Source organism: Intrasporangium sp. (assembly GCF_040414665.1).
Taxonomy (GTDB): domain Bacteria; phylum Actinomycetota; class Actinomycetes; order Actinomycetales; family Dermatophilaceae; genus Intrasporangium.
On sequence record NZ_JBEDUL010000033.1, the window covers coordinates 1 to 46,949 of the forward strand.

45 protein-coding genes, 1 pseudogene and 2 riboswitches are annotated in these 46,949 nt (G+C 70.5%); of the genes and pseudogenes, 21 read left to right on the forward strand and 25 right to left on the reverse strand.

The window, feature by feature from the left end:
* The 4 genes and pseudogenes from ABF401_RS03820 to ABF401_RS03835 form a co-directional block, all read left to right on the forward strand.
* Nucleotides 1-359: pseudogene (locus ABF401_RS03820) on the forward strand (hypothetical protein); the annotation flags it as partial.
* A gap of 168 nt (nucleotides 360-527) precedes the next feature.
* Complete coding sequence (locus ABF401_RS03825; protein WP_353508214.1) at nucleotides 528-1,049, forward strand: GNAT family N-acetyltransferase; 522 nt, start codon at nucleotides 528-530, stop codon at nucleotides 1,047-1,049.
* A 22-nt stretch (nucleotides 1,050-1,071) separates the two neighbouring features.
* Nucleotides 1,072-1,632: a YdeI/OmpD-associated family protein gene (locus ABF401_RS03830; RefSeq protein ID WP_353508215.1), complete on the forward strand. Its 561-nt coding sequence runs from the start codon at nucleotides 1,072-1,074 to the stop codon at nucleotides 1,630-1,632.
* Nucleotides 1,633-1,640: 8 nt separating this feature from the next.
* The gene (locus ABF401_RS03835) at nucleotides 1,641-2,129 is read left to right on the forward strand and encodes a hypothetical protein (RefSeq protein WP_353508216.1); all 489 of its coding nucleotides are present in this window, start codon (nucleotides 1,641-1,643) and stop codon (nucleotides 2,127-2,129) included.
* Between the two features lie 28 nt (nucleotides 2,130-2,157).
* Here the strand turns inward: ABF401_RS03835 and ABF401_RS03840 are convergent, their stop codons facing one another.
* The 6 genes from ABF401_RS03840 to ABF401_RS03865 form a co-directional block, all read right to left on the reverse strand.
* Nucleotides 2,158-3,321, reverse strand: coding sequence for a VWA domain-containing protein (locus ABF401_RS03840; RefSeq protein ID WP_353508217.1), 1,164 nt, complete (start codon nucleotides 3,319-3,321; stop codon nucleotides 2,158-2,160).
* Nucleotides 3,305-5,536 (reverse strand): DUF5682 family protein, encoded by a 2,232-nt coding sequence (locus ABF401_RS03845; protein ID WP_353508218.1) that lies wholly within the window; start codon nucleotides 5,534-5,536, stop codon nucleotides 3,305-3,307. Before ABF401_RS03845 ends, ABF401_RS03840 begins: the two co-directional genes overlap by 17 nt.
* The gene (locus tag ABF401_RS03850; RefSeq protein ID WP_353508219.1) at nucleotides 5,533-6,627 is read right to left on the reverse strand and encodes an ATP-binding protein; all 1,095 of its coding nucleotides are present in this window, start codon (nucleotides 6,625-6,627) and stop codon (nucleotides 5,533-5,535) included. Before ABF401_RS03850 ends, ABF401_RS03845 begins: the two co-directional genes overlap by 4 nt.
* A complete protein-coding gene (locus tag ABF401_RS03855) occupies nucleotides 6,624-8,120 on the reverse strand; it encodes a DUF5691 domain-containing protein (RefSeq protein ID WP_353508220.1) in 1,497 nt (498 codons plus the stop codon). Before ABF401_RS03855 ends, ABF401_RS03850 begins: the two co-directional genes overlap by 4 nt.
* The gene (locus tag ABF401_RS03860; protein WP_353508221.1) at nucleotides 8,117-9,439 is read right to left on the reverse strand and encodes an SWIM zinc finger family protein; all 1,323 of its coding nucleotides are present in this window, start codon (nucleotides 9,437-9,439) and stop codon (nucleotides 8,117-8,119) included. Before ABF401_RS03860 ends, ABF401_RS03855 begins: the two co-directional genes overlap by 4 nt.
* A gap of 72 nt (nucleotides 9,440-9,511) precedes the next feature.
* Nucleotides 9,512-10,288 (reverse strand): TetR/AcrR family transcriptional regulator, encoded by a 777-nt coding sequence (locus ABF401_RS03865; protein WP_353508222.1) that lies wholly within the window; start codon nucleotides 10,286-10,288, stop codon nucleotides 9,512-9,514.
* Nucleotides 10,289-10,372: 84 nt separating this feature from the next.
* Between ABF401_RS03865 and ABF401_RS03870 the strand changes: the two genes are divergently transcribed.
* Nucleotides 10,373-10,780, forward strand: a complete 408-nt coding sequence (locus tag ABF401_RS03870) for a VOC family protein (RefSeq protein WP_353508223.1) — start codon at nucleotides 10,373-10,375, stop codon at nucleotides 10,778-10,780.
* A gap of 80 nt (nucleotides 10,781-10,860) precedes the next feature.
* On the opposite strand, the gene ABF401_RS03875 is transcribed toward ABF401_RS03870, so the two are convergent.
* The gene (locus tag ABF401_RS03875) at nucleotides 10,861-11,697 is read right to left on the reverse strand and encodes a hypothetical protein (RefSeq protein WP_353508224.1); all 837 of its coding nucleotides are present in this window, start codon (nucleotides 11,695-11,697) and stop codon (nucleotides 10,861-10,863) included.
* Between the two features lie 173 nt (nucleotides 11,698-11,870).
* Here ABF401_RS03875 and ABF401_RS03880 point away from each other — a divergent pair, with 173 nt between their 5' ends.
* The gene (locus ABF401_RS03880; protein WP_353508225.1) at nucleotides 11,871-13,106 is read left to right on the forward strand and encodes a S8 family peptidase; all 1,236 of its coding nucleotides are present in this window, start codon (nucleotides 11,871-11,873) and stop codon (nucleotides 13,104-13,106) included.
* Nucleotides 13,107-13,181: 75 nt separating this feature from the next.
* On the opposite strand, the gene ABF401_RS03885 is transcribed toward ABF401_RS03880, so the two are convergent.
* Nucleotides 13,182-14,234, reverse strand: a complete 1,053-nt coding sequence (locus tag ABF401_RS03885; RefSeq protein WP_353508226.1) for an alpha/beta hydrolase family protein — start codon at nucleotides 14,232-14,234, stop codon at nucleotides 13,182-13,184.
* Between the two features lie 175 nt (nucleotides 14,235-14,409).
* On the opposite strand from ABF401_RS03885, the gene ABF401_RS03890 reads away from it, so the two are divergent.
* Nucleotides 14,410-16,146, forward strand: coding sequence for an HNH endonuclease signature motif containing protein (locus ABF401_RS03890; RefSeq protein ID WP_353508227.1), 1,737 nt, complete (start codon nucleotides 14,410-14,412; stop codon nucleotides 16,144-16,146).
* 265 nt (nucleotides 16,147-16,411) lie between these two features.
* Here ABF401_RS03890 and ABF401_RS03900 read toward each other — a convergent pair whose 3' ends face one another.
* From ABF401_RS03900 to ABF401_RS03915, 4 genes are all read right to left on the reverse strand, one after another.
* Nucleotides 16,412-16,618 carry a hypothetical protein gene (locus tag ABF401_RS03900; protein WP_353508228.1) on the reverse strand — a complete coding sequence of 69 codons (207 nt, stop codon included), beginning with the start codon at nucleotides 16,616-16,618 and terminating at the stop codon, nucleotides 16,412-16,414.
* Nucleotides 16,619-16,808: 190 nt separating this feature from the next.
* On the reverse strand, nucleotides 16,809-17,879 hold the full coding sequence (locus ABF401_RS03905; RefSeq protein ID WP_353508229.1) for a CHAP domain-containing protein: 1,071 nt from the start codon (nucleotides 17,877-17,879) through the stop codon (nucleotides 16,809-16,811).
* Nucleotides 17,880-17,882: 3 nt separating this feature from the next.
* Nucleotides 17,883-18,075, reverse strand: a riboswitch (cyclic di-AMP (ydaO/yuaA leader).
* Between the two features lie 259 nt (nucleotides 18,076-18,334).
* Nucleotides 18,335-19,219, reverse strand: a complete 885-nt coding sequence (locus ABF401_RS03910) for a CHAP domain-containing protein (RefSeq protein ID WP_353508230.1) — start codon at nucleotides 19,217-19,219, stop codon at nucleotides 18,335-18,337.
* Nucleotides 19,218-19,414, reverse strand: a riboswitch (cyclic di-AMP (ydaO/yuaA leader). Its footprint overlaps the gene before it by 2 nt.
* A gap of 134 nt (nucleotides 19,415-19,548) precedes the next feature.
* The gene (locus ABF401_RS03915; RefSeq protein ID WP_353508231.1) at nucleotides 19,549-20,328 is read right to left on the reverse strand and encodes a hypothetical protein; all 780 of its coding nucleotides are present in this window, start codon (nucleotides 20,326-20,328) and stop codon (nucleotides 19,549-19,551) included.
* Nucleotides 20,329-20,568: 240 nt separating this feature from the next.
* Between ABF401_RS03915 and ABF401_RS03920 the strand changes: the two genes are divergently transcribed.
* Nucleotides 20,569-21,669 carry a transposase gene (locus tag ABF401_RS03920; protein ID WP_353508232.1) on the forward strand — a complete coding sequence of 367 codons (1,101 nt, stop codon included), beginning with the start codon at nucleotides 20,569-20,571 and terminating at the stop codon, nucleotides 21,667-21,669.
* Nucleotides 21,666-23,519 carry a bifunctional copper resistance protein CopD/cytochrome c oxidase assembly protein gene (locus ABF401_RS03925; RefSeq protein ID WP_353508233.1) on the forward strand — a complete coding sequence of 618 codons (1,854 nt, stop codon included), beginning with the start codon at nucleotides 21,666-21,668 and terminating at the stop codon, nucleotides 23,517-23,519. The genes ABF401_RS03920 and ABF401_RS03925 overlap by 4 nt, the downstream gene beginning before the upstream one ends.
* Here ABF401_RS03925 and ABF401_RS03930 read toward each other — a convergent pair.
* Nucleotides 23,497-24,513: a zinc-dependent alcohol dehydrogenase family protein gene (locus ABF401_RS03930; RefSeq protein WP_353508234.1), complete on the reverse strand. Its 1,017-nt coding sequence runs from the start codon at nucleotides 24,511-24,513 to the stop codon at nucleotides 23,497-23,499. The genes ABF401_RS03925 and ABF401_RS03930 overlap by 23 nt on opposite strands.
* Before the next feature lie 16 nt (nucleotides 24,514-24,529).
* Complete coding sequence (locus ABF401_RS03935) at nucleotides 24,530-25,105, reverse strand: hypothetical protein (RefSeq protein WP_353508235.1); 576 nt, start codon at nucleotides 25,103-25,105, stop codon at nucleotides 24,530-24,532.
* 84 nt (nucleotides 25,106-25,189) lie between these two features.
* Here ABF401_RS03935 and ABF401_RS03940 point away from each other — a divergent pair, with 84 nt between their 5' ends.
* From ABF401_RS03940 to ABF401_RS03955, 4 genes are all read left to right on the forward strand, one after another.
* On the forward strand, nucleotides 25,190-26,479 hold the full coding sequence (locus tag ABF401_RS03940) for an MFS transporter (protein WP_353508236.1): 1,290 nt from the start codon (nucleotides 25,190-25,192) through the stop codon (nucleotides 26,477-26,479).
* 214 nt (nucleotides 26,480-26,693) lie between these two features.
* Nucleotides 26,694-28,106, forward strand: coding sequence for an FAD-binding oxidoreductase (locus ABF401_RS03945; protein WP_353508237.1), 1,413 nt, complete (start codon nucleotides 26,694-26,696; stop codon nucleotides 28,104-28,106).
* 152 nt (nucleotides 28,107-28,258) lie between these two features.
* Nucleotides 28,259-28,546, forward strand: a complete 288-nt coding sequence (locus ABF401_RS03950) for a WhiB family transcriptional regulator (protein ID WP_353508238.1) — start codon at nucleotides 28,259-28,261, stop codon at nucleotides 28,544-28,546.
* Nucleotides 28,547-28,860: 314 nt separating this feature from the next.
* A complete protein-coding gene (locus ABF401_RS03955) occupies nucleotides 28,861-29,160 on the forward strand; it encodes a WhiB family transcriptional regulator (protein WP_353508239.1) in 300 nt (99 codons plus the stop codon).
* Nucleotides 29,161-29,281: 121 nt separating this feature from the next.
* Here ABF401_RS03955 and ABF401_RS03960 read toward each other — a convergent pair whose 3' ends face one another.
* The 4 genes from ABF401_RS03960 to ABF401_RS03975 all read right to left on the reverse strand — a co-directional run bounded on the left by ABF401_RS03960 (nucleotide 29,282) and on the right by ABF401_RS03975 (nucleotide 31,750).
* A complete protein-coding gene (locus ABF401_RS03960) occupies nucleotides 29,282-29,476 on the reverse strand; it encodes a hypothetical protein (RefSeq protein WP_353508240.1) in 195 nt (64 codons plus the stop codon).
* A gap of 55 nt (nucleotides 29,477-29,531) precedes the next feature.
* Nucleotides 29,532-29,708, reverse strand: a complete 177-nt coding sequence (locus ABF401_RS03965; RefSeq protein WP_353508241.1) for a hypothetical protein — start codon at nucleotides 29,706-29,708, stop codon at nucleotides 29,532-29,534.
* Nucleotides 29,709-29,759: 51 nt separating this feature from the next.
* The gene (locus ABF401_RS03970; RefSeq protein WP_353508242.1) at nucleotides 29,760-30,569 is read right to left on the reverse strand and encodes a DUF2382 domain-containing protein; all 810 of its coding nucleotides are present in this window, start codon (nucleotides 30,567-30,569) and stop codon (nucleotides 29,760-29,762) included.
* 215 nt (nucleotides 30,570-30,784) lie between these two features.
* Nucleotides 30,785-31,750 carry a mechanosensitive ion channel family protein gene (locus tag ABF401_RS03975; protein ID WP_353508243.1) on the reverse strand — a complete coding sequence of 322 codons (966 nt, stop codon included), beginning with the start codon at nucleotides 31,748-31,750 and terminating at the stop codon, nucleotides 30,785-30,787.
* Nucleotides 31,751-32,016: 266 nt separating this feature from the next.
* Between ABF401_RS03975 and ABF401_RS03980 the strand changes: the two genes are divergently transcribed.
* The gene (locus ABF401_RS03980) at nucleotides 32,017-32,676 is read left to right on the forward strand and encodes a TetR/AcrR family transcriptional regulator (protein WP_353508257.1); all 660 of its coding nucleotides are present in this window, start codon (nucleotides 32,017-32,019) and stop codon (nucleotides 32,674-32,676) included.
* Between the two features lie 40 nt (nucleotides 32,677-32,716).
* On the opposite strand, the gene ABF401_RS03985 is transcribed toward ABF401_RS03980, so the two are convergent.
* From ABF401_RS03985 to ABF401_RS03995, 3 genes are read right to left on the reverse strand one after another with little or no spacing between them, the layout of a single operon-like run.
* On the reverse strand, nucleotides 32,717-33,862 hold the full coding sequence (locus tag ABF401_RS03985; protein ID WP_353508244.1) for a GNAT family N-acetyltransferase: 1,146 nt from the start codon (nucleotides 33,860-33,862) through the stop codon (nucleotides 32,717-32,719).
* Nucleotides 33,863-33,899: 37 nt separating this feature from the next.
* The gene (locus ABF401_RS03990; protein WP_353508245.1) at nucleotides 33,900-35,438 is read right to left on the reverse strand and encodes a glycerol-3-phosphate dehydrogenase/oxidase; all 1,539 of its coding nucleotides are present in this window, start codon (nucleotides 35,436-35,438) and stop codon (nucleotides 33,900-33,902) included.
* A gap of 11 nt (nucleotides 35,439-35,449) precedes the next feature.
* On the reverse strand, nucleotides 35,450-36,061 hold the full coding sequence (locus tag ABF401_RS03995; RefSeq protein ID WP_353508246.1) for a TetR/AcrR family transcriptional regulator: 612 nt from the start codon (nucleotides 36,059-36,061) through the stop codon (nucleotides 35,450-35,452).
* A gap of 45 nt (nucleotides 36,062-36,106) precedes the next feature.
* Here ABF401_RS03995 and ABF401_RS04000 point away from each other — a divergent pair, with 45 nt between their 5' ends.
* From ABF401_RS04000 to ABF401_RS04010, 3 genes are all read left to right on the forward strand, one after another.
* Entirely contained in the window at nucleotides 36,107-37,798 is a 1,692-nt protein-coding gene (locus tag ABF401_RS04000) for an FAD-binding oxidoreductase (RefSeq protein WP_353508247.1), read from the forward strand.
* A gap of 334 nt (nucleotides 37,799-38,132) precedes the next feature.
* Nucleotides 38,133-38,915: a DUF4097 family beta strand repeat-containing protein gene (locus ABF401_RS04005; protein WP_353508248.1), complete on the forward strand. Its 783-nt coding sequence runs from the start codon at nucleotides 38,133-38,135 to the stop codon at nucleotides 38,913-38,915.
* A gap of 76 nt (nucleotides 38,916-38,991) precedes the next feature.
* Entirely contained in the window at nucleotides 38,992-40,281 is a 1,290-nt protein-coding gene (locus ABF401_RS04010; RefSeq protein ID WP_353508249.1) for an alpha-hydroxy-acid oxidizing protein, read from the forward strand.
* A 38-nt stretch (nucleotides 40,282-40,319) separates the two neighbouring features.
* On the opposite strand, the gene ABF401_RS04015 is transcribed toward ABF401_RS04010, so the two are convergent.
* The 4 genes from ABF401_RS04015 to ABF401_RS04030 form a co-directional block, all read right to left on the reverse strand.
* Nucleotides 40,320-40,940, reverse strand: coding sequence for a DUF3618 domain-containing protein (locus tag ABF401_RS04015; protein WP_353508250.1), 621 nt, complete (start codon nucleotides 40,938-40,940; stop codon nucleotides 40,320-40,322).
* The gene (locus ABF401_RS04020; protein WP_502908190.1) at nucleotides 40,937-41,386 is read right to left on the reverse strand and encodes a phage holin family protein; all 450 of its coding nucleotides are present in this window, start codon (nucleotides 41,384-41,386) and stop codon (nucleotides 40,937-40,939) included. The genes ABF401_RS04015 and ABF401_RS04020 overlap by 4 nt, the downstream gene beginning before the upstream one ends.
* The gene (locus tag ABF401_RS04025; protein ID WP_353508251.1) at nucleotides 41,383-42,180 is read right to left on the reverse strand and encodes a hypothetical protein; all 798 of its coding nucleotides are present in this window, start codon (nucleotides 42,178-42,180) and stop codon (nucleotides 41,383-41,385) included. The genes ABF401_RS04020 and ABF401_RS04025 overlap by 4 nt, the downstream gene beginning before the upstream one ends.
* A 187-nt stretch (nucleotides 42,181-42,367) precedes the next feature.
* Entirely contained in the window at nucleotides 42,368-43,876 is a 1,509-nt protein-coding gene (locus ABF401_RS04030; protein WP_353508252.1) for a long-chain-fatty-acid--CoA ligase, read from the reverse strand.
* Nucleotides 43,877-44,176: 300 nt separating this feature from the next.
* Between ABF401_RS04030 and ABF401_RS04035 the strand changes: the two genes are divergently transcribed.
* The 4 genes from ABF401_RS04035 to ABF401_RS04050 all read left to right on the forward strand — a co-directional run bounded on the left by ABF401_RS04035 (nucleotide 44,177) and on the right by ABF401_RS04050 (nucleotide 46,881).
* Nucleotides 44,177-44,656, forward strand: coding sequence for a MarR family winged helix-turn-helix transcriptional regulator (locus ABF401_RS04035; RefSeq protein WP_353508253.1), 480 nt, complete (start codon nucleotides 44,177-44,179; stop codon nucleotides 44,654-44,656).
* Between the two features lie 55 nt (nucleotides 44,657-44,711).
* On the forward strand, nucleotides 44,712-45,683 hold the full coding sequence (locus tag ABF401_RS04040) for a zinc metalloprotease (protein WP_353508254.1): 972 nt from the start codon (nucleotides 44,712-44,714) through the stop codon (nucleotides 45,681-45,683).
* A 174-nt stretch (nucleotides 45,684-45,857) separates the two neighbouring features.
* Nucleotides 45,858-46,298, forward strand: coding sequence for an NHL repeat-containing protein (locus ABF401_RS04045; protein WP_353508255.1), 441 nt, complete (start codon nucleotides 45,858-45,860; stop codon nucleotides 46,296-46,298).
* Nucleotides 46,261-46,881, forward strand: a complete 621-nt coding sequence (locus ABF401_RS04050; RefSeq protein WP_353508256.1) for an SMP-30/gluconolactonase/LRE family protein — start codon at nucleotides 46,261-46,263, stop codon at nucleotides 46,879-46,881. The genes ABF401_RS04045 and ABF401_RS04050 overlap by 38 nt, the downstream gene beginning before the upstream one ends.
* Nucleotides 46,882-46,949 lie beyond the last annotated feature (68 nt).

Sequence of the window (46,949 nt, forward strand, 5' to 3'; positions counted from 1 at the left end):
CCCGCGAGGACCAGCTCGCCGCCGAGCTCGAGGACTGGACGATCACCGCGCACCGGATCGCCTCGCTGGCGGTACGCCGTCACAAGCCGATCTGGCTCGTCATCGCCGTGACCAAGACCGACCTGTACCCCGATGCCGTTGACGAGGTCGTGCGGTACTACTCGCCGGGAAGTGGCTCGCCCTTCGGTGACAAGGTCGACGCCCTGCGGTCCTTGGCAGGCGGCGCGAAGCTCTCGGTGGACGTGCTCCCGGTGTCCAGCCAGGGCGGCGATCGCAAGTCGCCCATGCCAGCCAAGCGCGCCGGCGCCATGGTGGATGCCCTGGCGGCCCGCCTCGCCCAGCTCAGCGGTCACGCCTGAGCCAGTCCAAAGACTCACTGGACCGATGATGCGGATCCCGCGCCGGGCAAAGGTAATTGGTGTCGTCATCTCCGTGGTGCTCGCGGCTTTCCTGGCGGCTGCAATGAGTCGCTCACTGCCGGAGGACCAGTGCAGTCGCCCCCTTTCCGAGCGCGTCGGGGGATGGGTGTGCCCCGGCTGAGCGGCGCCGAAGACCCGGTCATCACCATCCGCACTGCCGTCCCAGCGGATCTGCCCGAGCTGCAGCGGGTCTTCCGGTCTGCGTCCTTGTCCAATGCCGGGGACGCACCGCAGTTGCTGGCCCGGCCCGAGTTCCTCCACTTCACGGGCGAGGGGGTCGCCCAGGGCCGCACCCGTGTAGCGGTGGCCGGCGGACAGGGCAGGGCAGCGATTCTTGGCTTCGTCACGGTAGTCATGGGACAGGGCGGCGAGCCTGAGCTCGAAGACGCCTTCGTCGATCCCCCGTGGCAACGGCGAGGTGTCGCAAGGCGACTCATCGAGGACGCCGTTCGTGCGGGACACCTGTCCGGGCACCGGCGCCTGTGGGTGACGGCCAACCCGCACGCGGCCGCCTTCTACGCGGCCGTTGGGTTCGTCGGGAGCGAGCAGGTCGCGACCGAGCTCGGCCCGGGGCTGCGCCTCCATCTCGACATCGAGGTGGCTAGGGTCGACCCCAGAGGCACTGAGTGACGGCACCTATGGAGGTCTGGGCATGCCACCCCGCACCCGCTCGACTGAGCTGACGACGATCAGCTTCGTCGCGGAGCTGTCCACCATCGAGGGCACGACCCTCGTGCGCTTGCCGGACGAGGCCAGCGAACAGCTCCCATCGCGTGGCCAGGTGGCTGTGCGCGCATCGATCGGCGGGCATCACTTCGAGACGGTCGTCGAGCCGGACGGCCGACGTGGCCACTGGATCCGCGTCGACCACGGCCTCCAAGAGGTCGCCGGAGTCCGACCGGGCGACAGTGCCGAGGTCACCCTTCAGGTGGCTTCCGAGTGGCCCGAGCCAGAGGTCCCCGACGACCTCGCGACGGCCCTGGGCGAAGCAGCCTCGGAGATCCGCGATGCGTGGGAGGACATCACGCCGATGGCGCGCTGGGAGTGGGTCCGCTGGGTCCAGGCGACGAGCAACCCCCAGACACGGCACCGACGGGTTGAGGTGAGCCTGTCGAAGCTGGCCAGCGGGAAACGGCGTCCGTGCTGCTTCGACCTGGCCTCGTGCACCGATCCGAGCCTCGCCAAGAGCGGGAAACTGCGCGACGTCTCCTAGGGGTGGGTGTGGGCATTCGATCGCGTCACGTCGGGATGGCCGGCGTGCTCCTTGCCTTGGGAGCGTGCGGACAAGCGCCTGCCGGCGACCCGGGCGAGCTGACCGCGTCGCCCTCAGACCCCGGCGGCGCCGTGCACCTCGCCGCCTCACAGACGTGTACGCCGGGTTCCGTGGCCGAGTGCCAAGCAGTCGGCGACGAGCACGTCGTCGTTGCCCCATCCGAGTTCACCCGGGTTGGGGTCACCACGGCCACGCCCGCTGCGGACGGCAGCGCCGCCGTCGAGGTGGTTTTCGACGCTGCGGGCGCGGCGGCGTTTCTCGAGGCCTCCAGACAGGCGGCCGACAAGGGGGAGAGCGGACGCCTCGTGCTGAGGGTCGACGACCAGGTCATCTCTGCGGTTCGAGTGCCGAGTGCCGTTGCGGTGACGCAGCTGCACATCTCCCTGCCAGACCATCTTCAGCCGCAGGACGTGGTCCGCCAGATCGGCGAGAGCTGAACCGCGCCCTTGCCAAGTGGACTGGCGCTCAGTCCTCGTCACCATGTGCCGTCACGATGTCGTTGGCTGCCGCCCAGACTGCGATGTCCCGGCGTTCGATGGCGGTGGCCATGAGGTCCGGGAACTGGTCCGGAGTGCAGGCGAAGGCCGGCACCCCGACAGCGGCAAGGGCCGCCGCATGGTCCGCGTCGTAGCTGGGCCTACCGGAGTCGCTCAATGCGAGCAGGGCGATCATGGTCGCTCCGGCACCAGTGATGGCCGCGGCCCTTCGCAGCATCTCTTCGGCGATCCCGCCCTCATAGAGGTCGCTGATGAGCACGAGGATGGTCTCGTTCGGGGCGGTGATCAGGCCCTCGCAGTAGGCCAGTGCCTGGTTGATGTCGGTCCCGCCGCCCAGCTGGACGCCGAAGAGCACGTCCACCGGGTCATCGAGCTCCTCGGTCAGGTCGACGACCTGGGTGTCGAAGACGACCAGCCGGGTGGAGACGGATCGGAGCGAGGCAAGCACGGCACCGAACACGCTCGAGTAGACGACGGACTCCGCCATCGAGCCCGACTGGTCGATGCACAGGATGATGTGGCGCTCGACGCGCTGGGCGCGCCGGGCGTGGCCGACCAGCCGCTCCGGGATGACCGTTCTGTGTTCGGGTTGATAGTGCTTGAGATTGGCGGCGATGGTCCGGTTCCAGTCGATGTCGGACTGCCGCGGCCGACGGGTCCGCGCTGCTCGGTTCAGGGCCCCGGTGACGGCCTGGACCGTCTCGGCTCGGAGCCGCTCCTCCAGCTCGTCGGTGACCGTGCGGACGACGGCGCGCGCCGTCGCCCTGGACCGCTCCGGGATGACCCGGCCGAGGCCGACGAGGGTGGTCACGAGGTTGATGTCCGGCTGGACCGCCTCGAGAAGCTCGGGCTCGAGGAGCAGCTGGGTCAGGCCCAGCCGGTCCATCGCGTCGGCCTGCATCACCTGGACGACCGAGGAGGGGAAGTAGCCGCGGATGTCGCCGAGCCAGCGCGCGACCCGGGGCGCCGAGGCGCCGAGGCCGCCACGGCGCTCGCCGTCGTAGAGCTGACGGAGCGCCTCGTCGCGACGCAGGTCGTCTGCACCCAGGCTCGCGGCCTCGCCGATCCCGTCTGCGGCGTCACCGCCGAGCACGAGCCGCCAGCGGGTGAGCCGGTCACGCTGATCGGTCACGCGTCACCTCCAGGCCAAGGAGTCGGGCGACTGCTGCGACGGCCGGGGCGGCGCGCTCGGGGTCGAGGTCCTGTGACTGCGCTGGCCGAGCTCGGTGCCCGCTGCGCAGCGACGTGAGGTGGGCGCCGATCTGGCGGCGCTCGCTCGGCTGGTACCGGGAGAAGGTCCGTCGCACGAGCGGCAGGAGGTCCTCGAACGCCTCGTCGGCAACCGAGGCGAGCCACTCGTCGACGATCGCGAGCAGCTCGTCGTTGTGCAGCAGCAGGAGGGCCTCGCCGGCGAGGAAGCCGTCGAGCCACGATGCCGCTGTGGGCCCTGGCACCGCGTGGGAGAGATGTCTCGACAGGCGCCTCGCCGCTGTCGTCTGGTCGATCTCGCCGACGTCGAGGAGCAGCCGGTTGGCCCGCCCGGACACGGCCCCATGGATCCGGTCGTCGGCGGCGACCTCGGCCAGGGCCTGGTGCCACGGCCTGCGCAGCTGCGGGTCGTCCATGAGCGCCACACCGCGGTGAGCCGCCTCGATCGCGGTCCGCATCGCATCGGCACCGTCGTCGTCGAGGCTGGCGCAGGCGGCACGCAGCCCGACAGACGCCCGGACGACGACGGTGGCGAGGACGTGAGCGACCTCCGCGACGTCGACTTCGCGGACGTCGCCATAGCGGCATGTGCGCGCCAGCGGCTCGACGGTGCCGAGCAGGGCCACGGTGTCGTGCTGGCGGGCCGTCCGATCGGCGAGTGTGGCCACGACGGAACGGAGTGCGGTGGGGAGGTCCGCGAGGAGGCACTGCTCGATGAGCCGTCCCAGGGCGGCGAGATCAGTCGACTGCTCAGCCAGCTCGGCGACCTTGGCCTCCGTCGCCGAGGAGACGGTGTTGCCGTGCAGGCTCGCCTCGATCACAGCCACGGCGAGCTCGGGATACCACTCGAGCTGCCAGGCCTCCTTGAAGGTGCCGGTGGTGCGGCCGGTGTCGACGCGCTCACCCCAGCCGATCCCGAGGAGCGTCAGCCGATGGAGCAGGACGGATCGGGCCAGTTGCGGCCCCCGCCTGAGGTCGAGTTCGACGACCGTCGCCGTGGTGCTGGGTTTGAGCCGCAGCGACCGCTGTTGGCGCGCCAGGTCCGCCGCGAGCGGCACCATCGGCGTCGACTCGGGGACCTGACCCAGCTCCTCGCCGACGACGAGGGTGCGGTCGATGAGCTGGAGAGGCAGGTCCGAGCCCTCGGTGAGGGTGGCCCGCGTGGCATCGGTCAGCTCGCTGAGCCCGACCGAGGGCCGGCCCCGGACGGCGGCCAGGGCTTCCGCGAGCCGGGTGGCCTCGACGACTGATGCGGTCGAGGCGTCGAGTCGCTCGTCGCGCAGGGCGTGCGCCACCCGGACGAACCAGGAAGGCACGACGGACTCCTCCGGCGTGATGAACAGGTGCCCGTACCAGCCCGGCGAGCGCACGCCGGCCCCGTAGCCGGAGGTGTAGGCGAGCTTGGCCGCCGACCACGGGACCCAGGTCGCCGCGACCTTGACCCTGGGCAGCTTGGCCAGCAGCGCGTTGTCGCTGCTGACCGTGGGGAAGAGCGACGGGTCGAGCGCGGGCGCGTGGTACGCCCCGCAGACGACCGCGATGCGCTCGGCACCCTCCCGTTGTGCCCTGCGGATGACCTTGCGCATGGCGGCCTCGCGCCGCGCGTTCTCGAGGTCGTCCTCGCGCCCGTCGGAGGCCCGGACCTCGGCCATCGCCGTCGCCAGCTGCCGGAACTGCTCGAGGCTCGATGACCTCCGGTGCTCGATGACGTCCTCCCACCACCGCTCGGGATCGTCGTAGCCGGCGGTCCTCGACAGCAGCGTCAGCGGATCGACCACCGGGTCCGCCCGACCGGCCCGGTCCGCACCCGGCTCGGGCCACAGCGCCAGCGCGTGGCTCGCAGGGAGGTCGGCGAAGCCCACCGTGACCCCCCGCTCGATGGCCCACCGCAGCGCGACCCACTCGGGGGAGAAGACCGCGAAGGGATAGAAGGACGACAACCGAGGTGTGTCCGCCACATAGACGAGAGCCGCAACGGGTGGGACGAGGGCGGGGTCACCGGCGAGCGGGATCAGGGCATCGAGCTCGGGTGGCCCCTCGATGACGATTCGGTCGGGGGCGAGCTCCTCCAGTGCGCTGAGCACCGACCGGGCCGAGCCCGGGCCATGGTGCCGCACCCCGAGGACTTCGACCGTCATGCCAGCTCGCGACACGCCCGGTAGAGGTCGGACCACTCGCGCCGGTCCTTGACCACGGTCTCCAGGTACTCCTGCCAGACGATCCGGTCCTGGACCGGATCCTTGACGATGGCGCCGACCAGTCCGGCGGCCACGTCGTCGGCTCGCACGACGCCGTCACCGAAGTGCGCCGCCAGGGCTGCGCCATTGGTCATGACCGAGATCGCCTCCGCAGTCGACAGGGTCGCGGAGGGTGACTTGACGGTGGTGCGCTGGTCTGCGGTGACGCCGGAGCGGAGCTCGCGGAAGACCGTGACGACGCGCTGGATCTCCGCGAGCGACTCCAAACCCTCCGGGAGCTCGAGGCTGCGGCCCAGGGCGGCGACGCGGGTCCGGACGATCTCGACCTCCTGGTCGAGTGTGTCGGGCAGGGGCAGCACGACGGTGTTGAACCGTCGCTTGAGCGCCGATGAGAGGTCGTTGACCCCCTTGTCGCGGTTGTTCGCCGTCGCGATGACGTTGAAGCCCTTCTGCGCCATCACCTCCTCGTCGAGCTCGGGGATGGGCAGGTGCTTCTCCGAGAGGATCGTGATGAGCGCGTCCTGCACGTCGGCGGGGATCCGGGTCAGCTCCTCGATCCGCACGAGCGAGCCCAGGTCCATGGCGCGCATCACCGGGCTCGGCACGAGCGCTGCCCGCGTCGGCCCCTCGGCCAGCAGCCGGGCATAGTTCCACCCGTACCGCAGCGCCTCCTCCGGCGTCCCAGCCGTGCCCTGCACGACGAGGGTCGAGTCACCGCTGATGGCCGCGGCGAGGTGCTCGCTGACCCAGGTCTTCGCCGTGCCCGGAATGCCCAGGAGCAGGAGCGCGCGGTCCGTGGCGAGGGACGCCACCGCCACCTCCATGAGTCGGCGCGACCCGAGGTACTTCGGCGTGATCTCGGTGCCGTCGTCGAGCCGCCCGCCGAGCAGGTAGGTCGTGACCGCCCACGGGGACAGCCGCCACCGTGGTGGTCGCGGCCGATCGTCCACGGACGCGAGCGCGGCGAGCTCGGCGGAGTTGGCGTCCTCGGCGTGAGCGCGCAGAACCGTTGTCGTGGGGGATTCACTCATCCGAAGGCCTCGCTGATCGATCGCTTGACGGAGTGGAACTGGAGCAGGTTGCGCAGGTGGGTGGCGACGGAGGATTCGTTGCGAGCCCGCGCGAGCCACGCCTCGAGGGCCGGAAGGGCATCCCGGTGCAGGCCCGACAGCAGCTGCGGCATGGCCTGCGGCAGCTGGACGGCCGGTGCCCTCAGCGTGCCGAGCCGGGCGAGCACGGCGAGGCTGAACTCGGCCGACCACGGCGGGGGCACCGCTGCGAGGAGAGCGGCGACCGACGGGCTCGTGTCGGTCGCGAACCGGGCCAGCACGACGGCCTCTCGCTCGGGGGCCGGCAACGCCGGGACGAGCTCCGGATCCCACACGCGCGTGAGGACCGCGGCTGCCCATACGGGGTCTCGCCGCAGGCGGACTGCTTGCCGTATGCCGCTGAGTGCGTCCTCGTCGGACAGCCGGCTCACCGTCGTGGCCGGGTCCCATCCCGTGGCCGCGGTCCAGACGCCGAGGGGCGCACCGGCGGCGATGCGCTCGAGCCACCAGCCTCGGACCGACCGACGGCCGGGTGGCTTGCCGAGCCCGTCCCGCACACCGGCCGCGTCAGGCGGGTCGGGCAGGGCCAGCTCGAGGGTGCGCTTGAGGACGCCCCTCGGCTGGATGAGGGGCCGGAGCCGTTCGGCCATCCGCCCGGCGCGGCCCGAGCCGGGGAGCCCGTCGAGGAGCCTGGCCGCGGCTTCACGGACCGACGCAGCCCGATCGTCGAGCGCCCGCTCGAGCAGCGGCTCGTCCTCGGGTCCGAGACCGACCTGGAGGGCGCCCACGTGGGCCGCCCGGTCCCGCGCGCTGTCGGACCGCCATGTCGACTCGACGAGGCTCCGGGCCCGGGCGGGGTCGTCTGCGCGCAGGACCGCCAGGACCGGGAGCCGCTCCGCTGAGGGCAAGCGCGCCCAGTCGACCTCCGTGTGCTCTGCGGCCGTGGACCGCGCGACCGCCCCCGACAGCGCGTCGGGAACCCAGGACCAGTCCGGCCGCTGAGCGGCGAGCCACTCGCCCCGGCGGTCGAGCACTGCAGCGGCCGGGCCGCGGAGCCGCCTGGACGCGGTCGCGAGGTCGAGGACCGTGGGCAGCAGCGAGTGCGGCACCCGGCGCCCGGCAGCCGCGGCGGCGCCGAGCCAGTGCAGCACAAGACCGTCGCGCTGCTGCGCACCGGCCGGCGGATGGGTCAGGACGAGCTCGAGGAGCTGGACCGCGAGCCGCCCGGCGGCGGGCCGTTCATCCGCGGTAGCCGGCGCCCTGGGGGTCAGGCGTTCCGGTCGTCGACCGGCCCGGAGCGCTGCCGCTCCGAGGGCCGCCGAGCTGAGCAACGCCTCCTCCGACCGTGCTTCGGGATCCAGGGCAACGGAGAACAGTCCCAAGGGGGGCAGTGCCGGCACCGGACGCCGGGCCGTGCCCAGGAGCGCGACGGAGCCGAGGTCATGCCACCAGTCCGCGAACGGCTGCTCGCTCATAGGGCCACCAGCTCCCCGTCAACAACCGCGGACAGCGGTCTGGCCCGCTGGCCCTCGAGCTCGGCGAAGAGGTCGGTCGGGTGTCCGCCGGTCAGGGCCAGCAGCGGCCACACCGGGCTGTCCTCCGTCAGCCGCAGGGCATCGCCCACCTCGTCCACGAGAGCGCCCGCCGCACCCTCGAGGATCGTCGCCCGGACGTGCGCGAGGGCGACCGGCACGCGCCACGCCCACGGGTTGACGGCCCACGTGGCGGCGGCCTTCGCGTGGGCGGCATCGACCGAGGCGACGTCCGCGAGACCAGCCCTCGCGTCCGTCACGACGGGCTCGTCGACGAAGAGGGCCCGGTGCACGGCCTTGCCGGGATATCGGGCGAGGGTCGCGTCGAGGACCGAACCGACGACCCGGGCCATCGGCAGCACCTGTCCACCGGCCGCGAAGTCCAGCACCTGGACGGTCTCGCCGGAGGCCTCCCCACGCAACCACGTGCGCTGCTGCTGGAGCCGGCCGTCGTCCGTGCGATGCGCCCCGAGGACGGTCCACCGGTCGGTGAGGGCCTCACGCTGCCGCACCGACTCCGTCGGGACCGACCAGCCCAGGACGGTGCGCAGGTCGCCCGCAGCGTCGTCGTCCGCAGCAGCTCTTTGCGACCAGGCCCGCGTCACCGTCCACCACCGGCCCATGGCGGCGAGGAGGTGGTCCGGCCAGTCCGGGCGGGTGGCGACATCGGACGCCATCGACCGGACCTGGTCGGCCAGACCGGGCAACTGCGCGTCGACGAGCCGGGCGGCGGTCGTGTCCCACCAGGCGTAGGGCTGGGAGCGAACCGACGCCGTGCCACCCCGGGCGAGGTCGCCGAGCCACCGCGCGAAGTCGTCGATGCCTGATGTCATCAGGGCGAGCCGCTCCTCCAGCCGCTTGGCCTGCGCTGTCGGGTCCGGTGCTCGGCCCGCTCGCGCTGCCCCCGCCGCCGAACTGCTGGCTGCGCGTGCCGCGCGCTCCGCCGCCCACTCGGCGGCGAAACCGGCCGCCTCGGCGGCGTCCCTGACGGAGCCGGAGCCCTCGACCCAGAGCATGAGCAGGGCCAGGCCATGCTTGCAGGGAAACTTCCGGCTCGGGCAGGTGCACCGGAAGGCGGGCTCGGTGAGATCAATGCTCACCTGGTAGGGCGTCTTGCCCGAGCCTTGGCACTTGCCCCACACGAGGGTGTCGGTCGACCCTGTGTCCGACCAGGGACCGGGGCGCGCGAGCCTGCGCGCGGCCGCGACCGAGGAGGCATCGGGGGCCAGCGCGGCGACCTGTTGGGGGGTCCACCGAGTCATGGTCTCGACATCATGACCGACGTCACCCACAGGCGGCGCGACACCCGGGCAATTCGACCACGCGGGCGCGGCTCAGTCGTCGATGATCGACGCGAGACCGTCCAGCGTCCGCGCCAGCCCGAACCGCCAGGCGTGCTCCGCACTCCACGACGAACCTTGAGCCGCGCCGGCCGCCGCCCCGACGCGGACTGCCCGGGGATAGGCGGCGGGGTCGAGCACCCGTTCGAGGAGGGGCTGGTTCGCGGCCCACCATGCCGCGTCCGACATCGCCGTGTCCCTTGTCGTGCGGGCCGCGTCGTGGGCAGCCCGGGCATGTCCCTGGACGAAGCCCAGGAGATGGGCGAGCGCCGCGTCCGCCGTCACGTCGTCCAGTCCGGTGCCGTCGAGTGCCGCCAGCTCGTGCTCGTACTTCGCCATGAGGCCCGGCCCGAGCGGGGGCCGGCTGAGGACGGCGACCTCCGTGAGCCAGCCGTGCTCGGCGAACAGGGCTCGGTTCGTCTCGGCGACGCGCTCGAGCCGGCGCCGCCACGTCCGGATGCGCCATACGGGTCGCGGTAGCTGGAGGTAGAGGCGGTCCACCATGAGATCGAGGAGCTCGGCCTTCCCCGGGACGTAGGTGTAGACGGACATGGTCGAGACGCCGACGCGCTGTGCGACGGCCCGCATCGTCACGCCCGCGAGACCTTCGGCGTCGGCGAGGGCGATCCCGGCGTCGACGACGGCGTCGACGCTGACGCTGCGACTCGGCCCACGTCGCCGCCCTTCACGTCCGTTCTCCACGGGGCCACCGCGCCAGAGGAGGGCGAGGGTCCTGCTCGGGTCCCCCGCGCCAGTCGATGTGTCAGCCAAGGGAACCATCCTCCCGCGTCAATGGTTGTACATCATACGTTATACAACGTACAGTGTTATGTCCGCCGTAACGACAGGAGCCCCATGAAGATCACCGCCTCAGCGATCTCACTCAACGTCAAAGACGTCCGCGCCTCGGCAGACTGGGCGGCCACTCATCTCGGCTTCAGCGAGGAGATGGCCGCCGAGGGCTTCTGCTCCCTCAGCCACCCGAAGGCCGGTTTCAACCTCATCTACCTCGCGACCGGTCTGCCGACCTTCAAGCCGGCCTCCGCTGCTGGGCACGCCGACGGGCTCCTTGTGGTCTTCACCGTCGACGAGATCGACGCCGAGTACGCCCGCCTCGAAGGCGAGGGCGTCACGATCGTCACCCCCATCGAGACGGAGCCCTGGGGCGAGCGATACTTCCAGATGACCGATCCCAACGGGGTCGTCTACCAGCTCGTCGAGTGGGTCGGGCCGACGGACGCGGAGTACGCGACCCAGCAGTAGCACCACTGAGCGGTATGCCGCTGAGTGCACTCAGCGGCATACAGCTCGTTCGTCGTGGCGGGCTCGCCTGCCCGAGTGGCTCAGTTCTTCTTGCCCTTGAGCTGGATCTGGTTCTCGGCGAAGTACTCCGAGCAGAAGACGGCGCCGCATGCAGCCGACAGCGTCGCGCTGATGGCCTTGCCGCCCTTGAAGAGGCCGTTGTCGCCGATCACCTCGAGCTCCCAGGGTCGGACCGTGTCGTCGCAGGTGACCTCGGTCCCGTTGAAGCCGCGGATGAGCAGCCGGCCCACGCGCTGGGTGACCTGCGCCTCCAGGAACGCGAACTCGGCGTCGCTGCCGCACAGGATCGTGCCGGAGATGATCGCGGCGCCGGTCTTGGAGTCGAAGCGGCCCGTCGTGTTGACGGTCACGTCGAGTGCCGGCGCCGGTGGTGCGACGTCGAGGGTGAGCTCCATCTGACCGCCGTTGCCGGCGCCGTCGGTCTGGTCGTCGATGACGACGATGTAGTAGGTCTCGTTGGCGACGGCATCCCAGACGGCCCCGCCTGGGCCGCAGTCGAGGACGGTGAAGCTTCCCGGCGCGCCGGTGGCCACGAAGACGCCGGCGCCGTAGTCCGACGCCCTCGCGTCCGCAAACACGACGTTGTCCTGGGTCGGCGTGAATGAGAACCAGACACTCGCATCCATGGCCGGCGGGACGCCGCACACGTCCGCGCCTGCAGTGGAGAGATCGGCGTCGTCGGCGTCGGTCGTCGCCTCGGTCGTGTTCTCACTGGTCGAGAACGGGAACGAAGCGATGGCCTCCGCTCCGGGATAGGTGTCATTGCTCGGTGGTGCCGCGAGCGCGGGCGATCCCATCACTGCGAGCGAGGTGAGGGCGGCTGCGAGAGCCGCCAGGAACCGACGTGAAGCCTTCATCGACCTTCCCCTTCTGGTCCTGGCGCCAGGCGCCGGTTCCCAACGTCGCGCCCCTGCGCCGTGAGTACGGTTTCAGCCGTTGGGCCGCGTGACCCAGGTCACACGCTCTACGCTACTGACTGGGCCTCCCACGTGCAGGGGAACGCCTCGAACTCGGGGGATAGGGGACAACCATGGGGTTCAAGCGCCGCTCGCTGATGTCGCTCCTGCTCGCTTCGACCGTGGGCGCGACTGTCGCCGTGACCGGCTGGGCCGCCTCGGCCGCAACACCCGCCGGCACATACATCCGCCCTGCCGACGCCGCGGCGTCCTTCATCGTCTCGCTCCGGCCCGGTGTCGACCCGGCCCCGGCAGCTGCCGACCTGGCCCGCTCCAAGGGCGCGGCGGTCGGCCACGTCTACCGGCACGCGCTGCGGGGCTTCTCCGCTCGCCTCACACCTTCGGCTCTCAAGGCGGTGTCCAATGACCCGCGTGTGGCGGCAGTCGTGCCCGACCGGGAGCTGCACATCACAGCCCAAACGGCTCCGGCTGGCATCGCGCGCATCGGAGGCACCGGGAGCTCGGCCGCATCGGGCGACGGGCGCGGCTCGGTCGACGTCGACATCGCCGTCATCGACACGGGCATCGACCCGGGGCATCGGGACCTCAACGTCGTCGGCGGCGTCAACTGCGTCACCGGCAACCTGAGCTACAACGACCTGAATGGCCACGGCACCCACGTCGCAGGCACGGCAGCGGCCAGGGACAACAAGATCGGCGTCGTCGGCGTCGCTCCCGGGGCCCGGCTCTGGGCGGTGCGCGTCTTCGACTCCAACGGCAACGGCCTCACCTCGTCGGTCATCTGCGGGATCGACTGGGTCACGGCGCACGCCGGGACCATCGAGGTCGCGAACATGAGCCTCGGCGGTCCTGGTGGCGCGGGTTCGTGCACCGACGGTGGGATGCGCGAGGCCATCTGCAGGTCGGTCGCCGCGGGTGTCACCTACGTCGTCTCGGCCGGCAACTCCGGGAGCGATGCCGGGGGCTTCGTGCCCGCGAGGTATCCCGAGGTCATCACCGTGTCCGCGATCACCGACTTCGATGGTGAGGCAGGCGGATTCGGTCCACCTACGTGTGCGTACGGCACCGACGACGCCTTCGCCGGCTTCTCCAACTTCGGTGACGCCGTCGACCTCACCGCCCCGGGCGTCTGCGTCCTGTCGACGTGGCGCGGAGGGGGCTATCGGTCCATCTCCGGCACCTCGATGGCGAGCCCGCACGTCACAGGTGCGGCTGCGCTCTACCTGTCCACCCATCGCGGCGCCTCACCAGCTGCAGTGAAGGCGGCGCTCATTGGTGCGGGGACCTTTGACTGGTCTGGCGACCCGGACGGCGTCCAGGAACCGCTCGTCAACGTCGCCGGATTCTGACCCGGCCACACGACCACTGAGCGGTATGCCGCTGAGTGCGCTCAGCGGCATACGGCCGTGTGTTCGTGGTTTGCGTCAATCGCCGAGGTTCGCGTCGAGGAAGGCCTCGGTCCGGCGGATCGAGAGCGGCCACTGGGACGTGAACGTGTGCCGCTGACCCTCGTAGACGTCGAAAGTCACCTGCTTGCCCGCCTTCTTGAGCGCGGCCACGGTCTCTTCGGACCACTCGATCGGGCAGCTCTCGTCGGCGGTGCCGTGGTGGATGAGGATCGGGTCGGTGATCCGGTCGAAGTACGTGCGGGGGCTCATCAGGGCCCACGTCTCGGGGGACCGTTCAGGCGTCCCCAGGCGCTGGATGATCTTCCGGGCGTCGCCCTGCCGGTCGGTGTCGCGGCGCACCCACATGTTGAAGTTGTCAACGGCATCCGAGCTCACCGGCGCGTAGGCGACGGCCGCCTTGAAGAGTCCCGGCTTGGCGACGACTGCCTCGTAGACGACGCCGCCCCCCATCGACCGCCCCACGATGCCGATGCGATCGGGGTCCACCGATGCGAACTGCTGGAGTGCCAGGCCAGCGTTGATCGCGTCGATCGCATAGCCGACGCGAAGGTTGGCACCGTTCTCCGGGTCGTCGCCCGACTGGGCATGGTTGCGGTAGTCGATGTGGAGCGTGACGTAGCCCTGCCGTGCGAGGTAGTCACGCTCGCGGAGCATGGTCGCGCCGTTCGTGTACTCCTCGAGGGGGACGTAGCCGTGGGCGAGCACGACGGCGGGGAAAGGTCCCTGGCCGCGCGGGACGTTGATCCGGCCGGAGATGGTCAGGCCGTCGCCCTGGTACGTCGCGTAGTACTGCCGGTAGGCGCTCGTGCTGCCGCTCTCGCGGCCCAGCCTGAGGTTGCGGCCGTCGTAGTCCTTGTCGATGAGGGCCTGCATCGATGCCGGGTCGGGTGCCGCGGTTGTCGTGGCGCTGGGAGTTGGGGCGGTATCTCTCGTCGCGACGGTGGTCCGGGTCGCGACGGTGGTCCGGGTCGCGGCGCTGGGGGCGGCGGCCTCTCCGCCACCGCCCGTGCAGGCGCCGACGGCCAGCAGGGCCGTCAGCGAGATGCCGATCCAGGCGTGCCTCCCCACACCTCAGTGTCACCGCTCAGCTCCCATCGGCCAAGAAGGTGCTCCTCATCCGATCTCAGACCGTGACCTCGGGAGCAGCTGCCGTATGCCGCTGCCCTCAGTCGCCGTCGCCGCCTCACTGTCGGTGGTGGGTGGTCGAATGTGGTTGGGGCACTGGATGAGAGGCCATGGAGGGATGGCACCGCACGAGTGTGGTTTGACCGAGCTGGGGTTGGGGACGCGGGTGTTCGGCCGGGGGCAGCCGATCGCGGGTGCGCCCGGGAGCGGTCCGGGGGTGTTGCGGCGCTGCTGGCCGGACCCGGTCCGGGAGTCGTTGGCGTTGGACGAGGCGGCCGAGCAGGCGGTGGAGCGGATCGTCGAGCTGGAGGCCGTCAAGGCGCGGCTCGACGCGCAGCTGCTGGACACCTACGGGTGGTTGCACACCGTGCTGGGTCAGCAGTACGACGGGATCGTCTCGCGCACGGGTCACGGCGGGCGGAAGGTACCGATCGGGTTGGACCAGGTCGTGGCCAAGGAGATCTGCGCGGCGACCGGGCTCGGCGAGGGTGAGGTGACGCGTCGGCTGGCCTTGGCAATCCGGCCGCGCCGGCACCGGGTGGCCCGGGAGCGGATGGCACGCGGGCTGCTCGGGTTGGGGCGGGCGTTGGCGTTGTCCGAGGCGTCCGTGTTCCTCGACGACGATGCAGTCGCGGAGTTGGAGGACAAGGTGCTGGCCCCGCCGCGCCGACCCGGCCACGCCCCGCCGACGCAAGCCCATACCCCACCCGCCGGCCCTCACGATCCCGCCGGGCCCGACGATCCCGACGACCCCGAGGGTGGACGGCCGGGCGCGCCTCCGGACGAGGTTCCGGTTACCGACGAGGTTCCAGTGTCGGCGCCGGCGTTCCGGCAGCGGTTGCGGCGAGCGTTGCTGGCCGCGGACCCGGACGGCGCGGACCGGCGCCGCGCGGCCGCGGTCCGGGACCGCAGCGCGTACGGGCGGGTGACCGAGGAGGGCACCGGGGTGCTGACGGTGACTGGGGCGCTGGAGCGGGTGGTCGCGGCGCTGGACCGGGCCGATGGCGCGGCCCGCTCGGCCCGGGCAGCCGGGGACCCGCGCAGCCTGGAGCAGCTGCGGTCCGACTTCGTCCTCGACGCGGTACTGACGTGGTGGCCCGACCAGGACGGCCACGACCAGCAGCACCAGAACCGAAGGGTCCAGGGTCCTGGGACGGCGGCCGCAACGAGCCCCGCTGCTGTCACCGACGGTGTGACAGAGGGCGTGACAGCTACTCCGCCGGCCGTCGCGGACGGTGTCACAGGCGGTGTGACAGTGGGGGTGACGGACGACGTGTCAGCCACCGACGAGGGCGGGTGGGCGAGCCTGGGTCGGCCCGTGCCGGCCACGGTGTGGATCGTGGTGCCTTTCGAGGTCGCCGCCGGCACGAGCGAGGCGCCGTGCGAGCTTCCCGGACACGGCTGGGTCACTGCAGCGCACGCACGGCAGATCATCACTGCCCCCGGCTCGGTGTGGCAGCACCTGCCCGTTGACGTGGACACTGGCCAGGTCCTCGGCCTCGTCTCGAAGGGCTACACCCCCGGGCCAAGGCTGGCCGCGCACGTCCGGGCCCGCGACGGGATCTGCCGCGCCCCGGGCTGCACCGTGCCGGCCGAGCGGTGCGACCTGGACCACCAGCAGCCGTGGGCGTCCGGCCCGACCGAGGCGGGCAACCTGTACGCCGCCTCCCGACGCTGCCACAACGCCAAGACCGCCGGGCTCTGGAGCAGCACACCCCGACCGGACGGCGCGCTGGCCTGGACCACGCTGGCCGGGCGGGAGTACGTGACCTACCCGAAGAACTGGCGCGAAGGGCTGCACGACGAACCCACCGAGGCGGAGACACCCGCGGAGGAGGAACCGCCACCCTTCTGAGCTGTTGGCGGCGTCGCCCTGACGAATCGAAGGTCCGGTGAGCTGCAGCATCATGAAGGTGCTCGCCGGATCGGGAAGGTACGAGCCGGAGGGTCCGCATTCCGCGAACCCGTGGCGTGCGTAAAGGCGCCGGGCTGGTGCGAAGAAGTCGGCCGAGCCAAGGGCCGGTCGGGGGAGGCGCTTACGAGAGGAGCATGCCGGGTGCTGGTTTCGGCGTCGTTTTGGCCAGGCGCAGCTCGTGTTGCCGGAGCCATCAAATGCTGGCTCAGGGCCGACTGAGCGGCATACAGTGGTCAGGGCGGACGCTAGTTTGGGGGGTTCCCGTGAGGCGAAGCCGACCTTCGAAGTGGTCTTTCAAGTCGCAGGGGTCGATCCTGTCGATCGGATCGACGAACTCGATCCTGTCGATCGGCAGTGCCGGGTCGATCCTGTCGATCGGCAGTATCGGGTCGTTCGCGTCGATCGGATCCATCGGATCCGTGATGAGCGCGTTCTCACTCGTGTCGTTCCAGTCGCGGCTGTCGGCACTGTCGGCCCAGAGTGAGCTCTCGACGCTCTCTGCACAGTCGCAGTGGTCGGTTCGCGGTTACCGACACCAAGGCCCCTGAGCCCGCTCAGCGGCCTTGGTGTCGGCACGCGCTCCGGAGAGGCGCGGAGTCAGCTCACGGCGCGTAGATGTACTTCATCCCGCCCTGGTGCGTGACCGTGCGCGTGTTGTAGTTGTAGGGCCCCGCGAGCGCGTTCATCTCGATCATGGTGACCCTGTTGCCGCTGACCCGGGTGACCCAGCCGACGTGGCCGACGCTCGACGAGCCGTGCACACCTGGCTGCATCACCACGATGGAGCGCGCACGGGGCGTGCTCGAGACGGTGTAGCCGGCGTTGGCGGCGCCCCAGGCCCAGCTCATCGCGTTGCCGGTCCAGCCGCCGGGGTAGTAGCCCTCGGACTGGTACCACTTGTTGAGTGCGCCCCACGTGCACTGGCCTCGGGTCGCCCAGTTGCGCGAGGACCTCTTGCCCGCGGTTGCCCTGGCCGTGGTCTTCTTGGCCGTTGCCTTGTTGAGCGTCGGCTTGGCCCTGTAGGTGGACTTCGTGGTGGTGGTTCGCGACGTCGTGCGCGAGCCTCGGGTGGCTGCCTTCCGGGCCTTCTCTGCGGCGGCCTTTCTGGCGGCAGCCTGTCGGCGGGCCTTCTCGGCGGCCGCCTTGGCCGCGGCCGCACGCCGGGCCTTCTCGGCGGCGGCCTTCTGGGCGGCGGCCCTCTCGGCGGCAGCCTTCTTCGCGGCAGCCTCTTGGCGGGCCTTCTCGGCCGCGGCCCTCTTGGCGGCCGCCTCCCGGCGGGCCTTCTCGGCTGCCTCCTTGCGGGCCTTCTCGACGACGACGTCCTTGATGACGATCGGCTTCGGCTTGGCCGCCTTCTTCGGCGCCGAGGCGACATAGCCGATCGAGCTGAGGGCCGTCGACACGGCCGGGGCGGGAGTGGTGGTCGCATCGGGGCCCAGGGTCGGTGCGGCCCTGGGAGCGCGGTCCGGCGCATCGGCTACCGCGGCGCCCCTCGCAGTGGTCTCGGCCGACGCCGGGGCGGAGAGGGTGGCGACGAGGCCACCGGCAGCAGCGACGACCGCTGCGCCCTTGATGGCCGGCTGGGCAGATGCGCGCGCGATGGTCTTGAGCTCGCCCAAGGGGCTGTAGCTTCCCGGCGCGCGGTGACGTCCGGGACGGTGGTCACTGTTCACGGCTGAGCCTCTCAGCGCCTGCGAGGTTAGCTGTCGGGTTCGGGCTGAGGTTGCCCGGCCCTCGCGTCCGGCCCGGAGGCCTTCTCGAGAGCTTCACCCCAAGAGCGACGTGAACGTGGTGCGAAACCTGCTCGACGCCGCTCGGAGGAACTGTGGTTCCCCCGCTCCTGCCATGCGGGTCCAGCGGCACCCGGAGGCAGTGGCAGGACTCGGCGTCCGCCCCTGGGTGGACCCCACCGGGGAAGGGGGCTGGGGTCGACAGTAGATGACAGACCCGGCGATGTCACGCTGCGGTAACGGAATGTCCAAGAATCGGTAAAGGACGCCACCACGCCGCCCGGTAGCGCAGCTGTGCGGTGTGGCCCAATGAGTCGCGCGAATCGCCTACAGCACCACGAAGGGCGGTGAGTTGCCTCGGCAACCTCACCGCCCTCCTTACGTGGTGCGGAGTCAGCTCACGGCGCGTAGATGTACTTCATCCCGCTCATGTCGGTGACCGTGCGGGTGTTGTAGTTGTAGGCGCCGGCGAGCGCGTTCATCTCGACGATGGTGACCTCGTTGCCGTTCACGGCCGTCACCCAGGCGACGTGGCCCACGCTGGAGGAACCGTGGACTCCGGGCTGCATGACGAGGATGGACCGGGTGCGCGGCGTGCCGGAGACGGTGTAGCCGGCGTTGGCGGCGCCCCATGCCCACTCCATGGCGTTGCCGGTCCAGCCGCCGGGGTAGTAGCCCTCGGACTGGTACCACTTGTTGAGGGCGCCCCACGTGCACTGGCCGGCGGTCGCCCAGTTGTACGCGGACTTCTTGCCCGTCGTGGCGTTGACGGCTGACTTCTGCGTATAGGTCGGCGTCGTCAGGCTGGTCCGCGAGGAGCTACGCGAGGCCCGCGCTGCTGCGTCGCGGGCGGCTGCCGCCTTCGCAGCCGCCGCCTTGTCTGCAGCGGCCTTCTTCGCGGCCGCCTCCTTGCGCTCGACGACGAGGTCCTTGATGACGAGCGGCTTTGGCTTGGCGGCCTTCTTCGGCGCCGGCGCCGTGTAGCCGATCGAGCTCAGGGCGGGTGCGAGAGCAAGAGCGGGGGCGGTGGCAGCGTCGGGGCCAACGGCAGCCGCTGCCTTCGGGGCAGCGACCTTCGGGGCGGCAACGACTGCGGACGTGTCGGTGATGGTCTCGGCTGAAGCCGGCGAGGAGAGGGTGGCGACGAGGCCACCAGCGGCTGCGACGACCGCTGCACCCTTCATCGCCGGCTGGGCGGACTCGCGTGCGATGTTCTTGAGCTCGAGAAGGGGGCTGTAGCCGCCTGGTGTGCGGTGACGTCCGGGACGGGTGTCAGTGTTCACAAAGAACCTCCGCGCCTACGAGGTTAGCTGTCGGGTTCGGGCGGAGATCTGCCCGGCTCTCGTCTCCGGCCCGGAAGCCTTCCTCGATTGCTACACCCCAAGAGCGACGTGGATCGCGGCACGAGACCGCCTCCACGACGCTCGGAGGAACGTGGTTCCCCCGCTCCTGCCAAACGGGTCAAGCGGCACCTTGAGGCAGTGGCAGGACTAGGCGTCTGCCTCGCAGTGGCCCCCACGGGGAAGGGGCTGCGCTAGACACTAGAGCACGAAACCGGCGATGTCACATTCAAGTAACGGCATGTTTGGAAATCGGCAAGGCTGCTCCGCCCTCAGCCCGGCAGCGAGCAAGTGGCCTTCGCGCCGGATTTCGCGGCGGCGAAGTAAGGCGGGTTGAGCCGTAGCCCCTTCTGCCAGAGCGAACGCCACAGCGCCTCGGCCTTGGCTGCCGTGATGCCCCCGGCCTTGAAGTGGGATTGGTCCTTCAGGTGCGTCTCCCACGGCTCGATCGCGGTCCGTGCCTTGGCCAGGACTCCGTCGACGACCTGCATGTTGGCCGCGCACGTGGCGAGGGCGGCCGCGGCACCGTCTGCCGCAGCGGCGGGCTTCACACAGCGCAGTTTCGAGGACGTGAACGCCTGGTCGGCAGCATGGAAGGCGGCGATGTGCGCAGGAGCATTGGCCGTGGTGGGCCCCCAGTCCTTCTTCGCCTGTGCGAGCGTCGTCTTGCCGGCTTGAAGGTTGTTCATGATGTCGAGATGGGCGTCCCACTCTGCGAGAACGGTTGCCGCCGCGTTGGTGGCCGCCGCCTGCAGCTGCCAGCCATTGCGGCAGTTCTCGACCTGCGCGGCGACCGGATCCACCGTCGTCGGTGAGGGCTCAGAGGCCGTGGGTTCCGGCGAGGTCGTGGTCGTGGCCGTTGCCGTCGGTGTCGACGTGTTGCCAACCGCGGCTGGCCCAGCCGTCGGGGATCCGAGGAAGAGGTCCTTGCCGAACCACACGGCAGCGCCGAGGACGAGCAGGGCCACGATCGTCAGCGCCACGGCCACCCCAGGCCCGTGCCGACGCTCGAGCTCACGTCGCTCGCGGCGGGTCTTTGGCTGGTCTGTCATCGGAGAACCCCCAAAAGGCCGATCCGGCTGGGCACGTACCCAAACGTCCGGGTGCTACCACGCCATGAGGGCCCCGTGGCGTTCTTCGCTGTCTCGTCACGGAGTCGTCGGGCCAATGCTGGAGATTACTGGAGCCTGACGACCTTCCGGAAGGCCCCGGTCTGGCCCGATCTCGCTATTCTCGCAGGGTTCACCGGACTTGCGTTCACACAACCGGCGCCGGGAAAAGCGAGGTGCGCCATGTCGCAACCACCGGCCCAGAGGCGGCCCGACGATGGTGAGTCCACGGCGGAGCAGCCAGACGATGCGGTCGTCGTCCACCTGCCAAACCACGGCAGCCGCGGACCCGCCCCACCGGCCCGCTCGCAACGGAAGCGGTACTCGCGCGAGTTCCGCGCCAAGGCCGTGGCCCTTGCCGTCAGGCCAGACGTGACGATCGCGGCTGCCGCCGAGGAGGTCGGAGTGAGTCCAAGTACGCTCAGGCGGTGGGTGCGGGAGTCCGCGTCGACGGACCCGGGATCCGAGCCGGGAGGTCGGCGCGTGGATGAGCAGCCGGCGTCCGAGGACCCGCGGCCGATCCACGAACGCATCGAGGACGAGTGGCCGGACTGGCGATCCTTCGACTGGCCCGTCCTGCCCTCGTCTGAGCCCGCGGAGGCCGACCCCTCGCTCGAGGACGAGCCCCTGGCCGCGGAACCGAGCGCGGCGGAGGCGAGCCCCGCTGAACCACCCCGAACAGCACCTTCGTCAGACCCTCCCGGGGCCCTCGAGACGCTGGCTCCGCCGCCTTATGCCGATGACGCGATCTTCGCGACCACGGCCCGGCTGCGGCCGGCGCACCGCCTCGGGATTGTCGTCGTCATCTTCGTTGCAGCGGTCGTCCTGTCGCGTCTCGTGCCCGAGGACTACCCCTGGCGGCCGGTGGTCGCCGCCCTCCACGTCATGTCGTTGGTCGCCTCCTTCGGCGCCGTGCTCCTCGTCGACTGGCACGGGCTGCTGTGGCTCGCCGGAAGGCGGGCCCTCACCGAGTCGACGCGCCTCGCCGCTGCAGCGTCGCCGATCATCTGGGCCGGCCTCGGTGGCCTCTTCGTGACGGGCACACTGCTCCGGCCGAACATCGGCTCTCCCCTCACCCTGGTCAAGCTGGCCCTCGTCCTCGCGGTCTGCGTCAACGGCGCCGTCATGGCTCCGGTCCGCCTCAAGCTCGCCGAGCTCTCGGCGGACGCGTCCCCCGTCGATGTCCCCGAACGGGAGTGGCGACGCATGATGCTCGCGACGACGGTGTCCCAGATCGGCTGGTGGGGCGCCGTGGTCATCGGCTTCGTCAACTCGTCCACATGAGCGAACGCCCCAAGGTCAGGCTTGTCGGGCTCGCTGGACTCGCCGGCTTCATCGGGCTCGCCACCCTTGGGATGGTCGTCTCGGCAGTGGCCGTCAGGTCGACAGGGGCTGCCGACCCGCTCTTCTTCGTCGCTGACGCGGGCCCCCTCGTCCGGTGGTCCGCCCCGTTGCTTCGCGTGGTCCACGACCTCGCCGCGGCGGCGACCGTTGGATCGCTCGTCCTCAGTCTCTTCGTCGTGCGCGCGCCGACGTTGCCGCGCCTTGCGGGGTTGGCCGCTGTGACCTGGGCTGCCTGCGGCCTGGCCGGGACGGTCCTCACCTTCGCCGACGCGGCCGGGTTGCCCCTCGACTCGCCGGGCTTCCTGGCTACCCTGCTCGGGAACGTGTGGGCCTTCGAGGTGACGCGGATCGGCCTGGTCAGTTCTCTGGGCGCGGCCACCGTGGCGCTCGGCGCTCTCTCCGCGGCGAGGCCGGTCCGTCGACGGACGACGGCAGGCCTCCTCACCGTCGCCGTCGCGTCGGTGGCAGTGCTCGGGCTCGCCAGCCACACGGGCGGATCCTCCGACCACGAGACGTCCGTCAATGCGATGGCCGTCCACATCGTCGCGGCGGCCACCTGGGTCGGAGGCCTCCTGGCCCTCGTGGCGCTCCGCCCGACCGGGGTTCCCTCCTCGGTCACGGTGCGTCGCTGGTCGACGATCGCGCTGTGGTGCTTCTGCGCCGTCGCGATCTCCGGTGTCGTCGCGGCCACCACGAGACTCGGGACCTGGGCGGACCTCACCACGCCCTACGGCGTTCTCGTCGTCGCCAAGATCGTCGCCCTGCTGGCGCTCGGCGTGGCCGGCTGGCTGCACCGCCGGTGGACCATCCCGCGGCTCGAGGAGTCGGGCCGCAGTTTCTGGCGCCTCGCGGCGGTCGAGGTCGCCGTCATGGCAGCGACCATCGGCATCGCGACCGCGCTGAGCCGCAGCGCCCCACCGCTCTCTGAGGACGTCGTGAACCCGACGCCGGCGCTCGCGCTCACCGGGTTCCCGGCGCCTCCTGCCCCGGGCGCGTGGTCCTGGCTGCTCTCGTGGCGGACCGACTGGCTCCTGCTCGCCCTTTCCGCCGTCGCCATCGGCACGTATGCCGCTGGGCTCCTCCGCCTCCGACGCGCCGAGTCCGTGTGGCCGGCTCGAAGGACCGCGGCCTGGGTGGCGGGCTGGGTCCTCTTCTCGGCGGCCACCTCGGGGGGTGCGGGAACGTATGGCCGGGTTGCGCTGTCATGGCACCTCGCCCTCGTTCTCATCGAGCTGCTCGCCGTGCCGGTGCTGCTCGTCATCGGGAACCCGATCAGCTTGGCTCTCAAGGTGTCCGCCGCCCGAGAGGACGGGACAATCGGGATCCACGAGGCGGCCTTGGCCGTCGACGGCGTCGTCGACCGGTCGTCTCGGCAGCCCCTCGTCGTCGTGGGAATCACGGCTCTGGCCCTCATCGGCCTGGTGCTCGGGCCGGGCCTCGAGTGGGCGCTCCTCGCGCATCCGGGCCACGTCATCGCGACCGTGGCGCTGCCCATCCTCGGCTACGTCCTCGTTGCCTCCATCGTCAAGCGATTCCAGGCAGGAGCGCGCACCCTCGCCGTAGGGGCACTGGTCGCGCTCGGGGTGGTGATCGGCCTGCTCGGCCTCGTGCTCACCCTCGGGACGAGGCCGCTGGCCGCCGGCTTCTTCGCGGGTCTCCAGCTGCCCTGGCTGACGGATCTGCTGCAGGAGCAGCACCGGGCGGGCGCCGTCGTCTGGTGGGTCGGCGGCCTCGGGACTGCTGCCGCGCTGGCGGTGATGGTCGGGGTCAGGGACGAAGGAGCACCTTGATGGCGCGCCGCTCGTCCATCGCGCGATAGCCCTCAGCAACGTCGTCGAGGGGTAGCGTCTGGTCGAAGACGCGGCCGGGATCGATCCGCCCGGCGAGCACCCGCCCGAGCAGGTCGGGCAGGTAGCGGCGCACCGGCGCCATGCCGCCTGCGAGACCGATGTTGCGCTGGAACATCCGCCGCACGGGCAGCTGCACACCGTGCGGCACGCCGACGAAGCCGACCGTCGACCCGGGGCGGGCGATCTGGAACGCCGTCCCCATGGCCTGGTCCGTCCCCACGCACTCGAGCACGGCGTCCGCGCCGACCCCGTCCGTGAGCTCGAGGACAGCTTCGACGCCGGCCTCGTCGCGCTCGGCGACGACCTCGGTCGCGCCGAACTCGCGAGCCAGCTGCTGCCGGTCCGCGTGCCGGGACATGGCGACGATCCGCGCTGCACCGAGCTCGCGGGCCGCCAGCACGCCACAGAGTCCCACGGCCCCGTCGCCGACCACGACCGCCGTTGTCCCCGGTCGGACCCCCGCGGCGACCGCGGCGTGCCAGCCCGTCGCCATGACGTCGGACAGGGCCAGCAGTGACGGCAGGAGCGACTCGTCGGGTGGGCCGTCCGTCTTCACGAGGGAGCCCTCGGCCTGGTTCACGCGCGTCAGCTCGGCCTGCCCGCTCGTCGTGAAGCCGAGGTTGACGCAGGCCGACTGGGCGCCGGCCAGGCAGTGGGGACACGTGTTGTCGCAGTGGTCGAAGGGCGCGATGACGAAGTCGCCCGGCCGGAAGGACGTTACGTCCGACCCGACCTCCTCGACGACTCCGACCGCCTCGTGGCCGATCGTCGAGCCGGCAGTGATCGGGTTCTCCCCTCGATACGACCAGAGGTCCGAGCCGCAGATGCACGACGCCAGCACCCGGACGATCGCGTCGGTGGGTGCGGTGATCGTCGGGTCGGGGACCTCGCTCAGCCGAATGTCTCGTGGAGCATGAATCGTCGTGGCGCGCATGTGGCCATCCTGCCGGTCAGACCCGGGCGACGGGAGCCAGCCCCACGAGGAGAAGGAGGGCGCCGAGCGGCAGCAGCCCCCACGGCATGGCCACGAGCGCGGCGCCGAGCAGGGCGAGGGCGAGGGCGGAGGTGCCCACCTGGCCGGCCAGCACGAGCCGGCGAACCAGGAGCGCCAGTCCGAGCGTGATGAGGACCGGTCCCCCAGCGGTCAGCGCGGTGGGGAGGTCGTCACCGAGGTAGCCCAGTGTCCGGCCCACCGTGATCGCGCCGACCGATCCCGCGCCGAAGGCCGACGCGACGACCGCGATGGTGGCCGGTACCCCGCCACCCGTCCGCTCGGCGAGCCGCGCCGCGAGCAGGGCCAGCGCGACGACCCCGGCAACAAGGGTCAGGCCGGTGACCACGACGACCCAACCTGTACCGGGTCCGGCGTCACGGCCCTCGACCCAGCCGAGGATTCCGTGGACGAAGAGGAGGAGGGGTCCGAAGAGGGCGAGGACCGGAGCACCGTCTCGTGATGGGGCCGTGGTGGTGCTGGTGGGCGCGCGGTGGCTGAGCACGATGGAGGAGGATCGAGCGGTCGCGGGCATGCTTCCACCGTCACCCTGCGGAGCCCCGACTGCCATGGGGTTCGTCCCCCCACCAACCCTGAGGTGTCCCTGAGCGGAGGCATCATGGTCCGTGTGTCCAGACCGATGACCGAGTGGCGGGTCGTGATCTGGTTCGGCCTCGTCAGCCTGACGGCGGACATGGTGTACGAGGGGGCGCGCTCGATGTACGGGCCGCTCCTTGCGTCCCTCGGCGCGACAGCACTCGTCGTCGGACTGGTCACCGGCCTCGGCGAGGCGATGGCCCTCGTGCTGCGGCTCGTCTTCGGACCGTTGGCGGACCGGTCCGGCCGGTACTGGGCGCTGACGATCACCGGCTACGGCCTCACCGCAGTGTGCGTGCCGCTGCTTGCCATCACGCCTTTCATCGGCGCGGCCGGACTGGCCGTCGCCGCGGCACTCATCCTGCTGGAGCGCAGCGGCAAGGCCGTCCGCAGCCCATCGAAGTCCACCCTGCTGGCACAGGCGGCACGAGGGGTCGGTCGCGGCAAGGGGTTTGGCGTCCAGAAGGCTATGGACCAGGTGGGGGCCTTCGCCGGCCCCCTCCTCGTGGCAGCGGTCGTCGCCGCCACGGGCGTCATCTGGCCCGGGATGCTCGTCCTCGCCGTCCCCGGAGTCGGGGCCATGATCATCCTGTTGGTCCTCCGGGCGCGGACGCGCGATGGTGCCGTGTTCGAAGGGCTTCCGGAGGCGCGGCCCGTGGCTGACCACGAGAGCCAGCACAGCGGCATACGGCATCGGGGTCCCGCTCGGACCTGGCTCGCCGACGCGCTCGGTCGCGAGCTGCCCGCAGAGTTCTTCCGCTTTGCCGTGGCGGCGAGCCTGACGACCGGTGGACTGGTCACGTTCGGGATCATCGGGTACCACCTCGTGGCCGATCGCGTGGTTCCGGCGGCGGGAGTCCCCCTCATCTACGCGGTGGCCATGGCGGTCGGCGCCGTGTCCGCGCTCGGCGTCGGCTGGGTCTACGACCACGTCGGTGCGCGCGTCCTGTTGGTCGTGCCGGTCCTCGTGGCCGCCGTCCCGTCCCTGACGCTGAGCGAGTCGACCTCGGTCGTCGTGATGGGCGTCGTCGTCTGGGGGCTCGCGGCGGGCGTCCAGGACTCCGCCGTCAAGGCCCTCGTTGCCGAGCTGGTCAACGCCCCTCGACGGGCAACCGCCTACGGGGTCTTCGCGGGAATCCAGGGCGCCTTCGCCGTCGTGGGCGGCGTCGTCATCGGGTGGCTCTATGACGTCTCACGACCTGCGCTCGTCGCGACCGTCGCGGCGTCGCAGCTGCTCGCCCTCGCGCTGCTCTGGCACACCGTTCGTCGGACCGACCACGAGAGCCGGCCTCGGCTACGCCCTGAGGGGTAGGTGGGGCACACGCGTCTACTCCGTTGGGAGTAAATCGAGCGCGGAGCGTTTCCACTGTCAGTGGTGCGACGTAGCGTCGCCAAGGACTGTCACACATCGCCGACCTGACGCGTCATGAAAGGTGGCACTCGATCGACGTAGGGGTGCGGGCGGCAGACCGGCCCGGCGAAAAAGCGTTGACTTCACGTGTAGTTCAAATCGAAGGATGGACGCCATGACCTCCACACATGGACCACTGACCATCGAACGGGACCGATTGCGAGCGCTGGGTGACACCATCGCCGGCGAGGTCCTCACTCCCGGCGCCGAGGGATTCGCCGACGCCCACCAGCTGTACTACCGACACCTCGACCGGACGCCCGCGGTGATCGTCCGACCACGCGATACGGACGATGTGGCAACGGCCATCGCGTTCGCCCGCGCAACCGCTCTCGAGATCGCCGTCCGGGGCGGCGGCCACAGCCTGGCGGCCCACAGCACGGTCGAGGGAGGTCTGGTCCTCGACCTCCACCATCTCGACAGCATCGACATCGACGTCGAGGAGGGCGTCGCCCGAGTCGGCGGCGGTGCCACGGCAGGCGCCGTCACGGCCGCAGCAGGCGAGCACGGGCTCGTCATCGGATTCGGTGACACCGGCTCCGTCGGGGTCGGCGGCATCACCCTCGGTGGGGGCGCCGGATTCGTGAGCCGCGCGCACGGCTTGACCATCGACAACGTGCTGGCCGTCGAGCTCGTGACCGCCGATGGTCGCGTCGTCGTTGCGGACGCGGAGCACCATCCCGACCTCTTCTGGGCCCTCCGCGGAGGCGGCGGCGGCTTCGGCGTGGCCACCACGTTCACCTACCGCCTCCGCCCGCTGCCGCAGGTGGTCGGCGGAATGCTCGTGGTCCCCGCGACGGTTGACGTACTCACCGAGTTCGTGCGTCTGGCCCAGGCGGCGCCCGAGGAGCTGAGCGCCATGATCAACATCATGCCGGCACCGCCCATGCCGTTCCTGCCCAAGGAGCAGCACGGGCAGCTCGTGGTGCTGGCGTTGCTGACGTATGCGGGCCCAGCCGCCGCGGCCGAGCCGGTGCTCGCCCCGTTCCGGGCTGTTGCCAGTCCGCTGGCCGACCTGCTTCGCGAGATGCCCTACTCGGGGATGTTCCAGCCGGAGGCGGACGACTTCCACCCGGTCGCCACGAGCCGCAACGGTTACTCCCGCGGGTTCGACCGCGACGCTGCGCAGCTCATCCTCGACACGCTGACGAAGCAGCTCGCCTCGCCGGACCTGCAGATGGCTGTCGTCAACACCCGGGTCCTCGGGGGAGCCATCTCGCGGGTCAGCCCCGACGCCACCGCGTATGCCCACCGGGAGTGGCCGCTCATGGTCAACGTCGCCGCCATCGTCGGCGACCCGAACGCCCTCGAGGCGCAGCGTCCTTGGGTCGAGGCGCTCTTGGCGGCACTCTCCGATGGCACGCCTGGCGCCTACGGAAACTTCGTCGGGGAGGAGGGACCGGGCCGGATCCACGACATCTACCCGCCCGAGACCTTCGCCCGACTGTCCAGGGTCAAGTCGGAGTGGGACCCGGACAACGTCTTCCACCGCAGCCACGCCGTTCCTCCGGAGCATCCGGCCGGCTGACCAGCGACCTGCTGACAAGGAACTGCCGAGCCGACCGAAGGAGGGATGCCATCGAGACACCGCGACCACGTTGACCGCCAGCGCTCCACCGCTGGCCTTGAACAGAACCGACGCGCCGCCTCCACGGGTGCGCCGGATTACAGGGGTTACCAATGAAGGAGAGCAAGCAGCCCAACCTCAATGGCGAGGTGCTCAGACGAGGCGAGACGATCCCGTGCCGGGAGTACGACCCCGAGCTCTGGTTCGCGGAGCGACCCGAGCAGGTCGAGTTCGCCAAGACCCTCTGCGGGACGTGCCCGCTGAGGGTCGAGTGCCTCGCCGGAGCGCTGGAGCGACGAGAGCCCTGGGGAGTCTGGGGTGGTCACCTCGTCGTCGACGGCGCCGTCGTCGCCTACAAGCGAGGGAGAGGCCGCCCGCGCAAGCAGCCGGTCGCTGCCTGACGGCTGCCCTTGCCGCTGCCCACGGAGGTGCCGTATGCCGCTGAGCTGAGTCAGCCGCACACGGCGCCCTCCGTGGGTCTTGCCTGCCCTCGCCACACCGGCGGAGGGTCACGGCGAAATTATCTTGAACGCCGGTGTATGAATTCGTACGGTGGAAGTCGTACAAGCCTGTTCAGGAACATCGGGACTGCATTTTTCGGCCTGGACACGCCGTCTGTGTCGAATCCGGCACCACTGCTTCGACATAGGAGTGAGGGCAGCACCAACCAGCTCGCCTTGACTTCACGTTCGCTTCACTTTTGAGGATAGGGCCCATGACCTCCCCACAGGGACCATCACTGAACCCGCCGCGGCCGGCGCGATTACGTCTGGAAACCACTCGGGCGGTGCCCTGCCGCGAGTACGACCCCCAGCTCTGGTTCGCCGAACGGCCGGAACCGGTCGAGCTGGCCAAGGCGCTGTGCGGGGCGTGCCCGCTGCGACGGGAGTGCCTCGCGGGAGCGCTCGAGCGACGCGAACCGTGGGGTGTCTGGGGCGGCCAGCTGGTCCTCGACGGCGCGATCGTGGCGCGCAAACGGGGCCGGGGTCGCCCGAGGAAGGACTCGGCCGCCTAGTCCCGAGGGGCGACACCCGGCTTTGTCCGGCAAAGAGCAGGCCGCCGACTGGACGTCGACGACCTGCTCTTGTTGCTACGCGACTCGAGTGAGCCGCCACAAGGTGGCAACGAGATGCCGCCTAGAACCCCAGCTTGTCGCCGATACCACCTGCCCCGCCGAGGAGTTCTTGCGGGTTGATGCCGAAGCGGTTCAGCAGGTCGGCGTGCTGATCGGTGTCGACTTGGTCGGGCAGTGCGCCCTCGGCTTGCTGGGCCTGCTGCTGGTCGCCGCGGTTCTTGAGGAACGCGATGATCTGCTGCTTGTCGATCTGCATGGTTCTCTCCTTTCGACTGCCGGTGCTGCAGGCGGTTCACGAACGTGAACCGGCTTCAGTCCCGACGTTCTCGGTTGTGCGCCGAAGCCGACGCGGTCGATCTTGTGGTGGTGACGGCGGTCCCTGCCGCGGCCAGCAGGGCAGTGCGGATGATGCCCATCCCCGTCGCGCTGAGCCAGGCGAAGAAGGCAGCACCGACCTTGACACTCCCGTACCCGGCGCGTTCGGCCATCGCGATCTCCTCACGGTGGGCACGGGGACAGACAGGTCGGCCGGTAGCGGTTCAGGGGCGCGGGTCGTGGATGCCGTCACCGTCGGCGTCGATCTGCTCCTTGCGGACTTCCTCGGTAACCTGCTCCTGCTCGGTCACCTGCTCGGTTCCGAGACGGACGCGCTCGACGGGGACCGCTTCCTTCTCGACGACAGGACGCTCCTCGTGCAGCACGACTTCGTGCTCTTCCTCAGAGATGTCGGGTCCAGCCATGGCAGGCTCGCGGTTGGCGTCGGTGATCGGCTCACGCTCGACCTTGACCTCCTCGCGGGTGACTGGGACGGTGACGTTCTGCTGCTCGGTGACCACGTACTTGCGCAGCCGGGCCCGTCCGGCCTCGCGGGTCTCGGTGCCGACGTTCAGCTGCTCCTCGGAGCGAGTCATCGCATCGTCGGTCGTAGGACCGGAGGTGTCCTTCCCGATCGGTGAACCAGTCGCGTGCTGCTCGTCCGGAACGAATGCCTCACGGGCCGAGTCGAACCCGTCGCCCGCGACCGCGGCGCTGGTGGTCTCGAGGCCGTAGTGCTGGAAGAGTCGCTGCTCCTCGTCACGGTCGAGGTGGCCGTTCTCTGGGTCGACGTTCGGGGCGTCCTTGACCTTCTCCTTGCGGTAGGCCACCGTGAGGCCCTCGTCGCTGAGCTCGGCCGTGTGCAGCGGCACGAAGGACTCGTTGGTGCCGAAGAGTCCGGTGTTGACGGTGAGCCATTCGGGCTGGCCGGTGTCGTCGTCCAGGTAGACCTGGCCGGCCCGGCCGATCTTCTCCTGGTCGGGTCCGTAGACGGTGACGCCGGAGATGTCGCGTAGCTGCTCGGTGTTGATCATGATTGCGATTTCCTTTCGAGGTGACCCGTGATGGGGGTCGTGACGAGCGGTTGTGTTTCGGGCGGGCCCGTCCGCGTCGAGGGGCGGGTCCGCGCCTGCCGGCGCCGGCGGTGCCTTTTCAGGGACGCCTCGACGCGGCGCCAGCAGGGCGATCTGGGGTCGGCGGGCGCTCAGCCCAGCGACGGGTGCCTGGCTTCGGCAGGTCTCGTAAGTCGTCAGTGGCGGGCGTTGTAGCCGCTGTCCCTCTGGGTCCCGTCGCCGAGCGCACGGTCGTGATAGAAGTCGGCGTCGGCCTGGGCCTGGGCCTGGACCGAGGCGGGCACGTCCTCGCCGACCTGCGCGACGTGGGAGCCGTGGTTGGTGCCGTGGGAGCCGTCGGGGCCTGCAAACCGGTCCTTGGCCGCGCGGGCCTGCTCCGTCACCGACGGCGCGGCCTGGACATGGGCCTTGATGCGGCCGGACTCCTGCGACATCTTCTCGAGGTACTGCTCCCAGCGGGACTGCATGGGGCGCACGAGGCCACCGCCGACACCGACGATGAGGACCCCGGCGATGGTGGCCAGCACGGCGATCAGCACCGGGGTCGTGACGGTCGTCGCGATGCCGACCTGGTTCAGGGCCGCGATGATGCCGAGGCCGAGGATGAAGATGCTGGCGATGTTGGCCAGGACCCGACCGTAGGACAGACCACCGAGCGTGTTGCTGATGAGCTCGCGGACCGCCGCGGCGATAGCCGAGGCCACGACGATGATGATGATCGCGACGATCGCCTTGGGCAGGAAGGCAATGACACCGGTGATCAGGTCGCTGATCGGGTTGGGCCCGAAGACGCCGAACGCGAGTTGCAGGACGAAGAGCAGCAGCGCGTAGTACACGAGCTTGCCGACGATCCCGGAGGCGTCGTACTGGCTGTTCGCCAGTGCCTTCTTGATCCCGCCGCGCTCCACGGCGCGGTCGAATCCGACGCGCTCGAGGATCTTGTCGACGGCCTTGCCGATGGCCTTGGCCACGAACCAGCCGATCAGGAGGATCAGCAGGAACGCGATGAACTTGGGCACGAACAGTGCCACGGACCGCCACAAGTCTGTTGCGGCGACACTCAAATCGTTTGTCATGGTCTGGGACTCCCTTACGTTTACCTTGTAAACCGTCTGAGAGCCCTCATACCCGCCGATCACCATCCGCCCACCCCTCTGAGCGAGTTTTTTTCTGGAGGGTCGGCACCCGCGGAGGCGGTCGGGGATCTTCTGCCCGCGGCACCGACCGTCGGGCAGGCCATTGGAAGATCCGCTCTCATTGGCCGCGGCCGATACTCTGGGTCGGGGCTCGGGCGCCGCCGTGATGAGGTAGAGAGCAGACGAACGGAGAGGAGCGGACCATCACGTCATCAGAGCAGCCGGCAGCGGCAGGGGGGTCGTCCGCCCGGCTTCCCCTGAGCCGGGGACGGATCGTAGAGACCGCCATCGGCCTGATCGACACAGAGGGCGTGAGCGCACTGACGATGCGGCGCCTTGGCGCGGCCCTCGACGTCGAGGCCATGGCCCTCTATCGCTACGTCAACGGCCGCGAGGACCTGCTCGAAGCCGTCGTGGACGCGCTGGTGACCTCCATCGAGATCCCGGCCACGGGGGACCTGCAGCCGGTCGACGGCTGGCAGGCGTTCCTGCAGGTGCTCGCCCACAACGTGCGGCGGGTGGCCATCGAGCACCCGGCCGCCTTCCCCCTGATCGCGACGCGCCACCCGGCTGCTCCTTGGCTGCGGCCACCCCTGCGCAGCCTCAGCATGGTCGAGGCGTTCCTTACCGGGTTGGAGGCCAGGGGCTTCTCCGAGAGGCAGGCCGTCGGCGCCTACCGCTCCTTCACGAGCTTCCTGCTCGGGCACCTCCTCCTCGAGGCGGCGACGCAAGGACCCCCCCTCGCACCCGCCGAGGAGCCCCTCGACGAGGGCGATGCGAACCTGCCCAACCGCGACGCCGAGCTCGACGTGAGCGAGTACCCGACCGTTGCCCGGCTACGCCGGCCCTTGGCGGAGGACCACACCGACGAGGAGTTCGAAACGGCGCTCGAGCACCTCTTGGTGCGTCTCGACCTCGAGAACGCCCAGTAATCCCGCGACGAGGAGGAGTAGTGAGTTGCGCCGGAGGAGACTAGCTCAGCAGCTCCCAGTGGAGGCCGTCGCCGTAGGTGCCGTCGGGCAGCAGGTCGGTTGCGTGCTCGCGGCCGAACTCGGTGAATCCGACGGCACGCAGGACGGCATTGCTCGCGACGTTGTCCGCGGCGGTCTCCGCAACGAGCCTTCGCAGCCCGAGCCCGCCATCCTCCGTGGGCGCGAACGCGTAGCCGATCGCGAGGCGGCACGCCGCCTTGGTGGCGCCCTTGCCCCGAGCGCTCGGCACCAGCTGGTAGCCGAGCTCAGCGACGTCGCCGGTCAGCGTCCCGTTGCGCACGAAGACCGTGAGATGGCCGAGTGCCCGGTCGGTCCCGGCGTCGGCGATGGCCCACTCGATGGCGGAGCCGCTCGCCATGAGCTCCAGTCGGCGCTCCAGCCAGACCTTGAACGTGTCGGGGTGCAGGAGTGACCGCTGGGGGAACCAGTGCTCCGGGTCGTTCCGCTCCTCGAGGGCGTCGACATCGGAATCGCGGAAGGCGCGGAGCCGGATTCGCCTGTCCTGCAGTACAACTGGCTCCAGCCAGGGAGCGCGAGGATGCATCGGCTCGCCGGCTGCGAGGCTGGCGTACCAACAGTCCCGTGCCGGCCCGGACGGGTCGAGGAGGTTGGGGTGCATGCCCGGGAGCGTGCCGTGGAAGGTGAAGCCGGTGGACCAGGCAACCCGGCGCGAGGCCCAGTTCCCGGTGATGGCACGCCAGTGGATCCGGCCCAGGGGACGACCCCAGGGCCCGCGCTCGAACGCGTGGGCCGCCACGAGACGCACAGCTCGCGACATCGCTCCTCGTCCCCGCGCGGCCGGGTGGAGGCCGAAACCGACCGACGCCTGGTCCCACGCCTCACCGGGTCGAAGGTCGATCGTCCCCCCGAACTGCGCACGCCCGTCGGCTGCAGTGACCTCGATGGCCCAGAAGCGCTTGCCGGCTGGGTTCTCCCACTCGCCGGCGATGTGGTCCAGGAAGGCGATGGCGTCTGCGCGCGAGTACTGACGGGCGACGGCCGTCCATCGCTGTGAGTGCTCGTCCCTGGACTGCTCGACGATGCCGTCCACGTCGGCCGCGGTGTGTCGGCGCAGCGTCACGCGGCCGTCGGTGAGGAGCGGCGCCGAGGCTGCGGAGGTGGTCATGGGGGTAACCCTGCCAGCGGGCCTGTCGCGGGGCGACTCAATTCGCGGGCCCGACGAGCTCACTCGCGCGGTCCAGGGCGCGCTCTGCCAGCTCGCGCGCGGCGGGTAGGGCGGCCTCGTCGAACGCGACGCGAGTCCGCCGCTCGAGCAGGTCCTCGACCATCAGGGCGCCTTCGTGGAGGATGCCGAAGAGGAACTCGATGCCCAGGGTCGGGCACGAGTCGCTCACCGGCGCGGCGAAGTCCGGATGGGCGTCGCGCAGCGCCGAAACGGTCACTCCCTCGGTGCCGTACCGGCGGACGAGCCGCGACGGCGCCGCCACACGTCCGAGGACATCGCGCGGCGCCGCGCCGACGAGGGGGAGGGAGCGGGTCCTGCACGCGACCGGAGAGCCGGCTCGGCGGCATACGGCATCGACGGCGTCCTCGGCCATCTGGCGGTACGTCGTCAGCTTCCCCCCGGTGATCGTGACGGCCCTCCCGGGCTCGTCCACGAGCAGGTGGCGGCGCGACACGTCGGCGCTCGTCCCACCCCCGTTCTCGACGAGAGGGCGCAGCCCGGCGTAGCGGCCCACGACGTCCCCGGCCTCCAGCGGCCGCGCGAGGGCCGCATTGATGGTGTCGAGAAGGAACCGTGCGTCAATGTCCGGCACGGCCGGGGCAAGGCCGTCCACCCCAGGTGCCGGCTCGTCGGTGAGGCCGACGATGACGAGCCCGTCCGGTTGGGGCACGGCGAACACGAACCTGGCCCGGTGGCCCGGCACTGGCGCGCTGAAGATCGCCTTCGGGGATCCGACAGCGGCTGCGCGGACGATGAGATGGGAGCCACGGCTCGGCAGGATGTGAACGGACGGCTCGTGCTCACCGGCCCAGACACCCGTCGCGTTGACGACGTGGCCGCGTGCCTCGAACGACTCCCCGGTCAGCTCGTCGCGCAGGATCATGCTGCGGTCCGCGAGCGCGGTCGCGCTGCACCGGGTGACGACGTCTGCCCCATGAGCCGCCGCCGTCCGAGCGATCGACGTGACGAGTCGTGCATCGTCCTCGAGCTGCCCGTCCCAGTAGAGCAGGGCGCCACGCAGCCCGGCCGACCGCAGTCCTGGGGCGAGGACGAGAGCCTCGGCGGCGCTGATGCGTGACGGCCGGGGCAGCAGCCTCCTCGGGGTGCCCGCCGCCACCCGCAGACCGTCGGCGAGTCGGATCGCGGCCTCGAGGACGAGCCCCGTCGGGGCGGGTGTCGCGGCGCCCAGCGGAACGAGGTTCGGCATGGCCCGCGTCAGGTGGGGGGCGATCGCGGTCATCAGGGCGTGCCGCTCACGAGCCGACTCCCACGCGATGGCCACGTCGCCCTTGGCGAGGTAGCGCAGGCCGCCATGGACGAGCTTGGAGCTCCAGCGGCTCGTGCCTGCGGCGAGGTCATGACGCTCGACCAGCGCGGTGCGCAGCCCCCGCGAGGCCGCATCGAGGGCCACCCCCGCGCCGGTCACGCCCCCACCGACGACGATGACGTCGTACGTCTCACTCGCCAGTCGGTGCAGGGCTTGCGAGCGGGTCCGCGCGTTGATGGACACGGTCATTGGCGGCTTCCTCAGCTCGTGGCCCCCGGGGCCAGATAGGCATCGACGAGGCGTCGCACCTCGGCCAGGACCTCGGTGGGGTCGTGTTTGGCGGTCACGACACCGAGGCCGATGACGAACGGCGTGAGCGCGTGCATGAGGATCACGGACAGGAGCACCGGGTCACCGTCGCGGATGGAGCCGTCCGCCATGCCTGCGACGATCGCGCTGCTCATCGCCTCGATCATCAGCTGTTGGCTGCGCCCGTGGCGGTCGACGAGGTAGGGAAGAAGCATCTCCGGGTCATGCCTGAGCAGGGCTGCGACGAGGGGTGCGTGGCTGAGCTTCTGGACCATCGCCACGGCGGTGGCGGTGACCGCGGCCCGGCCGTCCCTGGGCGACTGCTCCGTGAGGACCTCAGCCGTGACCTCCTCGACGGCGTTGCGGAACTCGGCCACGAGGGCATCGAGGAGAAGTTGCCTGATGCCACCTCCGCGCCGATAGACCGTCACGCGTGAGACGCCAGCTCGTTGGGCGATGGAGGTTGCCGTGGCACGACGCACGCCATAGGCGAGGACCTCGTCCCTGACGGCCGCGAGCAGTGCCTCGTCGGTGCTGGGAGCGACCAGGCGGGCAGTGTCCATGACAATCACTGTACTCATGAAACGTTTTCTGTAACAGTGTTACATGTGTCAGGTTCTCTCACCGAGGTCATCCCGCGGTCCGTATGGCACGGCTGGGGTGACCCGACGCATGCTCATCCGCTGAGCGACGCGGCGTGGCGGTTCCTCCGGACCGAGCTCGCTCTGCGCGGCGTCGGCACCGGCCAGCGGCAGATCTCACGTCCCGTCGCGCTCGAGGACGTCGCGCTCGCACCCTCACGGCTGGGGAAGGGGCGCGACGGGGTAGCCGCCCGGGCGGCGCTGGCTGACGTGGTCGGACCGGATCACGTTCATCTGCAACGGATCTGGCGCATCGAGCACGCCGGCGGCAAGAGCTATCCGGACCTGTACCGGCTGCGCACCGGCGACGGGTCGAACGCGCCCGACGGCGTGGTGGTGCCTGGTAGTCCCGTTGAGGTCGCCGCCGTGCTCACGGTGTGTGCCGAGCACCGCGTTGCGGTCGTCCCGTTCGGCGGCGGCACAAGTGTCGTCGGTGGAGTGCGGGCGGGCACCGATCACGAGCGCTTCACCGCCGTGATCGCGCTCGACCTGCGACGGCTCGACGACGTCGTCGCCGTCGACACCATCAGCCGGACCGCCACCCTGCGCCCGGGTCTCCGGGGCCCAGAGGCAGAGCAAGCACTGCAGGCGCACGGGCTCACCCTCGGGCATTACCCACAGAGCCATCAGGAGGCAACGATCGGCGGTTACGTCGCAACGCGGTCAGCGGGCCAAGCCTCAACCGGGTACGGCCGGATCGACGACAACGTGGTGGGGGTCCGGCTCGCCACGCCGCGCGGCGAGCTCGTCCTCGGCGGACGTTCCCCCGCCTCAGCCGCCGGCCCCCGACTGCTGGACGTCGTCGTCGGCAGTGAGGGAACGCTGGGTGTCATCACCGAGGTCACGCTCCGCGTCGCGCCCTTGCCGACCGCGAAGCAGCACGCAGCGTGGGTCTTCCCGTCCTTCGTGGCGGGCGCGCAGGCGCTGAACCGGCTGGCCCACGAGCTCGGCCGAGCTGCGCTGCCGACCATCTGCCGGCTGTCGGACGAGGACGAGACGCGCGTCAACCTCACCCTCGCCGGGAGCTCGGGCCGGCGCCTGCTCCGTTACGTCCGGGCACGGGGGCTCGACCGGCCCGCCCTGCTCGTCCTCGTCTGGGAGGGGACCGACGATCGCGAGCTCGGCCACCGGCGTGGCGCCGCCCGTCAGCTGCTGAAGCAGGCTGGGGGTCGGCCGCTGCCCAAGCAGGTGGCCCGGGCATGGGAGCTCGGACGGTTCTCGGGGCCCTACCTGCGGGACGAGCTGATGGACCACCGGTTCTTCGTGGAGACCCTCGAGACGGCCACGACGTGGGCCAATCTCTCCCGCCTGCACGCGGCCGTCGGTGCCGCGATCCGGGGCGCACTGGAGGTCGACGGACGCCGTGCCGTCGTCCTGTGCCATGTCTCGCACGTCTACCCCGACGGCGCCTCGCTGTACTTCACGTTCCTCACGCCCGAGTCCCAGGACCCGCTCGCGCAGTGGGCTCAGGTCAAGGCCGCAGCGAGCCTGGCGATCATCGATGCCGGCGGGACCATCACTCACCATCACGCGGTCGGCACCGACCACCGGGCCCACCTCCCCGCGGAGATCGGCGAGGTCGGTGTGGGACTGCTCCGCGCGATCAAGGCCGAGCTCGACCCGTCCGGGATCCTCAATCCGGGCAAGCTCATCCCCTGACGTGCTCCCGAGGCGCGGATATGCCGTGGACCAGGTCACGGGTCGCGCCTACGGTGGTGCGGTGACCTCCACACCCAGCGCTCCACCGCCGGGCGGCTCAGCAGACACCCCGACCCAGGGTCCATTCCTCCCGCGGCCGTCCATGCCTCCGGTCTCGGATGTGCCTGACGACAAGATTCATGGCGACACCCTTGAGGCGGCTCCGACACCTTCGCCGACCCCGTCATCCCCACCACCCCAGCGCACGCCGAGCCAGTGGCAGGCCCCGCCGCGACCGAGCGAACCGGCGACCCCCACGCGTCCCGCACGCCGCTCCACGGGCCCCTGGCTGGCCGTGGCCGGTGTCGGGCTGGCGCTCATCATCGGTAGCTTCGGCGTCATCACCGAGTCGAAGACGGAGACCCAGGTCCTGCCGTTCACGGGCAACTCGATCTCTTTCGGCATCAGCTCGAACGACGTCGAGGTCGTCGGAGGCGCACCTGCCGGCACGATCGAGGTGACCCGGCGGTTCAACTGGGGTCTCGGTGGCAGCAAGCCCAAGCCCAACGAGACCTGGCAGGCCGGCGGCGTCACCATCTCCGGAGCCGACTGTCAAGGCGTGTCGTGGCGCTGCGGGATCGACTACGTCGTCCGCGTGCCCGACACCACCGCAGTCACGGTCCGCGGCGGATCCGGGGACGTGGTCCTCGGTGGCGCGCTCGGCGCGATCGACCTCGAGGTTGGTTCGGGGGACGTCGAGGCCGATGGGCTGAGCAGCTCTGACGTGCTGCTGCACACTGGCAGCGGCGACGTGGAGGTCGGCCTGGACTCCCGGGCGGCCAAGGTCAACGTCCGTACCGGCAGCGGTGACATGGATCTCAGACTCGACTCCGACACGGGCAGCGTCGTCCTCGAGGCGGGCAGCGGCGACATCAACGTCGAGCTGCCGTCCGCACCGGACAGCCTCGATGTCCAGACTGGTTCCGGCGACGTCTCGATCGACGCTCCCGACGCAGACCAGTTCCGCCTCGACGTGGAGACCGGCTCGGGGGACAAGGACGTCAACGTCACGTCCAGCAACACCGCCGAGCAGCTCATCAAGGTAAGGACGGGCTCCGGCGACGTCGAGATCAACTGACCATCCGATCGAGTGAACAGCTTTCGGTCCGAGAGTTGTTCACTCGTTGGGTAAGGCTGGGTGCATCCTTGACCGCATGAGCGAGCAGGAGAGCATCGGCCGGCGGGTCCAGAGCCGGATCTATCGGGAGGGACTCTTCGGGCGGCTGCCGGCAGCCCCGGTGGAGCCGCGCCGCCTCGAGCGAGCGGCCCGGAGGAAGATGAGTGCTCGCGCGTGGGCCTACGTCGCGGGCAGCGCCGGGCAGCACCGCACGGACGCCGCGAACCGGGCCGCCTTCGACGACCACCCGATCGTGCCGCGGATGCTCGTCGACGTCTCGGCACGCGAGCTCGGGGTCGAGCTTCTCGGCCGGCGGCTCCCGGCGCCGGTCCTGCTGGCCCCCGTCGGTGCCCTCGAGCTCGTCCACTCGCGCTCCGACATCGAGCTCGCCGAGGGCGTTGGTGAGCTCGGGCTCCCGGTCGTCATCTCGACCCAGGGCTCGAGGCCGATGGAGGAGACGGCCGCCACCCTGGGGGACTGTCCGCGCTGGTTCCAGCTCTACTGGAGCAGCAACGACGACCTCGTCGAGTCGCTCGTGCGCCGGGCCGAGGCGGTCGGCTGCGATGCCCTCGTCGTCACGCTCGACACGCACACTCTTGGCTGGCGGACGATGGACCTCGATCTCGGCAGCCTGCCCTTCGTCCGCGCCGAAGGGATTGCGCAGTACGTCAGTGACCCGGTCTTCCGTCGTCTCGTCGAGGAGCGGGTGACCAACCCGGCGAGTGCCGGCGAGCCCAGGCCTCGTCCGACCAGGTCCGCCGTCGCCGCAGCCGTCTCCATGGCGCGGCACTGGCCCGGCAACCTCAGGGAGAATCTCAGGTCGCCCCTACCGCGGGCCGCCGTCGAGACCTTCCTGGAGGTGTTCTCCCGGCCGTCGCTCACGTGGAGCGACCTCGCGACCCTGCGTGAGCGCACCCGGATGCCCGTGCTGCTCAAGGGGATCCAGCACCCGGCCGATGCGGCCAAGGCGGTCGACCATGGCGTCGACGGGCTGATCGTCTCGAACCACGGCGGGCGCCAGGTCGACGGTGCTGTCGCGTCTCTCCGCGCGCTGCCCGCGATCGTGCGGGAGATCGAGGGACGTGTGCCGGTCCTCTTCGACAGCGGGATCCGGAGTGGCGCCGACATCTACAAGGCGCTCGCCCTGGGTGCCGACGCGGTCCTCATCGGGCGTCCCTGGGTCTACGGGCTCAGCGTCGGCGGCAGCGCCGGGGCCCGGGCCGTCATGGAGCACCTGCTCGCCGAGCTCGACCTGACCATGGCGCTCACCGGTGCCCGCACCATCGCCGAGATCCGTGAGCTCGGCCTCGGTCAGGTCACCTCCTGACCGAGGCCGAGCCCACGACCCAAAGATGGGGTTGAGCGTCAGCGCTGGACGTCCTGAGCGCGCTCCTGCGCCTCGGTCTTGACCGTCTCCGCCGAGCTCTTGGTCTCGGACTTGAGCTCCTGCGCTGAGTCGCTGGCCGCCGTCTTGACCTCCTCGACAGCCTCCTGCGCCGGTTGCTTGAGGTGCTCGGCCATCTCGCTGCCGGCCTCCTTCACCTCCGTCTTGGCCTGCTCCATGACGGGCTGCGCCTGCTCCTTGATCGCGGTTGCCGCCTGCTTCTCCTTCTCGGACGCAGGCAGGAGCGACCCGAGCAGCCAGCCGGCGGCCAATGCGACCACGCCGGCTGCGAGGGGGTTGCCCTGCGTCTGCTGGCGCGCCTTGACCTTCACGTCGTGCGCGCCCTCGTGGACGCTGTCGACAGCCGAATGGCCGGTGTCCGCGACGCCGTGGGCCGCGCCCATCGTCGACTCCTTGGCATCCTCGGCGACTCCCATGACCCGGTCCTTCCATCCGGTGACCCGCTGGCTCACCTTGGCCTTCTGTCGCTCGGCGATGCTGCTCGGGGAGACGGTGGCTCCCAGCCGGTTGACGTCGTCGCTGAGGTCCTGACGGGTGCGCTCCACCTCGCTGCGCAGCCTCTCGGTCTCGTAGTCGGTCATGATTCGTGTCCCTTCATCGCTTCCGGTATGTGCTTGGCCGTCTCGGCCGTCTTGGGCAGGCCCTGGATGCGCTTCAGCTCGCTGCGGCCCATCGAGTAGAGGACGGCCGCGACGATGGCCCAGATGACGGCGACGATGAGGGCGGACCAGCCCAGGCCCACGGCGTCGCCGATCGCCCACCACAGGGCCACGGACAGGAAGAGCAGGACGAACCAGCCGGCGAGTCCCGCGCCCCCCAGCAGGCCGGATCCCTTCCCGGCGCGCTGGGCCGACTCTCGCAGCTCCGCCTTGGCGAGCTCGGTCTCCTGCCGGAGCAAGGTCGACATGTCCCTGGCGATGTCCGAGACGACGTCGCCGAGGCTGCCGAGGGGCTCGCCCGGGAGGGTGTCGGACCTCTCGTGCATATCGTGGCGCGGCGCCTCGCGCGCGCCGGGCACCTCGATCATCGGGCGTCACCCCGCAGGGACTCGGTCGACGCCGGGTAGTCCGCCGTCGTCTGGGTCGACGTTGGGTAGCCCGCAGTCGACTCGGTCGACGTTGCGTAGCCCGCCGTGGTCCCCGTCGTGGCGAGCGGGCCGTCCACAACCGTTGTCTGCGTCGGGTACGTCGTCTCGGCGGGGTAGGCCGGCGTGCCATAGGCGGTGTAGCCATTGGCTCGGTAGGACTGCGAGTCCTCGTCCTGCGATGCGGCCTTGAGGCCCCGCGTCATGCGGCCGGACAGGAGGCCGAGACCGGCCGCGAGCGCAAGGAACGTGCCAGGCTTGCGCCGTGCGAACCGCTTGACCTCATCGAGGACGGCGCCGGGCTCGCGGCCGTCGAGCCAGTCCCCGAGCGTGCGAGCCTGCTGCGAGACCTGACGGACCAAGCCATGCGCGACACCCTGCTGGTCGCCGTGAGCGGCCATCGAGTCGAGCTCATCGGTCAGCGTCCGGAGGTTGGTGGCGAGGCGCTGCTGCTGCGACCGCGCCTGCTCCGTCAGCTCGGAACGGGACTGGTCCATGAGCCGGCGGATCTGGTCGGTCGCCGTGGAGGCGACGTTGCCCAGCTCGCTCTTCGCGGTGTCGGCAAGGTGGTGGGCCTCGCCCTTCGCCGTCTCGGTCGTCTCCCGAGCAGCGTGCTTGGCCGCCTCGGTCGTGGAACCGCTCGAACTGGTCGAGCCGGTCGAGTAGGTCGGGCCCGTCTCCGGTAGGTCCGTGTCCGGCAGGCTCCCGTACGTCGGTCCGGTGGTGTGCTGGGACATGCGTTCTCCAATCTTGGGCGCGGCGTCAAATGACCGCGCCAGAGAATCTCGACCGCCCACACCTCTGAAGGCTTCGAGTGATCCCGCTCCACTACCCCGGGCCGAGAACCGATAACGATCACGAAGGGCAGCACACGACGCCAGGACACATGGGACGCGAACCCAGCTCAGCGGCATACGACCAAGATCAGGCCGGCGGGTGGACCTCGCGGCGCAGGATCTTGCCCGTCGGGCCCTTGGGCAGCTCATCGAGTCGCCAGACGCGACGCGGGTACTTGTACGCCGCAATCCGCTCCTTGACGTACCGCTGGACCTCGTCCAACGTCGTCGACGACCCCGGTCGGAGGGCCACGGCGGCACCGATCTCCTCGCCCATCGTCGCGTCCGGCACCCCGACGACTGCAGCCTCGAGGACGTCGGGGTGCGTGTAGAGGACCTCCTCGACCTCGCGCGGGTACACGTTCATGCCGCCGCGGATGATGAGGTCCTTCTTGCGGTCGACGATGGTGTAGTACCCGTCCTCGTCGACCGTCGCGAGGTCCCCGGTGCGGAACCAGCCGTCAGGGATCGCCTCGGCGGTGGCGTCCGGCCGCCGCCAGTAGCCCTTCATGACGTTCTCGCCTCGGATCGCGATCTCGCCGATCTGGCCGGGCGCCGTGTCGGTGCCGTCGAGGCCCACGAGCTTCATCTCGCAGCCGGGGATGGCGCGACCGATGGTGCCGGGCTTGGTCGGCCGGTCCGGCATGTTGAACGATGCGACGGGCGAGGTCTCGGACAGCCCGTAGCCCTCGAGGATCTGGGCGTCGAAGGTCTTCTCGAAGTTGCGCATCACGGCCTCCGGAAGCGCCGACCCCCCGGAGACACAGGTGCGCAGACTGGACGTCTCGGCGGTCTCGGCGTCGGGGTGGTTGAGCATCGCGGCGTACATCGTCGGCACGCCCTGGAAGATCGTCACCTGGTCCCGGCCGACGACCTCGAGCGCCTTCGCCGGGTCGAAGCGCGGGATCAGCGTCAGGCTGCAGCCGCGTAGGACGCTCGTGTTGAGCCCGCAGGTCAGCCCGAAGACGTGGAAGAGCGGCAGGCAGCCCATGATGACGTCGTCCTCGGTCATCTCCATGATGTCCGTGGCCGACCGCTCGGCGTTGCGGTGCAGGTTGAAGTGGGTCAGCTCGGCACCCTTCGGCTTGCCTGTCGTGCCCGACGTGTAGAGGATCACCGCGGTGTCGTCGTCGGCGCGCTCGACCGGCTCGGTCACCGGGTCGCCGTCTGGCAGGGCCCCCGCCACCGGACCCATCGGGGTGCACTCGATGACCTGGGTGGCGATGCCCTCGATGGCCGCGATCTGGGCTGCCTTGCGGGCCTCCTCGGCGAAGTCTGGCCAGACGAAGGAGAACTTCGTGCCCGCGTCCTCGAAGTAGTACGCGATCTCGCCGCTCTTGAGCAGCGGGTTCATCGGCACGACGATGCCGCCGGCGAGCAGGGTCCCGTAGAAGAGGACGGGATAGGCCGGGACGTTCGGCAGGATGAGGGAGACTCGATCGCCCGGCTCCAGGCCGGCCGCGCGCAGCTGCCCCGCAACCTGGGCCGCCGCGCCATGGAGCTGCCCCCACGTCACCTCGGCCCGGTCGAGCTTGAGGCCGGTCTTGTCCGGCAGCCGCTGCGCGGTGGCGACGAGGTTGGTGGCGAGATTGGTCATGATCGCTCCTTTGCACGTACCGGCGAGTACCGAAGCCATCATGCAGCGAAACCGCGACGGATTGGTCACGATCCGGTCAACGTCACTGCGGGCGGCCGGTCGACGCGACTATCGTCGCCGGGGTTGCCCAGAGTGGGTGCCGAGAACTTCGGCGGCTGGCCCGTTGTGGTACGTGTAACCGCCACTGGAGCCCGGCTCGTTCGCGAGCCGGGCTCCCTTTTCTTCTCGCTTGTCGACGCCGTATGCCGCTCCGCTCCCTTCCGTGCGCGGCTGCCCTTCCCGGCGGGCATCCTTGGACCCATGACCGCACGCCGCCCGCCCGAGCTCGGGCTGCTCTTCGACCTGCTGCGGGCCGGCGAGGGCCTCGGCGCCATGTTGCGCACGGCGCTGGCGTCCAGTGGCCTGACGCCCACGGGCTATGCGGTGACGAGTCTGGTCGATGCACTGGGCAGCATGACGCCGTCGGAGGCGGCGGAGATGATCGGCACCAAGCCGTCGACACTCAGCGCGCATCTCGCCAAGCTCGTCCGCGACGGGATCCTGAGCCGCACCCCAGGCACGGACGGCCGCTCGGTCGACCTCCGACTGACGGACGAGGGGCGGCGAGTGCACGCGGCGGCGGTGCGGGCCGTGCGTCGGGTGTGGCGACCCGTGTCCCAGGATCTCGACGTCGAGCAGGCCCGCGCCGTGCTGGCCGAGGTGATCGGGGCGCTCGAGGCCGGCGCTGCGCTGCCAGATCGAGGGGGCCGAAAGGGCCCGCGGGCACGAGATCGACGGTAGCGTCTCAGCGTCCTTTACCGCCCTGCCCAGATCGCTTGCGAAAGGTCCCACATTGATGCTGAGAAACACCCAAGCGCGGCTGGCCCTGCTCGGCACGGTCGCTGCCGCAGCCCTCGTCGTCAGCGGCGCGACGCCGGTCACGTCCGCGGCCCCGGCGAACTCAGGTGCGACGAGCTCCCCCGCTGTGGCCGAGTGCGCGGACGGCGGAGGCCTCGCCGACGTGGCGCGCGTCCGCGACGGCAGCGGTGCCAAGGAGCCGAAGCTCGCCCCCGACAACGAGGCCAAGGCCTATGGCGTCCTGCCCGACTTCCCCCGGATGCCGAACGGCAGCGTCACGATCGAGACGGTCTTCCACTCCATCTCCGACCACGAGCTGACCGCTGCGGAGAAGACCCGAATGGAGACGATGATCGAGGCCCAGATGACGGTCCTCAACGACTCCTACTCTGGCGCGACGGCGTCCGACGCCGCCGACACACCGTTCCGCTTCGAGCTGGCCAAGATCAACTGGGTCGTCAACGACGCGTGGTACGACGTCGTCCCCGGGAAGGCCGAGCGCGACATGAAGAAGGCGCTCCACGAGGGCGACTCGAAGACGCTCAACGTGTACACCGCCAACATCGGCGCGGGTCTGCTTGGTTGGGCGTACTTCCCCAAGGGCTACAACAACGGCCGGGACTACGTCGACGGCGTGGTCATGCTGGACGAGTCGATGCCGGGGGGCACCGCCGGCAAGTACTCGTTGGGCGACACGCTCACCCACGAGGTGGGGCACTGGCTGGGACTGCACCACACCTTCAACGCCGGGTGCTCGGCCTCGGGAGACTTCGTCGCCGACACGCCGAAGGAGGCGCACCCGCAGTTCAACTGCCCGGTCGGCGCGGACACGTGTGCCGCCCCGGGGCTCGACCCGATCCACAACTTCATGGACTACTCGCAGGACTCCTGCATGGACATGTTCACGGAGGGCCAGGCCGAGCGGATGAGTGACGCCTGGCGGGCGTTCCGGGCGAGCGGCAAGGGCTGACCGCAGGCACGACTCCCCCCATGACGGATGCCGCCCACCGACCCGGTGGGCGGCATCGGTCGTCCCAAGGCCAAGGTCACGATCAAACAACTTCGGATCCGAACTATTTCGCGGGCGCCGCAGGTGCGGCATAGTGGTTCGGGTCCGAAGTACTTTTGACCGTGAGAGGCCCGCATGCCCACGCCCCGCTGCCCCAGACCGAGCCGCTTGGCCACCATCGCCGTCTCGGCGGTTCTCGCAGCGGCCGCCCTGCTGCACGGACCTTCGGCAGGCGCACAGCCGGCGGCCGAGAGGCAGGTGCCGAGTCAGCCCGGGCGGAGTGACCTGCCGAGCACCTATGTCGTGAGCGAGGAGCAGGGCGTGCTGCCCGAGGGCATCGAGGTCACGCCGGCCGGCCGGATCTACGTGACGTCGTCCGGGACGGGAGACGTCCACGTCGGTTCCGTCGGCTCGGCGACCATGCGGACCTTTGCGCGCGGGTCCGAGGTCGGACGATCGAGCGCGCTCGGCGTCCACGCCGACGCGAGGGGCCGAGTCTTCGTCGCCAGTCCATCGGGCGTCGACGTGTACTCCTCCGATGGAGAGCTGCTGGCCCGGCGCGGCCACTGCCGATGAGGTGGCGTCGACCTATCTGAACGACCTGGTCATCACCTCGGACGCCGTCTATGTCACCGACTCCGCCAATGCACTGGTCTGGCGGATGGACCTGCGGGGCAACGTCATCGGCGAGCTGCGGCCGTGGCTGCGAGCGCGGCAGCTCATGCCGTCGTTCGAGCCGGGCTGGTTCTACCTCAATGGCATCGTCGCCTCGCCTGACGGGTCGCGCCTCCTCGTCTCAGCCCAGGGCCTCGGTGCACTCATCCGGGTCGACACCGAAGCGGCAGCGGCCGAGTTCGTCGTGATGGATGGCAGCATCTTCGGCACCTTCGGGCCCGACGGGATGGTGCTCGAGCGAGACGTGGTCCGCGGAGTCCTCAACTATGGGGCCCCCGACACGGGCCAGGGGCTCTACGTCGCCCGGCTGGACCCCCAGTGGCATAGCGGTTCCGTGGTGGCCGCTACGACGGACGCCGACTTCTCGACGCCGACGACGGTCGCGGCCTCGCGGGACCGCTACCTCGTCGTCAACAGCCAGCTCGACAGCGCTCCGGGAAGCCCGCCGTGGACGGTCGTCGCGGTACCCGATCCGCTCGACTGACGTCGGCGGTTCGGCAGGGGGCCGGTCGGCCCTGTCCCCGCCCTCCACGCGGGGTCAGGGCCGACCAG

Excerpts from the sequence above, each read along its gene's own strand:
- ABF401_RS03830 (WP_353508215.1), top strand. The coding sequence starts at position 1,072 with ATGCCACCCCGCACCCGCTCGACTGAGCTGACGACGATCAGCTTCGTC.
- ABF401_RS03845 (WP_353508218.1), bottom strand. The coding sequence starts at position 5,536 with ATGACGGTCGAAGTCCTCGGGGTGCGGCACCATGGCCCGGGCTCGGCC.
- ABF401_RS03850 (WP_353508219.1), bottom strand. The coding sequence starts at position 6,627 with ATGAGTGAATCCCCCACGACAACGGTTCTGCGCGCTCACGCCGAGGAC.
- ABF401_RS03855 (WP_353508220.1), bottom strand. The coding sequence starts at position 8,120 with ATGAGCGAGCAGCCGTTCGCGGACTGGTGGCATGACCTCGGCTCCGTC.
- ABF401_RS03860 (WP_353508221.1), bottom strand. The coding sequence starts at position 9,439 with ATGACTCGGTGGACCCCCCAACAGGTCGCCGCGCTGGCCCCCGATGCC.
- ABF401_RS03870 (WP_353508223.1), top strand. The coding sequence starts at position 10,373 with ATGAAGATCACCGCCTCAGCGATCTCACTCAACGTCAAAGACGTCCGC.
- ABF401_RS03875 (WP_353508224.1), bottom strand. The coding sequence starts at position 11,697 with ATGAAGGCTTCACGTCGGTTCCTGGCGGCTCTCGCAGCCGCCCTCACC.
- ABF401_RS03880 (WP_353508225.1), top strand. The coding sequence starts at position 11,871 with ATGGGGTTCAAGCGCCGCTCGCTGATGTCGCTCCTGCTCGCTTCGACC.
- ABF401_RS03890 (WP_353508227.1), top strand. The coding sequence starts at position 14,410 with ATGGCACCGCACGAGTGTGGTTTGACCGAGCTGGGGTTGGGGACGCGG.
- ABF401_RS03900 (WP_353508228.1), bottom strand. The coding sequence starts at position 16,618 with ATGGATCCGATCGACGCGAACGACCCGATACTGCCGATCGACAGGATC.
- ABF401_RS03915 (WP_353508231.1), bottom strand. The coding sequence starts at position 20,328 with ATGACAGACCAGCCAAAGACCCGCCGCGAGCGACGTGAGCTCGAGCGT.
- ABF401_RS03920 (WP_353508232.1), top strand. The coding sequence starts at position 20,569 with ATGTCGCAACCACCGGCCCAGAGGCGGCCCGACGATGGTGAGTCCACG.
- ABF401_RS03925 (WP_353508233.1), top strand. The coding sequence starts at position 21,666 with ATGAGCGAACGCCCCAAGGTCAGGCTTGTCGGGCTCGCTGGACTCGCC.
- ABF401_RS03930 (WP_353508234.1), bottom strand. The coding sequence starts at position 24,513 with ATGCGCGCCACGACGATTCATGCTCCACGAGACATTCGGCTGAGCGAG.
- ABF401_RS03935 (WP_353508235.1), bottom strand. The coding sequence starts at position 25,105 with ATGCCCGCGACCGCTCGATCCTCCTCCATCGTGCTCAGCCACCGCGCG.
- ABF401_RS03940 (WP_353508236.1), top strand. The coding sequence starts at position 25,190 with ATGGTCCGTGTGTCCAGACCGATGACCGAGTGGCGGGTCGTGATCTGG.
- ABF401_RS03945 (WP_353508237.1), top strand. The coding sequence starts at position 26,694 with ATGACCTCCACACATGGACCACTGACCATCGAACGGGACCGATTGCGA.
- ABF401_RS03950 (WP_353508238.1), top strand. The coding sequence starts at position 28,259 with ATGAAGGAGAGCAAGCAGCCCAACCTCAATGGCGAGGTGCTCAGACGA.
- ABF401_RS03955 (WP_353508239.1), top strand. The coding sequence starts at position 28,861 with ATGACCTCCCCACAGGGACCATCACTGAACCCGCCGCGGCCGGCGCGA.
- ABF401_RS03960 (WP_353508240.1), bottom strand. The coding sequence starts at position 29,476 with ATGCAGATCGACAAGCAGCAGATCATCGCGTTCCTCAAGAACCGCGGC.
- ABF401_RS03965 (WP_353508241.1), bottom strand. The coding sequence starts at position 29,708 with ATGGCCGAACGCGCCGGGTACGGGAGTGTCAAGGTCGGTGCTGCCTTC.
- ABF401_RS03970 (WP_353508242.1), bottom strand. The coding sequence starts at position 30,569 with ATGATCAACACCGAGCAGCTACGCGACATCTCCGGCGTCACCGTCTAC.
- ABF401_RS03975 (WP_353508243.1), bottom strand. The coding sequence starts at position 31,750 with ATGGTGATCGGCGGGTATGAGGGCTCTCAGACGGTTTACAAGGTAAAC.
- ABF401_RS03985 (WP_353508244.1), bottom strand. The coding sequence starts at position 33,862 with ATGACCACCTCCGCAGCCTCGGCGCCGCTCCTCACCGACGGCCGCGTG.
- ABF401_RS03990 (WP_353508245.1), bottom strand. The coding sequence starts at position 35,438 with ATGACCGTGTCCATCAACGCGCGGACCCGCTCGCAAGCCCTGCACCGA.
- ABF401_RS03995 (WP_353508246.1), bottom strand. The coding sequence starts at position 36,061 with ATGGACACTGCCCGCCTGGTCGCTCCCAGCACCGACGAGGCACTGCTC.
- ABF401_RS04010 (WP_353508249.1), top strand. The coding sequence starts at position 38,992 with ATGAGCGAGCAGGAGAGCATCGGCCGGCGGGTCCAGAGCCGGATCTAT.
- ABF401_RS04015 (WP_353508250.1), bottom strand. The coding sequence starts at position 40,940 with ATGACCGACTACGAGACCGAGAGGCTGCGCAGCGAGGTGGAGCGCACC.
- ABF401_RS04020 (WP_502908190.1), bottom strand. The coding sequence starts at position 41,386 with ATGATCGAGGTGCCCGGCGCGCGCGAGGCGCCGCGCCACGATATGCAC.
- ABF401_RS04025 (WP_353508251.1), bottom strand. The coding sequence starts at position 42,180 with ATGTCCCAGCACACCACCGGACCGACGTACGGGAGCCTGCCGGACACG.
- ABF401_RS04030 (WP_353508252.1), bottom strand. The coding sequence starts at position 43,876 with ATGACCAATCTCGCCACCAACCTCGTCGCCACCGCGCAGCGGCTGCCG.
- ABF401_RS04035 (WP_353508253.1), top strand. The coding sequence starts at position 44,177 with ATGACCGCACGCCGCCCGCCCGAGCTCGGGCTGCTCTTCGACCTGCTG.
- ABF401_RS04040 (WP_353508254.1), top strand. The coding sequence starts at position 44,712 with ATGCTGAGAAACACCCAAGCGCGGCTGGCCCTGCTCGGCACGGTCGCT.
- ABF401_RS04045 (WP_353508255.1), top strand. The coding sequence starts at position 45,858 with ATGCCCACGCCCCGCTGCCCCAGACCGAGCCGCTTGGCCACCATCGCC.
- ABF401_RS04050 (WP_353508256.1), top strand. The coding sequence starts at position 46,261 with ATGGAGAGCTGCTGGCCCGGCGCGGCCACTGCCGATGAGGTGGCGTCG.